General features: G+C 60.2%; 56 protein-coding genes and 1 riboswitch (1 of these 57 only partly in view). Of the genes, 21 read left to right on the top strand and 35 right to left on the bottom strand.

Translation table 11 applies throughout. The features are described from left to right. Window positions 1-664 carry the 5' portion of a LysR family transcriptional regulator gene (locus CYD26_RS18505; protein ID WP_102053278.1) on the bottom strand. Its footprint begins 272 nt before the window's first position, so 664 of the gene's 936 nt are visible here — the first part of the coding sequence; the start codon lies at window positions 662-664; its stop codon lies off the left edge, out of view. 111 nt (window positions 665-775) lie between these two features. On the opposite strand from CYD26_RS18505, the gene CYD26_RS18500 reads away from it, so the two are divergent. Next, a complete protein-coding gene (locus tag CYD26_RS18500) occupies window positions 776-1,036 on the top strand; it encodes a DUF2798 domain-containing protein (RefSeq protein WP_099775549.1) in 261 nt (86 codons plus the stop codon). 5 nt (window positions 1,037-1,041) lie between these two features. Here CYD26_RS18500 and CYD26_RS18495 read toward each other — a convergent pair whose 3' ends face one another. The 19 genes from CYD26_RS18495 to CYD26_RS18405 all read right to left on the bottom strand — a co-directional run bounded on the left by CYD26_RS18495 (window position 1,042) and on the right by CYD26_RS18405 (window position 17,846). Continuing rightward, on the bottom strand, window positions 1,042-1,593 hold the full coding sequence (locus CYD26_RS18495; protein WP_178081722.1) for a glutathione peroxidase: 552 nt from the start codon (window positions 1,591-1,593) through the stop codon (window positions 1,042-1,044). Between the two features lie 161 nt (window positions 1,594-1,754). Continuing rightward, window positions 1,755-2,963 carry an MFS transporter gene (locus CYD26_RS18490; protein WP_065760527.1) on the bottom strand — a complete coding sequence of 403 codons (1,209 nt, stop codon included), beginning with the start codon at window positions 2,961-2,963 and terminating at the stop codon, window positions 1,755-1,757. A 62-nt stretch (window positions 2,964-3,025) separates the two neighbouring features. After that, window positions 3,026-3,430 carry a MarR family winged helix-turn-helix transcriptional regulator gene (locus CYD26_RS18485; protein ID WP_102053286.1) on the bottom strand — a complete coding sequence of 135 codons (405 nt, stop codon included), beginning with the start codon at window positions 3,428-3,430 and terminating at the stop codon, window positions 3,026-3,028. An 86-nt stretch (window positions 3,431-3,516) separates the two neighbouring features. Then, complete coding sequence (locus CYD26_RS18480) at window positions 3,517-4,245, bottom strand: adenosylcobinamide-GDP ribazoletransferase (RefSeq protein ID WP_102053276.1); 729 nt, start codon at window positions 4,243-4,245, stop codon at window positions 3,517-3,519. Further along, window positions 4,245-4,814 (bottom strand): alpha-ribazole phosphatase, encoded by a 570-nt coding sequence (cobC, locus tag CYD26_RS18475; RefSeq protein ID WP_099775553.1) that lies wholly within the window; start codon window positions 4,812-4,814, stop codon window positions 4,245-4,247. Before cobC ends, CYD26_RS18480 begins: the two co-directional genes overlap by 1 nt. Then, window positions 4,811-5,866, bottom strand: a complete 1,056-nt coding sequence (cobT, locus tag CYD26_RS18470; protein ID WP_102053275.1) for a nicotinate-nucleotide--dimethylbenzimidazole phosphoribosyltransferase — start codon at window positions 5,864-5,866, stop codon at window positions 4,811-4,813. The genes cobC and cobT overlap by 4 nt, the downstream gene beginning before the upstream one ends. Next, the gene (cobU, locus tag CYD26_RS18465; RefSeq protein WP_065760523.1) at window positions 5,863-6,384 is read right to left on the bottom strand and encodes a bifunctional adenosylcobinamide kinase/adenosylcobinamide-phosphate guanylyltransferase; all 522 of its coding nucleotides are present in this window, start codon (window positions 6,382-6,384) and stop codon (window positions 5,863-5,865) included. Before cobU ends, cobT begins: the two co-directional genes overlap by 4 nt. A 1-nt stretch (window position 6,385) precedes the next feature. Further along, window positions 6,386-7,840 (bottom strand): cobyric acid synthase, encoded by a 1,455-nt coding sequence (locus CYD26_RS18460; RefSeq protein ID WP_102053274.1) that lies wholly within the window; start codon window positions 7,838-7,840, stop codon window positions 6,386-6,388. Next, window positions 7,837-8,829 carry a threonine-phosphate decarboxylase CobD gene (gene cobD, locus CYD26_RS18455; RefSeq protein ID WP_102053273.1) on the bottom strand — a complete coding sequence of 331 codons (993 nt, stop codon included), beginning with the start codon at window positions 8,827-8,829 and terminating at the stop codon, window positions 7,837-7,839. The genes CYD26_RS18460 and cobD overlap by 4 nt, the downstream gene beginning before the upstream one ends. Further along, entirely contained in the window at window positions 8,822-9,730 is a 909-nt protein-coding gene (gene cbiB / locus CYD26_RS18450; RefSeq protein ID WP_065760520.1) for an adenosylcobinamide-phosphate synthase CbiB, read from the bottom strand. Before cbiB ends, cobD begins: the two co-directional genes overlap by 8 nt. After that, window positions 9,730-10,377 carry a 5,6-dimethylbenzimidazole synthase gene (bluB, locus tag CYD26_RS18445; protein WP_065760519.1) on the bottom strand — a complete coding sequence of 216 codons (648 nt, stop codon included), beginning with the start codon at window positions 10,375-10,377 and terminating at the stop codon, window positions 9,730-9,732. The genes cbiB and bluB overlap by 1 nt, the downstream gene beginning before the upstream one ends. Next, entirely contained in the window at window positions 10,374-11,669 is a 1,296-nt protein-coding gene (locus tag CYD26_RS18440) for a cobyrinate a,c-diamide synthase (protein ID WP_102053272.1), read from the bottom strand. Before CYD26_RS18440 ends, bluB begins: the two co-directional genes overlap by 4 nt. Continuing rightward, window positions 11,666-12,277 (bottom strand): cob(I)yrinic acid a,c-diamide adenosyltransferase, encoded by a 612-nt coding sequence (cobO, locus tag CYD26_RS18435; protein ID WP_102053271.1) that lies wholly within the window; start codon window positions 12,275-12,277, stop codon window positions 11,666-11,668. The genes CYD26_RS18440 and cobO overlap by 4 nt, the downstream gene beginning before the upstream one ends. A 178-nt stretch (window positions 12,278-12,455) precedes the next feature. Continuing rightward, window positions 12,456-12,677, bottom strand: a riboswitch (cobalamin riboswitch). Between the two features lie 84 nt (window positions 12,678-12,761). After that, entirely contained in the window at window positions 12,762-13,409 is a 648-nt protein-coding gene (locus CYD26_RS18430) for an O-methyltransferase (RefSeq protein ID WP_099775560.1), read from the bottom strand. Window positions 13,410-13,427: 18 nt separating this feature from the next. After that, window positions 13,428-13,964, bottom strand: coding sequence for a C40 family peptidase (locus CYD26_RS18425; RefSeq protein ID WP_099775561.1), 537 nt, complete (start codon window positions 13,962-13,964; stop codon window positions 13,428-13,430). 132 nt (window positions 13,965-14,096) lie between these two features. Then, entirely contained in the window at window positions 14,097-14,732 is a 636-nt protein-coding gene (locus tag CYD26_RS18420; protein ID WP_065760514.1) for a C40 family peptidase, read from the bottom strand. Between the two features lie 114 nt (window positions 14,733-14,846). Further along, the gene (gene hda, locus CYD26_RS18415) at window positions 14,847-15,551 is read right to left on the bottom strand and encodes a DnaA regulatory inactivator Hda (protein ID WP_065760513.1); all 705 of its coding nucleotides are present in this window, start codon (window positions 15,549-15,551) and stop codon (window positions 14,847-14,849) included. A 156-nt stretch (window positions 15,552-15,707) separates the two neighbouring features. After that, window positions 15,708-16,781, bottom strand: a complete 1,074-nt coding sequence (locus CYD26_RS18410) for an AI-2E family transporter (protein WP_099775563.1) — start codon at window positions 16,779-16,781, stop codon at window positions 15,708-15,710. A 12-nt stretch (window positions 16,782-16,793) separates the two neighbouring features. Further along, a complete protein-coding gene (locus tag CYD26_RS18405; RefSeq protein ID WP_102053270.1) occupies window positions 16,794-17,846 on the bottom strand; it encodes a DUF2066 domain-containing protein in 1,053 nt (350 codons plus the stop codon). Between the two features lie 343 nt (window positions 17,847-18,189). Here CYD26_RS18405 and purM point away from each other — a divergent pair, with 343 nt between their 5' ends. From purM to CYD26_RS18390, 3 genes are read left to right on the top strand one after another with little or no spacing between them, the layout of a single operon-like run. Next, on the top strand, window positions 18,190-19,248 hold the full coding sequence (purM, locus tag CYD26_RS18400) for a phosphoribosylformylglycinamidine cyclo-ligase (RefSeq protein ID WP_099775564.1): 1,059 nt from the start codon (window positions 18,190-18,192) through the stop codon (window positions 19,246-19,248). Further along, entirely contained in the window at window positions 19,248-19,901 is a 654-nt protein-coding gene (gene purN, locus CYD26_RS18395) for a phosphoribosylglycinamide formyltransferase (protein WP_102053269.1), read from the top strand. The genes purM and purN overlap by 1 nt, the downstream gene beginning before the upstream one ends. 8 nt (window positions 19,902-19,909) lie before the next feature. Then, window positions 19,910-20,620: a DUF3108 domain-containing protein gene (locus tag CYD26_RS18390; RefSeq protein WP_065761445.1), complete on the top strand. Its 711-nt coding sequence runs from the start codon at window positions 19,910-19,912 to the stop codon at window positions 20,618-20,620. Between the two features lie 93 nt (window positions 20,621-20,713). Here CYD26_RS18390 and CYD26_RS18385 read toward each other — a convergent pair whose 3' ends face one another. The 7 genes from CYD26_RS18385 to CYD26_RS18355 all read right to left on the bottom strand — a co-directional run bounded on the left by CYD26_RS18385 (window position 20,714) and on the right by CYD26_RS18355 (window position 28,959). After that, window positions 20,714-21,253, bottom strand: a complete 540-nt coding sequence (locus CYD26_RS18385; RefSeq protein ID WP_065761444.1) for a DUF2058 domain-containing protein — start codon at window positions 21,251-21,253, stop codon at window positions 20,714-20,716. Window positions 21,254-21,279: 26 nt separating this feature from the next. Continuing rightward, entirely contained in the window at window positions 21,280-22,110 is an 831-nt protein-coding gene (gene mazG, locus CYD26_RS18380; RefSeq protein WP_102053285.1) for a nucleoside triphosphate pyrophosphohydrolase, read from the bottom strand. An 83-nt stretch (window positions 22,111-22,193) separates the two neighbouring features. Further along, the gene (gene relA / locus CYD26_RS18375) at window positions 22,194-24,434 is read right to left on the bottom strand and encodes a GTP diphosphokinase (protein WP_065761442.1); all 2,241 of its coding nucleotides are present in this window, start codon (window positions 24,432-24,434) and stop codon (window positions 22,194-22,196) included. A 100-nt stretch (window positions 24,435-24,534) separates the two neighbouring features. Then, window positions 24,535-25,893, bottom strand: coding sequence for a 23S rRNA (uracil(1939)-C(5))-methyltransferase RlmD (gene rlmD, locus CYD26_RS18370; protein ID WP_102053268.1), 1,359 nt, complete (start codon window positions 25,891-25,893; stop codon window positions 24,535-24,537). Further along, on the bottom strand, window positions 25,893-26,795 hold the full coding sequence (gene cysM / locus CYD26_RS18365) for a cysteine synthase CysM (protein ID WP_065761440.1): 903 nt from the start codon (window positions 26,793-26,795) through the stop codon (window positions 25,893-25,895). Before cysM ends, rlmD begins: the two co-directional genes overlap by 1 nt. 34 nt (window positions 26,796-26,829) lie before the next feature. Continuing rightward, window positions 26,830-28,242 (bottom strand): cell wall metabolism sensor histidine kinase WalK, encoded by a 1,413-nt coding sequence (locus CYD26_RS18360; RefSeq protein WP_305886600.1) that lies wholly within the window; start codon window positions 28,240-28,242, stop codon window positions 26,830-26,832. Next, window positions 28,243-28,959 (bottom strand): response regulator transcription factor, encoded by a 717-nt coding sequence (locus CYD26_RS18355; RefSeq protein ID WP_102053267.1) that lies wholly within the window; start codon window positions 28,957-28,959, stop codon window positions 28,243-28,245. Window positions 28,960-29,174: 215 nt separating this feature from the next. Here CYD26_RS18355 and CYD26_RS18350 point away from each other — a divergent pair, with 215 nt between their 5' ends. From CYD26_RS18350 to CYD26_RS18335, 4 genes are all read left to right on the top strand, one after another. Further along, the gene (locus CYD26_RS18350; protein ID WP_102053266.1) at window positions 29,175-31,940 is read left to right on the top strand and encodes a response regulator; all 2,766 of its coding nucleotides are present in this window, start codon (window positions 29,175-29,177) and stop codon (window positions 31,938-31,940) included. Between the two features lie 67 nt (window positions 31,941-32,007). After that, complete coding sequence (locus tag CYD26_RS18345; RefSeq protein ID WP_102053265.1) at window positions 32,008-32,997, top strand: 2-hydroxyacid dehydrogenase; 990 nt, start codon at window positions 32,008-32,010, stop codon at window positions 32,995-32,997. 31 nt (window positions 32,998-33,028) lie between these two features. Next, on the top strand, window positions 33,029-33,466 hold the full coding sequence (locus tag CYD26_RS18340; RefSeq protein ID WP_099775569.1) for a hypothetical protein: 438 nt from the start codon (window positions 33,029-33,031) through the stop codon (window positions 33,464-33,466). Beyond that, window positions 33,463-33,867 (top strand): META domain-containing protein, encoded by a 405-nt coding sequence (locus CYD26_RS18335; protein WP_102053283.1) that lies wholly within the window; start codon window positions 33,463-33,465, stop codon window positions 33,865-33,867. Before CYD26_RS18340 ends, CYD26_RS18335 begins: the two co-directional genes overlap by 4 nt. An 87-nt stretch (window positions 33,868-33,954) precedes the next feature. Here the strand turns inward: CYD26_RS18335 and CYD26_RS18330 are convergent, their stop codons facing one another. Then, window positions 33,955-34,419 carry a TlpA disulfide reductase family protein gene (locus CYD26_RS18330; RefSeq protein ID WP_099775570.1) on the bottom strand — a complete coding sequence of 155 codons (465 nt, stop codon included), beginning with the start codon at window positions 34,417-34,419 and terminating at the stop codon, window positions 33,955-33,957. 86 nt (window positions 34,420-34,505) lie between these two features. Between CYD26_RS18330 and arsC the strand changes: the two genes are divergently transcribed. Genes arsC through CYD26_RS18315 form a run of 3 tightly spaced genes read left to right on the top strand, consistent with a single transcriptional unit; the run spans window position 34,506 to window position 35,876 of the window. Next, window positions 34,506-34,859 (top strand): arsenate reductase (glutaredoxin), encoded by a 354-nt coding sequence (gene arsC / locus CYD26_RS18325; RefSeq protein ID WP_102053264.1) that lies wholly within the window; start codon window positions 34,506-34,508, stop codon window positions 34,857-34,859. Beyond that, entirely contained in the window at window positions 34,856-35,461 is a 606-nt protein-coding gene (gene wrbA, locus CYD26_RS18320; RefSeq protein WP_065761847.1) for an NAD(P)H:quinone oxidoreductase, read from the top strand. The genes arsC and wrbA overlap by 4 nt, the downstream gene beginning before the upstream one ends. After that, on the top strand, window positions 35,454-35,876 hold the full coding sequence (locus CYD26_RS18315) for a DUF2069 domain-containing protein (protein ID WP_102053263.1): 423 nt from the start codon (window positions 35,454-35,456) through the stop codon (window positions 35,874-35,876). The genes wrbA and CYD26_RS18315 overlap by 8 nt, the downstream gene beginning before the upstream one ends. 28 nt (window positions 35,877-35,904) lie before the next feature. On the opposite strand, the gene CYD26_RS18310 is transcribed toward CYD26_RS18315, so the two are convergent. Further along, window positions 35,905-36,576, bottom strand: coding sequence for a DNA-3-methyladenine glycosylase I (locus CYD26_RS18310; protein WP_099775571.1), 672 nt, complete (start codon window positions 36,574-36,576; stop codon window positions 35,905-35,907). Window positions 36,577-36,600: 24 nt separating this feature from the next. Further along, window positions 36,601-37,425, bottom strand: coding sequence for a tRNA 2-thiocytidine(32) synthetase TtcA (ttcA, locus tag CYD26_RS18305; protein WP_065761337.1), 825 nt, complete (start codon window positions 37,423-37,425; stop codon window positions 36,601-36,603). Window positions 37,426-37,694: 269 nt separating this feature from the next. Between ttcA and CYD26_RS18300 the strand changes: the two genes are divergently transcribed. Both CYD26_RS18300 and CYD26_RS18295 read left to right on the top strand, forming a co-directional pair. Next, a complete protein-coding gene (locus tag CYD26_RS18300) occupies window positions 37,695-38,294 on the top strand; it encodes a Yip1 family protein (RefSeq protein ID WP_102053262.1) in 600 nt (199 codons plus the stop codon). A 136-nt stretch (window positions 38,295-38,430) separates the two neighbouring features. Further along, window positions 38,431-38,925: a SprT family zinc-dependent metalloprotease gene (locus tag CYD26_RS18295; protein ID WP_102053261.1), complete on the top strand. Its 495-nt coding sequence runs from the start codon at window positions 38,431-38,433 to the stop codon at window positions 38,923-38,925. Between the two features lie 72 nt (window positions 38,926-38,997). On the opposite strand, the gene CYD26_RS18290 is transcribed toward CYD26_RS18295, so the two are convergent. Continuing rightward, window positions 38,998-40,320, bottom strand: a complete 1,323-nt coding sequence (locus CYD26_RS18290; RefSeq protein ID WP_102053260.1) for a dicarboxylate/amino acid:cation symporter — start codon at window positions 40,318-40,320, stop codon at window positions 38,998-39,000. Between the two features lie 415 nt (window positions 40,321-40,735). On the opposite strand from CYD26_RS18290, the gene CYD26_RS18285 reads away from it, so the two are divergent. Both CYD26_RS18285 and CYD26_RS18280 read left to right on the top strand, forming a co-directional pair. Next, window positions 40,736-41,533, top strand: coding sequence for a dienelactone hydrolase family protein (locus CYD26_RS18285; protein WP_102053259.1), 798 nt, complete (start codon window positions 40,736-40,738; stop codon window positions 41,531-41,533). An 84-nt stretch (window positions 41,534-41,617) separates the two neighbouring features. Continuing rightward, window positions 41,618-42,319 carry a 4'-phosphopantetheinyl transferase gene (locus CYD26_RS18280; RefSeq protein ID WP_102053258.1) on the top strand — a complete coding sequence of 234 codons (702 nt, stop codon included), beginning with the start codon at window positions 41,618-41,620 and terminating at the stop codon, window positions 42,317-42,319. Window position 42,320: 1 nt separating this feature from the next. Here the strand turns inward: CYD26_RS18280 and fhuF are convergent, their stop codons facing one another. From fhuF to CYD26_RS18265, 3 genes are read right to left on the bottom strand one after another with little or no spacing between them, the layout of a single operon-like run. Next, window positions 42,321-42,881, bottom strand: coding sequence for a siderophore-iron reductase FhuF (gene fhuF, locus CYD26_RS18275; RefSeq protein WP_102053257.1), 561 nt, complete (start codon window positions 42,879-42,881; stop codon window positions 42,321-42,323). Beyond that, complete coding sequence (locus tag CYD26_RS18270; RefSeq protein ID WP_102053256.1) at window positions 42,878-44,491, bottom strand: ATP-binding protein; 1,614 nt, start codon at window positions 44,489-44,491, stop codon at window positions 42,878-42,880. Before CYD26_RS18270 ends, fhuF begins: the two co-directional genes overlap by 4 nt. After that, complete coding sequence (locus CYD26_RS18265; RefSeq protein ID WP_065761345.1) at window positions 44,488-45,207, bottom strand: response regulator transcription factor; 720 nt, start codon at window positions 45,205-45,207, stop codon at window positions 44,488-44,490. The genes CYD26_RS18270 and CYD26_RS18265 overlap by 4 nt, the downstream gene beginning before the upstream one ends. A gap of 754 nt (window positions 45,208-45,961) precedes the next feature. Between CYD26_RS18265 and CYD26_RS18255 the strand changes: the two genes are divergently transcribed. The 5 genes from CYD26_RS18255 (at window position 45,962) to CYD26_RS18235 (ending at window position 54,210) form a co-directional block, all read left to right on the top strand. Continuing rightward, window positions 45,962-48,844 (top strand): ribonucleoside-diphosphate reductase subunit alpha, encoded by a 2,883-nt coding sequence (locus CYD26_RS18255; RefSeq protein ID WP_102053255.1) that lies wholly within the window; start codon window positions 45,962-45,964, stop codon window positions 48,842-48,844. 143 nt (window positions 48,845-48,987) lie between these two features. After that, window positions 48,988-50,241, top strand: a complete 1,254-nt coding sequence (locus CYD26_RS18250; protein ID WP_256588046.1) for a tyrosine-type recombinase/integrase — start codon at window positions 48,988-48,990, stop codon at window positions 50,239-50,241. Continuing rightward, window positions 50,234-51,694, top strand: a complete 1,461-nt coding sequence (locus tag CYD26_RS18245) for a site-specific integrase (protein ID WP_102053253.1) — start codon at window positions 50,234-50,236, stop codon at window positions 51,692-51,694. The genes CYD26_RS18250 and CYD26_RS18245 overlap by 8 nt, the downstream gene beginning before the upstream one ends. Then, window positions 51,687-53,798 (top strand): hypothetical protein, encoded by a 2,112-nt coding sequence (locus CYD26_RS18240; protein ID WP_102053252.1) that lies wholly within the window; start codon window positions 51,687-51,689, stop codon window positions 53,796-53,798. Before CYD26_RS18245 ends, CYD26_RS18240 begins: the two co-directional genes overlap by 8 nt. Before the next feature lies 1 nt (window position 53,799). Further along, the gene (locus CYD26_RS18235; RefSeq protein WP_102053251.1) at window positions 53,800-54,210 is read left to right on the top strand and encodes a hypothetical protein; all 411 of its coding nucleotides are present in this window, start codon (window positions 53,800-53,802) and stop codon (window positions 54,208-54,210) included. A gap of 6 nt (window positions 54,211-54,216) precedes the next feature. Here the strand turns inward: CYD26_RS18235 and CYD26_RS18230 are convergent, their stop codons facing one another. Beyond that, window positions 54,217-55,065, bottom strand: coding sequence for a hypothetical protein (locus CYD26_RS18230; RefSeq protein WP_102053250.1), 849 nt, complete (start codon window positions 55,063-55,065; stop codon window positions 54,217-54,219). Between the two features lie 451 nt (window positions 55,066-55,516). On the opposite strand from CYD26_RS18230, the gene CYD26_RS18225 reads away from it, so the two are divergent. Next, on the top strand, window positions 55,517-56,764 hold the full coding sequence (locus tag CYD26_RS18225; protein ID WP_099775580.1) for a ribonucleotide-diphosphate reductase subunit beta: 1,248 nt from the start codon (window positions 55,517-55,519) through the stop codon (window positions 56,762-56,764). Window positions 56,765-56,895 lie beyond the last annotated feature (131 nt).

Genomic DNA, 56,895 nt, shown 5'->3' with positions numbered 1-56,895 from the left:
TGATCAACACGTTGCCGAATTCGGCATCAAAGCGCAGCCCATCACGCACAAACCCCCAAGGCAGGAAGCGCCCCTCAACCGGGTAGCGGAATACCAGGCAACGGTGTTGCTTAAGCTCTTCCGGTGCACTTGGCCACCCGACCTCCGCCAGGTACGCCGGTGACGCACAACAGATGAAGGGCACCCGAGCGATATGCCGCGCGAGCAGGCCGTCTTCCAGTTGTGGGGTGATGCGAACACTGACATCCACCCCTTCCTGGGCATGGTTGACGCGCCTGTCGCTGGTGACAATCTCTATCGAAAGCCTGGGATAACGGGCACTGAACGCGGGAATCAGGCGGGCTAGCACATGGCGGGCAAAGGCTGAGGATGAGGCGATACACAAACGCCCGTGCGGCTCGGCATCCGGCGCAGTAATCGCCACCTGAGCATGCTCAAGGTCACGCTCGATGTGTTTGACCTTCTCGTAATAAACACTTCCGGCTGCGGTCAACGCCATACTGCGTGTGGTGCGCGACAACAGGCGCACCTGCAAGTGCTTCTCCAGCCGCGCAATGTTCTGGCTGACCGCTGCAGCACTTAGCCCCAAGGCACGAGCCCCTGCTGCGATGCTGCCGGCCTCGACCACTTTGATAAAGCTCTTGATGGAGCCCAACAGGTTCATGCTTGCGTCCGCTATTCGTAATTTTTTCTTTATAAAGACCTAAGCAGAAGGCGTCTACCTCACGCTGTTCAGGCTTGTTAGGCTGCCATCCATCCCCCACAAGGAGCCACCATGAACCCAGTCAACACCACCCGCCGCCTGAAGCTCGGCGTGCGCGCCACCCCTTATGTATTTGCGTTCTACATGTCAGGCATCATGGCCCTGCTGATGTGCTTCGTCATTACCGCCGCCAACAGCGGTATTCATGACGACTACCTCGGCCATGTGCTCAAGGCCTACCAACTGGCAATGCCGGTCGCATTCGCCTGCGTACTTGTGGTACGCCCGATCGTGATCAAGTTGGTAGCCCTGACGGTTCATGCTCCGCACTGAGACCCTCAGGGCTGTGAAGCAATGGCCTTGTCGATGGCCGCCTTGAATTGCGGGTCATCCGGCTTGGTCAGGCTGGAGAAACTGGCGACGACCTTACCCTGACGGTCCACAACATATTTATAGAAGTTCCACTTCGGCGCACTGCTCTGGCGTGCCAGCTCCCGGAACAGGTGCGTAGCATCGTCGCCACGTACGGCCTGCGGTTCGGTCATGGTGAAGGTCACGCCGTAGTTGGCATAACAGACCTTGGCCGTCTCGACACTGCTGGCAGCTTCCTGCTTGAAGTCATTGGACGGCACCCCGAGCATTTCCAGGCCTTGCTCGTGATAGGCCTGGTAAATCGCCTCAAGGCCTTCAAATTGTGGCGCAAAGCCGCAGTAGCTGGCGGTATTGACCACCACCAGCGGCTTGCCGGCAAACTGTTCACACAGGTCGATCTGCTCCTTGGCGCGCAACTTGGGCAGCTCACCTTGCAACAGTTCAGGGCATTGGCCGGCAACAGCCGCTGCCCCGGAAACAAGCGTCAACAACGGAATCCACAACCAGCGTGTACGCATCATGCCTCTCCTGTGAATGCAGTCCGAGGGTTCAGAATACGCCTAGCAAGCGCCCATGCCCAATTGCATCAAAGCCAACCCGCCCTGATGCCAGCCCCACCAGGCAAGCCCAAGCACCAACAGGCCGCCTGCCAGCACAAGCCAGCGCAACGCCTGGGGGCTCACGCCGCCCCCACTTGCGCTTGCAGCCGCGCAACCGGACGTTCGCGCACAGGCCAGTTGAGCGCCGCAGCCAATAGGCTGAGCAGGATCGAGATCTGCCAGACCAGGTCATAGTTACCCGTACGGTCATACACCACACCGCCCAGCCAGCCCCCCAGAAACGCACCCAACTGGTGGAACAGGAAGACAATCCCACCCAGCATCGACAGGTTACGCACACCGAACAAGGTGGCGACGGTGCCATTGGTCAAGGGCACCGTGGACAGCCAGAGCAAGCCCATGGCGATACCAAACAAATAGGCACTGACGGCCGATACGGGCACCCAGATGAACAGCACAATCACGACGGCACGCAACAGGTAGAGTGCCGTCAACAGGCGCGGCTTGGACATCCGGCCACCAAGCCAGCCGGCCGTGTAGGTACCGAAAATATTGAACAGGCCAACCAGCGCCAGCACCGTAGTGCCGATGGTGGCAGGCAGGTGCTGGTCAACCAGGTACGCCGGCAAGTGCACCCCGATAAACACCACCTGGAAACCGCAGACAAAGAAGCCCAGCGCCAACAGCCAGAACCCTGAGTGCGAACAGGCCTCGCGCAAGGCTTCGCCCAAGGTCTGCTCATCTGCGTGGCTCGGCAATGGACGGTCGCGCAGCATGCCCACCAGCGGCACGATCAATGCGACCAGCAGCCCCAGTACCAGCAATGCCGCTGACCAACCGAGCCAGCCAATCAGGCTCAGCGTTCCTGGCAGCATCGCAAACTGGCCAAACGAGCCAGCAGCACTGGCAATACCCATGGCCACACTGCGCTTCTCTGCGGGTACCGCACGGCCCACGACCCCAAGGATCACTGAGAACGAGGTGCCTGACAGGCCAATGCCAATCAACAGACCAGCGCTGAGTGATAACGACAGGGGCGAATCGGCCATCCCCATCATGAGCAGGCCGACGGCATACAGAACCCCGCCGATAATCACTACCCGAGCGGCGCCCAGGCGGTCAGCCAGGGCGCCGGCAAAGGGCTGCGCCAGGCCCCAGATGAGGTTCTGCAGGGCGATGGCAAAGGCAAACACCTCGCGCCCCCAGCCGAACTCGGCGCTCATTGGCGCCAGAAACAGGCCAAAACCGTGTCGCACACCGAGCGATAACGCCAAAATCAGGGCTGCGCCCAAGAGTATCCAGCCGCTCGTTCGCCATACCGTGGTCATTATTATTGTCTCCTGACTGCCGCAAGGTTACGCGGGTATATACCCGCGTTTAGGGTCATGTTTCACGCCAATTGCTTCAGCAAGCGCAACAGTTCGTCACGCTGCGCTTCGCCCAACGCCGCCAGCATCTTCAACTGCGCCTGCTCCCAGGCAGGCTCAGCAGCCGACAGCCGCGCCTTGCCCTGCTCGGTGAGCAGTACCAGGCGATTACGCAAGTCATCACCCTCAGCCAGCGCCACCAGGCCATCGGCCTCCAGCACCCGCAGGTTGCGCCCCAAGGTGCTGCGGTCCAGGCCCATGGCTTCGGCCAGGCTGGAGATGCTCGGACGGTCGAGGCGCTGCAAGTGCCGCAACAAGGAAAATTGGGCAACATTGATGCCGAAGCCTTCAAGGGCTTCGTCGTAACGGCGGCTCACCCCTCGGGCAGCACGACGCAAGTGGGTACAGAGGCATTGGCTGGTCAACATGGTACGTGTATATACCCGCATCGGCTTCAACACAAGCATTAGCGCAGAACATGGCGCGATCACAGGCCAACGGCAGGCGGCAATCGCTACAACGCCAAGCCGACCAGTACCGCCAACTCAAGCAGCTCCAGCAAGGCGCCAGCCGTGTCACCCGTGGTGCCGCCCAATCGGCGCACCATCAGGCTGCGCAGCCAAAAGAACACAACACATGCCAGCAACAGTGCCTGCACGCCTTGCCAGCCAGCGAGCAGCACACAGGCCACGCCACTGAGCACCAAGACGATGTGCCCGCTGCGCCGCGGCAGGTGCTCGGCCAAGGCCTGGCCCAGCCCGCCAGCACGTACATAAGGCGTACAGAGGAACAACCCAAGCATGGCCGCACGCCCGATCAGAGGCGCCAGCAGCAACGCCATGCTCTGCCCGGCCTGAACCAGCGCCAGCAACGCCGTGAACTTCAACAACAACACCAGAACCAGGGTAACCACGGCAATTGGCCCGCTGCGCGGATCTTTCATGATCGTCAGGGTTCGTTCACGATCACCAAAGCCACCCAGCCAGGCGTCAGCACTGTCAGCCAACCCGTCCAGGTGCAACGCGCCACTGAGCAACACCCAGAGCGTCAGCAGCAGCGCAGCATGCAGCAGCAACGGGCTTGCGGCCAGCAGGCTGTCAAAGGCCCACAGCAGCACGCCGAACAATAGCCCCACCACGGGGTAGAACAGCAACGAACGCCCCATCTGCTCGGCAGCCGGCATGCCCGGCAGTCGCACAGGCAGGCTGCTGAGGAACTGCAAGGCAATCCAGAAGGGCAACATCAGCGGGCCTCTTGCCATTGTCCGTCGGCATCCAGCACCAGTCGCACCAGCGCTCCGTGCCCGACCTCGACCTGCAACAACTGCTCACGTGGCAACCCTCTGGCACGCGCCAGCAACAGCCGCATCACCCCGCCGTGGGTGACCAGCAACAGGTGCTCGCCCAGATATCGCTGCTGCAAGCGCGCCAAGGCACGCAGCACTCGGGCCTCAAACCCTGCAACCGGCTCGCCACCGGGCGGGGTAAACGCATAGGGATCAGCCCAGAACTGACCCAGTTCCTGCGCATGGGTTTCCATCAACGCAGCCGCGCTGCGTCCTTCCCACTCACCAAAGTGCAGCTCCTGCAACTCTGGCTCCAGCTCACATGGCACGCCCAGTTGCCCGGACAGGGCCTCGGCAAAGCGTGCACAACGCTGCAGTGGCGAACTGATCAGCCGTTGCCACGGTGCACGGCTGGCGGTCGCCGCGCGCATCTGCGCCCATCCCTGATCTGTCAGGGCGTCATCAAGGCTGCCACGCAAGCCGCCCCCCTGTTCGGTTTCGCCATGACGCAGCAGGTCAATGATCATGCCGGACGATCCGCAACGGCGGCCTCGGCAAAGGTCGCCATCTGCCCATGCAGCTCACAGGCAAGACGCAGCAGCGGCACCGCCAACGCAGCACCACTGCCCTCTCCCAACCGCAAACCGAGCTCCAGCACCGGTTCGGCATCCAGCTGCGCCAATACCAGGCGATGACCTGGCTCGGCACCACGGTGCCCGAACAGCAGCCAGCAGTGTGCCTGCGGGTTCAGACGAACCGCCAGCAATGCGGCGACTGTGCAGATGAATCCATCGACCAGCACGGCGATACCTTCCTGAGCGCAGGCCAGGTAAGCACCCACCAACGCGGCGATCTCAAAACCGCCGAAGCAAAGCAGAACCTGCAGAGGGTCATCACCGGAAACGGCATGCTGTTTCAGGGCCCGCTCAATCACTTCGGCCTTGTGCCGCACACCTGCCGCATCCAGGCCAGTTCCTGGGCCGCTGAGGTCGCTGGCCGCACACCCGAGCAACGCACATGCCAGGGCACTCGCGGCGGTGGTGTTGCCAATGCCCATTTCACCGCCAATAAACAACTGCGCGCCGTTCGCAGCGGCCCGCAAAACGCTTTCGCGCCCAGCCTGCAAGGCCAGCAAGCCCTGCTCAAGCGTCATCGCCGGCGCCTTGGCGAAGTTGGCTGTCCCCGCGCCAATACGCACATGTCGCACGCCCGGCAAGTCGTCTTGCAGGGTAGCTGTACCGAGGTCGACCACCTCCAGACGCGCGTCCAACTGGCGTGCCAGAACGCTGATCGCCGCACCACCGCTGACGAAGTTCTGCAACATTTGGGCAGTGACGGCCTGCGGATACGCAGAGATGCCTTCCGCGACAACGCCATGATCCCCCGCGAAGATCGTGATCCAGACCTGTGCCAAGTCAGGCTTGAGCCGCCCTTGCAGGCTGGCCAACTGCACCGCAAATGCCTCCAGACGGCCCAGCGAGCCCGCCGGTTTGGTCAATTGTTGCTGTCGCTCCAGTGCTTGCTGGTGGATCGCTTCATCCGGTGCCTGGCAGGGGTTCTGCCACCAGTTCTGACTCATAGTGCAGGTCCTTTCAAAACGAGGGGCAAGCCGGCAACAGTCAGCACCACACGCTGACAGCGCTCGGCAATGGCTTGATGCAGCCAGCCGGCTTCATCGACATAACGGCGGGTCAGTTCGCCCATGGGCACAACCCCCAGGCCAGTCTCATTGCTCACCAGAATGATCTCGCCCGGCAGGTTGGGCAGACAGTCAAGCAACGCGTTGCGCTCATCGTTCAAGCGCTGCGTGTCTTCAAGCATGAGCAGGTTGGTCAGCCAGAGGGTCAGGCAGTCCACCAACAGGCAACGCCCGGGCGCTGCGTTGTCGATCAAGGTTCGGGCCAGCGCCAGAGGCTCTTCAATCAGCCCCCATTCAGCAGGCCGACGCTCGCGGTGCAGTTGCACCCGAGCATTCATTTCGCCATCCAGCGGCTCGCTGGTGGCAATGTAGGTCACCGGCAAGGCGCTGTGCTGCGCCCGTTGTTCAGCCAGGCGGCTCTTGCCAGAGCGGGCACCACCGAGGATCAGGTTGAGCATGTCAGTCAAGCCCACACAATTGTCGTAACCGAGAGGTATCCAGATGCCGGTCGACCAGGTCGGCCAGGCGCTCGATGTCCAGTTCACGCAGGGCGTGATAGTCGACCTGTTCAACGTCGTCCAAGCCTGCCCAGCGCAACAGCGCGCTGCAGGAAGCGGGCGACTCGAACAAGCCGTGCAGGTAGGTACAGAGGATCTGCCCGTCGGCACTGATCGCACCGTCATGGCGACCATCGCTCAAGTACACGGCGGGATGCTCCAGTGCCGGGCCACGGCTGACCCCGGCATGAATTTCGTAGCCGCTGATCGCCGCGGCTTCCAGGGACAACTGACCGGCGACATTGCGCAACTGCTTCTCAGCTTCCAGTTCGGTGACAAAGTCCAGCAAGCCCAGGCCCGGGCTGGAACCGGCGGTACCTTCCAGGCCCAGCGGGTCGTCCACCCGCTGACCGAGCATCTGCAAGCCGCCACAGATGCCCAATACTTTCCCGCCGTAGCGCAAATGACGCGCGATAGCCGCTTCCCAGCCACGCTCACGCAATTGCGCCAGGTCGCCGCGCACGCTCTTGGAGCCTGGCAGGATAATCAGGTCGGCAGGCGGAATCGCCTGGCCGGGGCCGATGAACTGCAGGTCAACCTGCGGGTGCAGGCGCAACGGGTCGAAATCGGTGTGGTTGCTGATACGCGGCAACACCGGGACAATCACCTTGAGCACCTGCGCGACCTTGTCACCCTGACGCTGATCGAGACCGTCCTCGGCCTCCAGGTGCAGGTCCATCACATAGGGCAACACACCCAACACCGGCTTGCCGGTGCGTGCTTCCAGCCAATCGAGGCCAGGCTGAAGCAGGGCGATGTCACCACGAAAACGGTTGATCACAAAGCCTTTGACTCGCGCCTGCTCCGTTGGCGACAGCAGTTCCAGGGTGCCGACCAGGTGCGCAAATACCCCCCCCCGGTTGATGTCGGCGATCAGGATCACCGGGCAGTCCACCGCCTCGGCAAAGCCCATGTTGGCAATATCACCGGCACGCAGGTTGATTTCCGCCGGCGAGCCCGCCCCTTCGACCATCACCACGGGATACGTCTCGCTGAGCCGCCGATGCGATGCCAACACCGCCTGCATGGCGATGGCCTTGTAGTCGTGATACGCCACGGCGTTCATGTTGGTGACAGCACGCCCATGGACGATGACCTGGGCACCGGTATCACTGTTCGGTTTGAGCAGCACCGGGTTCATGTCGGTGTGCGGCGCCAGGCCTGCAGCCTGGGCCTGTACAGCCTGGGCTCGACCAATCTCGCCACCGTCGGCGGTTACCGCGCTGTTGAGTGCCATGTTCTGCGGCTTGAACGGTACGACGCCAACCCCCTGGCGTACCAGCCAGCGGCATAACGCGGTCACCAGGGTGCTCTTGCCAGCATCCGAGGTAGTGCCTTGCACCATCAGGGTCGTCATGGCTGCTCCTTGCAGTAGTCATTCAACGCGAGGCTCAGGCGCTGCCAATCGTCTTCCGTATCGGGCAAACCAAACCGCAAGCTGGCCGGTTGCTCGAACACGCGCAGCAAAATACCGCGTCGTGCCATGAACTCATGGATGTGGGCCGCCCGCTCAGTCACCAGGTACTGGAACAGGTCACAGCCACCACTGGGCGGCAAGCCGACCGCCTCCAGCAAAAGGGCCAGGCGCCGGCTCGCATCGGCACAACGCTTGATCTGCAATTGATGAGCGGCCCGGTCCTGCAGGCAGGCCTGCCCCAGCACACGGGTTGGCCCACTGACCGCCCACGGCCCGAGCTGCTCAGCCAGCAGTTGCAGCATTTGCCGCTCGGCCACGACAAACCCCAAACGCACCCCGGCAAGCCCGAAGAACTTGCCGAACGAACGCAACACAATCAGGCCGGGGCGATCCGCATAAGCCGCAATGCTCTGCGCGGGGGTGTTGTCCATGAACGCCTCGTCAACCAGCAACCAGCCACCATGCTGGGCCAGGCGCGCATGCCAGTTCAGCAGCTGCTCTGGTGACACGACGCGCCCGGTCGGGTTGTTGGGGTTGACCACCACCAGTACATCAAGGCTGTCGAGGTAGTGTTCGATCTGCGTCTCGTCCAGCTCACGCACCCGGTGCCCGGCACGCCGCCAGCCCTCGGCATGTTCGGCGTAACACGGCGACAGCACGCCGACCTTGCCAGTACGCCGCAGGCGCGGCAGCGCCTGAATAGCCGCCTGGGAACCCGCGACCGGCAGCAGGCGCTTGACGCCATAGTATTCGGCGGCAGCCTGCTCCAGGCCATCGTCGGTCTCCGGCAGCCGTGCCCAGGCCCGCAACGGAATCGGCGGGACACTGAATGGCCAGGGCGCGATGCCACTGGACAGGTCAAGCCAGCACTCCTGAGCAATACCGTACTGCTGGATCGCCCGCTGCAGGCGCCCTCCGTGTTCAAGCATAGAATTCAGCTCCCAGGCACAACACCAGCAACCACAACCAGACACCACGGCACACCAGTTGCCAGCCACGCTCGATAGCGTCGGCATCGGCTGCAGGGCCCTCGCCCAACTGAGCTCGCTCATGCAGTTCGCCATGGTAGACCGCCGCGCCCCCCAACTCGACACCCAGCGCGCCGGCCCCGGATGCCATCACCGGCCCGGCGTTCGGGCTGTCCCATTGCGGCGCCTGGCGACGCCAGCAACGCAAGGCCAGGCGAGTCTTGCCCAGCACGGCATAGGTCAGGGCCACCAACCGCGCAGGAATATAATTGAGTACATCGTCAATGCGCGCCGCCGCCCAACCGAAGCGTTCAAAACGCTCGTTGCGATAGCCCCACATGGCATCCAGGGTGTTGCTCAGCCGATAGAGCACCACTCCCGGCGCACCGGCGACGACAAACCAGAACAAGGCGGCAAACACGGCATCGCTGCCATTTTCCAACACCGACTCGGTAGCCGCCCGGGCGACGGCCGTCTCATCCAGCTCACGGGTCTCGCGACTGACCAGAAAACCGACCCGACGCCGTGCCTCGTCAAGGTTGCCTTGGCGCAAGGCATCGGCCACGGGCATGACATGCTCGCCGAGACTGCGCAGCCCCAAGGCACAATAGAGGGCGAGGATCTCCACCCCCCATCCGATGTAGGGCAACCAGGACAACAGCGTAGCCGCCAGGGTCAGTGGTACCACAGCAAGAAACCAGGCCGTGACACCATGGCTGCGCCAGCCACGCCCACCCGCATTGAAACGCTGTTCCAGGCGCGAGGCGAAGCGCCCGAAAGCGACCAGCGGATGGCGGCGCTTTGGCTCACCCAGCAGCGCATCCAGCGCCACACCGGCCACGCTCAGCAAAGCCACACTCATCAACGCTCTCCCCAATGGTTTTCATACAGCATGTCATCGAGCGGACGCGCCTTGGTCCAGCCTTCCAGTTCAAGCATTGGCGCAGGATAAAATGCCGCCACCGGCCCCAGGCAGAGCACGGCCAATGGCTTGGCCCCTTCGGGCATCCCCAGCAAATCCGCCAGTGCCTGTGGCTCGAACAACGATACCCAGCCCATCCCCAGCCCTTCGGCCCGCGCCGCCAACCAGAGGTTCTGGATAGCGCAGGAGAGTGACGCCAGGTCCATTTCCGGCAGCGTACGGCGACCGAAAATATGCCCCTCGCGCTTATCCATCAATGCCGCCACCAACACCTCGGCACAGTCGCTGATGCCTTCGACCTTGAGTTTCATGAAGTCGTCGGCACGCTCGCCAAGCGCTTCGGCCGTGCGCACCCGCTCCTGCTCCACGACCACCTGGATACGCTGACGCAAACTGCGGTCAGTAATACGGATAAAGCGCCAGGGTTGCATCAAGCCAACGCTGGGGGCCTGGTGCGCAGCCTGAAGCAGGCGCGCCAGAAGCTCAGGTGCCACCTTGCCGCCGATGAAGTGACGCATGTCACGGCGCTCGGCAATCACGCGGTACACCGCTGCCCGTTCGTCCGCGCTGAAATCGTGTTCGCTCATGGTGCCAGTAGCGCCGCCGACGCGTGGGGGTTGGAAGGAAAATAGAAATGCACATAGGAGGCGGTCAGCCGCCCACAGCGATAGACCGCTTCGGCTCCACGCCCACCATTGGGGCTCTGCCCGCGAGCAATCGGGGTCAACTCGGTCTGGGTCAACGAATGGTGGTAGGTGTGCCCGCGCAAGGTGCCTTCCGGCAATGCCACCGCTTGCAACGCCAGCGCCGCCAAGCGCTTTTGCATCACGGCCTCACCGGGCAACAGGCCGAGCAACTCGGCACGCTCACCCGCCACATCGGTGAGGGCATCCAGCAGGTAGAGCATGCCACCGCACTCGGCCAGCAGCGGCTTGCCCAATTGATGATGGGTACGAATGGCCGTCAGCATGGGTCTGTTGGCCGCCAGGGCCTGATGGTGCAGTTCAGGGTAGCCGCCCGGCAAATAGAGGCTGTCGGCCTCCGGTAACTGTTCGTCATGCAGCGGCGAGAAAAAGCTCAGGTGCGCGCCCATGTCGCGGAGCACATCGAGGTTGGCGCCATAGGTAAAGGCAAACGCCTCATCACGGGCCACTGCGATGCGGACACCGGCCAACAAAGGCTCAACCGTGTGCGGTTGGGGGGCTGAAAATGCCACGTTTGGTGGCAACGCCGATTCGCAACTTCCCCCCAGCGCCTCGGCAGCCGCATCCAGGCGCAGGTCGAGGTCGTTCAGTTCACTGGCCTGAACCAGCCCCAGGTGACGGCTCGGCAACTCGATGGCGGTTTCCCGTGACAGGCCGCCATACCAGCGCAGCCCCTCGGTGAGGCTACCCTCCAGCAGTTGTGCGTGGCGCAATGAACCGACGCGGTTGGCCAGTACGCCAGCAAATGGCAGGTCTGGCTGATAGCGTGCCAGGCCCAACGCCAGCGCACCGAAGGTTTGCGCCATGGCTGTACCGTCGATCACCGCCAGCACCGGCACACCAAAGTGCCGAGCCAGATCGGCACTGGATGGCGTACCGTCAAACAGGCCCATGACGCCCTCGATAAGAATCACATCGGCTTCAGCCGCTGCTTCCCACAGCAAGCGTCGGCTCTGCTCGGCGCCAATCATCCACAGGTCCAGCTGGTAGACCGGGGCGCCGCTTGCACGCTCAAGGATCATCGGATCGAGAAAGTCCGGGCCACATTTGAACACCCGCACCTTGCGACCCTGGTTGCGGTGCAGCCGCGCCAGCGCCGCAGTGACCGTGGTCTTGCCCTGACCGGACGCCGGCGCCGCAATCAATACTGCCGGGCAATGCCGGGTTTCACTCATAGCTCGACGCCTTTCTGGGCACGAATACCGGCCTGAAATGCATGCTTGATCATGCCCATCTCAGTGACGGTATCGGCCAGTTCGATCAGCTCCGGCTTGGCACCGCGACCGGTAACGATCACATGCTGCATCGGTGGCCGGGCCTGCAGGTCGGTGAGCACCTGATCCAGGTCGAGGTAGCCATGTTTGAGTGCGATGTTCAGTTCATCGAGCACCACCAGGCTGATGGTCGGATCCTGCAGCAACTCGCGCGTCACCACCCAGGCGGCTTCAGCCGCGGCAATGTCACGCTGCCGGTCCTGGGTTTCCCAGGTAAACCCCTCGCCCATCACGTGATAACGCACCTGCTCGGGGAAACGCCGGAAGAACAGTTCTTCTCCGGTGCTGTTGCGGCCCTTGATGAACTGCACCACGCCGCACTGCATGCCGTGGCCCATGGCGCGGGCAAGCATGCCGAACGCCGAACTGCTCTTGCCCTTGCCATTGCCGCTCAATACCAGCAGCAAGCCGCACTCGTTCGGGGAATTGGCAATACGCTCGTCGATCACCGCTTTTTTACGCAGCATGCGCGCCAAGTGGCGTTCGTCACGCTCGGTGGATTCAGTCATCGCTAGTCTCCGCAGGCAACTGTCGGCCGGGCACCACAGGCCATCGTCAGCAACGACGACCGGCACGGGCTGGGGTTTGGAAAGGCCACTGGGCGGCGCGACAGATGAATGGACAAAGCACACGAAAAACGCGCAGGGCTGCGGCCAGAGGCCGGCGTACCGCGCATCACCCTCCGTGATGCCGTTGGCTGTAACAGGCCGGTCTCCGGGCTTGTGAGCGGGGTCATGCACACCCTGGCGACGCGCCTTCCCGGGTCGTAGACCCCGTGGCCCTGCGTAACCTTGACTCACCTACCGTTGCGGGGGCAGCGCCGGAATCGCGCTGCAAGCGCCCACCGGCTTCCCTGTTTCACCCTGCCAACCGCCACGGCTGCAGAGCACCTGAAACAAGTCGCGAAGGTTAGAGGGTTGGGCCGGGAGCGTCAATTAAAGGTGTCAGAACACCTGCTGACGCCGTGCCATGCGCGAGGCGCGACAGACACGTTCAGCGCTTGCGGCATAAGGTCAGCCCATCCCCCAGCGGCAGCAACGACAAATCCACCCGCAGGTCGTCCTTCAATGCCGCGTTCAGCGCCTGGATTGCACGGGTGTCTTCACTGTCCGGTACGACCTGAAGCACGCGCCCACTCCACAGGGTGTTGTCGAACACCACCAGGCCACCCGGACGCAGCACGCGCAAGGCTTCCTCCAGGTAACGCGGGTAATTGGCCTTATCGGCATCAATGAAGATCAAGTCGAAGGATTCTGCATCGAGTGTTGCCAGGGTTTGCAGCGCCGGCCCCAGGCGCAACTCGATACACTCGGCAACACCGGCCTCTTGCCAGTAGCGCTGTGCCGTGGCGTTGTAATCGCCTGGCAGGTCGCAACACAGCAGATGCCCCCCATCCATGGCTTGCGCCATGCACAGGGCGCTGTAGCCAGTGAAGGTACCCACTTCGATGACTCGACGGGCACCGATCAACCGTATCAGCAAGGCGAGTAACTGCCCCTGTTCGGGCGCAACCTGCCAGCGCGCCTCTGGCAACGCCTGGGTTTCAGCACGCAGACGCGCCAACAGCGGCGTCTCACGCAGTGAAACACCTTGCAGGTAGTGATAGAGGGCATCGTCGAGGTAGAGCGTCTGACCGGTCATCGCCCACCTCGATTCAGATCAGGGGTTACGTGCCAGGTTCGGCTGCGGCGGTTGCAGCACACGCTTGGCGTTCAGGTAAGCCTTTTGCCAATAGCTGTTCGCGAGGTAGTCCAGTCGCACCGTACCACCGGTACGAGGCGCATGGACAAAACGCCCTTCGCCCACATAGATACCGGCATGGCTGACCTCGGAGCCACCATTGGTGGCAAAAAACACCAGATCGCCAGACTGCAGCGCATTACGTTCGATGTTCGGCGCACGAATGCCGATCATCTCGCGGGTAGAACGCGGCAGGGAAATACCTGCGGCATCACGATAAACATAGCCGATCAGGCCGCTGCAATCGAATCCGGAGTCCGGCGTGTTGCCACCCCAACGATACGGCGTACCCACCAGGCCCAAGGCGCGGAACAGTACATCTTCGGCAACCGGGGAGAAATAGACTTGCGGTGCCATGACCGCAGGCTCGACCACTCGCGGGGCCGGAGCCTGGGTTGAGCAGGCGCCCAGCAGGGCTGCCAGGGCAAGTACAGCGAAACGCGCCATCATCGACATAGTCAGAGCATCCTGTCTGAAGCCGGCTGGCACTTGGCCAGAAAATAGTGGTAGTGAAGATTAGACGCTTTCTAAAAACAAGTACGGCGACGCACCCGAGGGCTACGTCGCCGTGTCAAACCTGATCGAGGCTCAGTTACGCGAAATGGTGGTCGGACCCGCCATTGCCAGCGCGCGCTTGGCTTCGATGAAGGTTTTGCTCCAGTAGCGATCGCCAAGGCTGTCGATTCGCACACCACCGCTACGACGGCTGCTGGAGTGAATGAACTGATCGTCGCCCAGGTAGATACCGGCGTGGCTGACACGGCCGCGACCATTGGTGCTGAAGAACAGCAAATCGCCAGGCTTGAGGTTGTTACGCGCAACCTGTGGTGCCTTGACGTTGATCATCTCGCGGGTAGAGCGAGGCAGCTTCATGCCAGCTTCTTCACGAAACAGATAACCGATGAAACCGCTGCAATCGAAGCCCGAGGCCTCGGAAGTACCGCCGAAACGGTAACGGGTACCGATCAGGGACATACCGCGCTCAAGAATGTTATCGGCCAGCGCAGGCAGCTGGTAAGGCTTGCTGCTGCCGAACTCGCTCAGCTCTTCTTCAGTAGCCAGTTCTTCATCAAACACCGAAGAGGTGCCAGAGGATTTGACCGAACCGTGATGAGCAGCGATGGATTGCTGCTCCTGCTGCTGCGATACAGGGCTATGCGCCGCGCAGCCAAAAAGCAGGGTTACAAGTGCGAGGGGCACGAGGGGTGCGAAGCGATTTAGCATGGGCACGACCGTGTCTAGAGTTCAATGAGGGGGAAACTATGCCCTCTATCGAGTCGATTTGCAAATTCAATCGAAAAAAATGTGACTTTTATGTGCCGAGGCTCTAGATCGCCGCTACCAGCCCAGGGTCTCCTTTAAAAAGGGGATCGTAAGCTTGCGCTGCGCTTGCAGCGACGCCTGATCGAGGCGTTCGAGCAGATCGAACAGCGCACTCATGCTGCGGGTGCCACGGGTAAGAATGAAGTGCCCAACCTCATCGGTCAGGTGCAGGCCACGGCGCGAAGCACGCAGTTGCAGGGCGCGCAGCTTGTCTTCATCGGACAATGCACGCATCTGGAAGATCAGCGCCATGGTCAGGCGCGACTTGAGGTCAGCCAGCTTGATCGGCAGCTCGCGAGGCGAACTGGACGCAGCAATCAACAACCGTCGACCGCTGTCACGCAGGCGGTTGAACAGGTGAAACATCGCCTCTTCCCACTCTGGCTTGCCGGCAATGGCCTGCAAGTCGTCGAGGCAGACCAGTTCGTACTGTTCGAGGTTATCCAGCAGTTCTATGCCACGGTCGAGCAACTGCGCCAGCGGCAGATAGACCGCCGGCTCGCCCATCTGCTCAAAACGCAGGCAGGCCGCTTGCAACAGGTGAGTGCGACCCACGCCCTGCTTGCCCCACAGATAGATAAGGCTTTCGGTCCAGCCGGCGTCGGCTTCGCAGAGTCGCTCGACGTAGCCCAATGCTGCGGCGTTGGCACCCGGATAGTAGTTGATGAAGGTGGCGTCATCACGTAGACGCACACCCAGGGGCAACTGGATCGGTTTCATGCTGGCTGGGCGGCTTGGGAAGCCGCAAAGGGCCTTTCTTGAAAAGTCTGCAAAGTTTATACCCGTGAGGTCACTCGCACAATCGCAGAAGACCATAAGCAAAATCAAAGGCTTGCATTAGATGCCTGGCGCGAGTGCAAGCCTTCTGATATCAGCCTAAAGATCAGGATCGATCTGGCCCGCATAAATATCGGATTCTTTATAAAGGTCATGGACATGCCGCACCAAAACCATGATCACCGCCGCAACAGGCAAGGCCAGCAACACACCGGTAAAGCCGAACAACTCACCGCCGGCAAGTATGGCGAAAATCACCGCCACCGGGTGCAGGCCAATGCGATCGCCGACCAGCATGGGCGTCAACACCATCCCTTCGAGCATCTGGCCAATCATGAACACGGCGACAATGCCGAGCAGCGGATACAACTCGCCGCCAAACTGGAACAGCCCGGCGACTATTGCCGCGCCAATGCCGATGATAAACCCCATGTACGGCACGATGGCGGCCAGCCCGGCCAGCACACCGATCAACAAGCCGAGCTCAAGCCCGACCAGCATCAACCCGGCCGCATAGATCACGCCCAGCGCCAGCATTACCAGCAACTGGCCACGAACGAACGCCCCCAGCACTTCGTGACACTCGCCAGCCAGCACGACCACTTGGGCCTCACGCTGACGCGGCAACAGGCTGCGCAACCGGGCCATCATCAGGTCCCAATCGCGCAGCAGGTAGAAACCCACCACTGGAATCAAGACCAGGTTGGCCAACCAGCCGAGCAACGCCAGGCCCGATGCCGTCGCCTGAGACAACACCACACCGACGATGTCGCTGGTTTGCCCCATATGCGCACTGATCGCGGCCTTGACCTTGTCGAAACGCCAGAAACCGTCCGCCAGCCCCAGGCGCGCCTGCACCCAGGGCAATGCTACGTGTTGCAACCAATCCAGCATCTGCGGTGTCAGCTCATAGAGCCGCACCAGTTGCTTGGCCAGCATGGGAATCAACACCAGCAACAGGGCCAGCAACACCAGTCCGAACAGGCTGAAGACCACTACCACACCCCAGGTGCGTGACAGCCCTGCACGTTCCAGCCGATCAACCAGCGGGTCGGCCAGGTACGCCAGCATGATCCCGACCAGGAATGGCGAGAGAATCGCGTGCAACCAATACACCAGGGCTGCACAGAGCAACGCCATGCCCAACCACACCCAGCGGCGCGTACCCGTCATCAGTAACTCCCTTTACCAGCGAAAACGCAGGCCATTGAACGGCTGAACAGACGCAGCGCTTGTACCGGCAACCGCCGGATCAGCGCTGACCGGCGCAGTCGCGATCGGCGTGCTTGCAGGCACCTCCTGCAACCTGGCCAGGCCAAGCTGGGCACGCAGTTGCTCACTGCTACCGGTGACCGAGTAGGTCAGTACGTCCTTCTCGGCACTGACCAAGCGTGCACCAAATGGCTCCAGCACACGGCCCAACTCGGCATAACGCTCCAGATTCGCACCTTGCACCTGTAGCTGCATTTCACTGCTGGCTCCCGGGCGCGCAACGAATCGCGACGCCAAACGACTGCTCACTGCCAGCATTACCGCATCGGCCAGGGCTGCTGGGTCCGCACCCTCAACCTTGCCCTGCTCACGCTGGTCGCCCTGCCAGAGGCGCCAGGTACCCTGCCATTTGCCGTCGGCCTCGGTGGCATGCACTGCCAACAACGCATCGGCACCATAACGCTCGGAGGCATCGCGCAACGGCGCCGGGTCGGTACCTTCCAGGTTTTTCGCGGTAGCGACCAACTGCTCGCCCAGATCACCCAGCGGCAAGCGCAGAGGCAGACCACGGTGCTGGGCCGCACGACGCAACGCCGCGGCACTGCTTTGCCCGTCGCCGACCAGGTTCGAACCTTCAGCGCTATCGTTCAACCACCAACCGAGAATCGCCGGACGATTATTCCCCCACAGGGCCAAGCCCGCCTGGCGCAGCGCCCGATCAGTTGTGCCCGGGTCGAAGTCCACCAACAGGGTTTCGGGCGGGCCGGCTTCATAGCCAAACTGACTGATGATCTGTTGCGGGTCTTTGCGAAGGGCCACGACGGCGGGGTTCTGCAGGGCTTTACTGTCACCGGTCAGGCGCAACACCAGGGTATTGAGCGCCTGTTCGGTAGCCTGGGTGCGTGCCTCGGCGCCTTGGCCGCTGACCGGTTGACGCACCTGGTACAAACCGGAGAGGGTTTCGGCCTGAGCGGTCAGGCCAAACAGCGCGACACAGCCGAGGACCAGATATGAGCACAAACGCATGTGGGACTCCCGTCCATTCATAAATAGAGGCACCGCTTGACCGCGCCCGGGGTTGAGACCACAGGCCCCGGTAAAACATTCAATCGTCACGGCATTTTCATCAGTACACCATGGCTATACCTTATACAGCCCATGGCGCGGCAACCAGTCGCAGGTGGTTAATCATCATTTTTCTGTCGATTGAGGCTCTACCCGTCGGCCTGAGGATGGCCGCTACCCGGTAACCCTGATAAAATCGCGCGCCTTCGCAGACCGGCGACGGTCAGGCAGCAGGAAAACCTCCGCTTTGCCTGGCAGGTCACGGTCGATTCCCCCGAATCCCTCCCCCCTAAAGGCCTGGATCATGAGCAAGCAACCCTCCCTGAGCTACAAGGACGCCGGTGTAGACATCGACGCCGGTGAAGCATTGGTCGAACGCATCAAAGGCGTGGCCAAGCGCACGGCGCGCCCGGAAGTCATGGGCGGCCTGGGCGGTTTTGGCGCCCTCTGCGAAATCCCGGCCGGCTACAAACAGCCGGTTCTGGTCTCGGGTACCGACGGTGTCGGCACCAAGCTGCGTCTGGCGCTGAACCTGAACAAGCACGACAGCATCGGCATCGACCTGGTCGCCATGTGCGTGAACGACCTGGTGGTCTGTGGCGCCGAGCCACTGTTCTTCCTTGACTACTATGCCACTGGCAAGCTCAACGTCGACACCGCAGCCCAGGTGGTTACCGGTATTGGCGCGGGTTGCGAACTGGCTGGCTGCTCGCTGGTCGGTGGTGAAACCGCCGAAATGCCGGGCATGTACGAAGGCGAAGACTACGACCTGGCAGGCTTCTGCGTCGGCGTGGTCGAGAAAGCCGACATCATCGACGGCTCCCGTGTTGCCAACGGCGACGCGCTGATCGCCCTGCCATCGTCCGGCCCGCACTCCAACGGCTACTCGCTGATCCGCAAGATCATCGAAGTCGCTGGCGCGGACATCGAGAACATCCAGCTCGACGGCAAACCGCTGACCGACCTGCTGATGGCCCCGACCCGCATCTACGTCAAGCCACTGCTCAAGCTGATCAAGGAGACTGGCGCGGTCAAGGCCATGGCGCACATCACCGGCGGCGGCCTGCTCGACAACATCCCGCGTGTACTGCCAAAAGGCGCACAGGCGGTTGTCGATGTCGCCAGCTGGGAGCGTCCAGCCGTGTTCAACTGGCTGCAAGAGCAAGGCAACGTCAACGAGACCGAAATGCACCGCGTACTGAACTGCGGCGTCGGCATGGTCATCTGCGTGGCTCAGGACGATGTCCAGCGCGCGCTGGACGTGCTGCGTGAAGCCGGCGAGCAGCCATGGGTGATCGGCCAGATCGCCGCCGCTGCCGAGGGCGCTGCCCAGGTCGAGCTGAAAAACCTCAAGGCGCACTAATGCCGAGCACGCTCTGTGATGTAGTGGTACTGCTGTCGGGTTCCGGCAGCAACCTGCAAGCGCTGATCGACAGCACCCGCACCGAGGGCAACCCGGTGCGGATCCGCGCGGTGATTTCCAACCGCGCCGATGCCTACGGCCTGCAACGCGCCCGCGATGCAGGCATCGACACCGCCGTACTCGACCACAAGGCCTTCGATGGCCGCGAGGCGTTCGATGCGGCGTTGATCGAGCTGATCGACGGCTACTCACCGCAACTGGTCGTACTGGCCGGGTTCATGCGCATTCTCAGTGTCGGATTCGTCCGCCACTATCAGGGCCGGCTGTTGAACATCCACCCCTCCCTACTGCCCAAGTACAAGGGCCTGCACACCCATCAACGCGCGCTGGAAGCCGGCGATCGCGAACATGGCTGCAGTGTCCACTTCGTCACCGAGGAACTCGACGGCGGACCACTGGTCGTACAAGCAGTAATACCGGTAGAGTTGGACGACACGCCAGAAAGCCTGGCACAAAGGGTTCACCGCCAGGAACATCAGATTTACCCGCTGGCTGTTCGCTGGTTCGCTGAAGGTCGTTTACGCTTGGGCGAAACCGGTGCGTTAATGGATGGCCAGCCTCTGGCGGCCAGCGGCCACTTGATTCGACCCTAGGAGATTTTATGCGTCGCGCTCTGCTTTTCGCCCTCGCCGTGCTTGCGTTACCGCTTCAGGCAGCCGAGCTGAAGCCCTACTCGGCCAGCTACACCGCCGACTGGAAACAGCTGCCCATGAGCGGCACCGCCGAGCGCAGCCTGGTCAAGAATGCCAACGGTACCTGGAGCCTCAACTTCAAGGCCGCGATGATGATCGCCAGCCTGACCGAGCAAAGCACCTTGCGCATGGACAAGGACACCCTGCTGCCACAAACCTACCACTTCGAACGTGGCGGCTTGGGCAAGGCGAAAAAAGTTGATCTGGACTTCGACTGGTCAAGCAACATGATCACCGGCACCGACCGTGGAGATGCCGTAAAGCTGCCACTCAACCGTGGCGTGCTGGACAAGTCCTCGTATCAGCTTGCACTGCAACATGACGTTGCCGCTGGCAAGAAAAGCATCAGCTACCAAGTGGTCGATGGCGACGAGATCGACACCTACGACTTCCGCGTCCTGGGCACCGAGAAAGTCTCGACCAAGGCCGGCCAGGTTGACGCCATCAAGGTCGAGCGCGTACGCGACCCAAGCCAGAGCAAGCGCATCACTGAACTGTGGTTCGCCAAGGACTGGGACTACCTGCTGGTACAACTGCGCCAGGTTGAAACCGACGGCAAGGAATACGTGATCATACTGCAGGACGGTACGGTCGACGGAAAACCTGTCAAAGGCAACTGAAGCCCGACAGCACACCTGAAAACCCCGCGCTGTGCGGGGTTTTCAGTATCAGCGCCAATAACGACAAACCCCGCCGAAGCGGGGTTTGTCGCTTTACCACATCAGATCATCAGGGATCTGATAGGCCGCGTACGGATCATCGGCATCCGGCTCCTCAACCTGAGTGTTGAGCAGGACGATACGCTTGGGATCGCGCTCCTGGATCTTCAGCGCAGCTTCACGTGGAATCACTTCGTAACCTCCACCATGATGAACGATAGCCAACGAGCCACTGCTCAGCTTGCTCCGCATCAGGGCGTTGACCGACAGGCGCTTGACCTTCTTGTCGTCCACGAAGTTGTAGTAGTCCTCAGTGTTCAGCTTGGGCAAGCGCGACACTTCAATCAGTTGCTTGACCTGAGCAGCACGGGCCTTCTGCTCGGCCTTCTCCTGCTGCTGACGGTTCAGCTCCTGGTCGCGCTTGGCCTTCTCGGCCATGGCTTCCTTGGCCAGCCGCTGCTGGGTGTCATCAACTTCTACCTGGCCTTTATGCTCCAGGCGTTTTTGCTTCTTCTGCTCTTTGGTGACCTGCTTGACCTGCTTCTGGTTGACCAGACCGGCCTTGAGCAATTGGTCACGAAGGGAAAGACTCATGGATGCTTACTCACTTATGCAACAGTTCAGCCGCAGCTGGACAGGTTCTTTTCCTGACGTTTGGCCTCGCCCCAGAGCGCGTCCAAGTCTTCGAGGGTGCAATCTTCAATCGGACGGCCCATATCGCGCAATGCCTGTTCGATAAAACGGAAGCGTCTTTCGAACTTGCCATTGGCGCTACGCAGCGCTGTTTCCGGATCGACTTTCACATGCCGCGCCAGATTGACGGCGGCAAACAACAAGTCACCCACCTCGTCGGCCAATGCCGCCGGGTCATTGTCGGCCATGGCCTGGAGCACTTCATCGAGCTCCTCACGGACCTTGTCCAACACGGGCAAGGCATCAGGCCAGTCAAAGCCGACCTGAGCCGCTCGCTTTTGCAGCTTGGCCGCTCGCGACAAGGCCGGCAAGGCTGCCGGCACGTCATCGAGCAGCGACAACTGCTCAGGCTCGGCCTTCTCGGCGCGCTCCTGAGCCTTGATTTCTTCCCAGCGCTGCTTGACCTGGCCTTCATCGAGGCGCGGCGTATCCAGCGGCGCATACAGCTCCCCCGTTGGAAACACATGGGGATGACGACGAATCAGTTTGCGAGTGATGCTATCGACTACAGCCTCAAACTCGAAACGCCCCTCCTCCCGGGCCAATTGGCTGTAATACACCACCTGAAACAGCAGATCGCCCAACTCACCTTGCAGGTGCTCGAAATCACTGCGCTCGATGGCATCAGCCACCTCGTAGGCTTCTTCAAGCGTGTAGGGAACAATGCTCGCGTAGGTCTGCTTGAGGTCCCACGGGCAACCGTACTGCGGATCACGCAGGCGCGCCATGAGATGAAGCAGGTCGTCTAGGGTGTACATCATGGGTTCTCTGTGTCGGAGGGCCTGGCATCATCGCCCGCACTGCTGCTCCCGGGGAAACTGGCAGTGCGGGCGAAAGCACCTCAGGAAGTACGATTACGCCGCGTCTCGATGATGTTCGGCAATTGCGAAATACGCCCCAACAAGCGTCCTAGTGCATCAAGCCCCGGGATTTCGATGGTCAGCGACATCAGCGCGGTATTATCTTCCTTGTTCGAGCGGGTGTTGACCGCCAGCACGTTGATCTTCTCGTTAAGCAGCACTTGAGAGACGTCACGCAGCAAGCCCGGACGGTCGTAGGCACGGATGACGATATCCACCGGATACGTCTGCACCGGTACCGGCCCCCAGCTTACCTGAATGATCCGCTCCGGCTCACGCCCCGCCAACTGCAACGCCGAAGCGCAATCCTGGCGGTGGATGGTCACGCCGCGGCCCTGGGTGATATAGCCAACGATGGCATCACCCGGCAGCGGTTGGCAGCAACCCGCCATCTGCGTCAGCAGGTTACCCACGCCCTGGATCTGGATATCACCGCGCTTGCCCGGTTTGATACCGGTCGCCTTGCGGGTGATGAACTCCAGTTGCTCAACACGCTCCGGCTCCACCAGTTGCTGTGCGGCGTTGACCAAATGAGCCAGGCGCAGGTCGCCCGCGCCCAACGAGGCAAACATATCCTCGGCGGTCTTGACGTTGGCTTTTTCCGCCAGGCGCTCAAAGTCCACCTGGGGCAGACCGAGCCGCGTGAGCTCACGCTCAAGCAAGGTCTTGCCTGCGGCAACGTTCTGATCACGAGCCTGCAGCTTGAACCAGTGTACGATCTTGGCCCGTGCCCGCGAGGTGGTGACATAGCCCAGGTTCGTGTTCAGCCAGTCCCGGCTCGGATTACCGTGCTTGCTGGTGATGATTTCGACCTGCTCACCGGTCTGCAGGCTGTAGTTGAGGGGTACGATCCGCCCATTGATCTTGGCGCCGCGGCAGTTGTGGCCAATTTCGGTATGCACGCGGTAGGCGAAGTCGAGCGGGGTCGCGCCCTTGGGCAGGTCAATGGCATGCCCGTCCGGGGTAAAGACATAGACCCGATCCGGCTCGATGTCGACCCGCAACTGTTCAGCCAGGCCACCAATATCGCCCAGCTCTTCATGCCACTCGAGGACCTGACGCAGCCAGGAAATTTTCTCTTCATAGTGGTTGGAGCTGGATTTGACATCCGTGCCCTTGTAGCGCCAATGCGCACAGACGCCGAGCTCGGCCTCTTCATGCATGGCGTGGGTACGGATCTGAACCTCCAGTACCTTGCCCTCTGGGCCGATAACCGCAGTATGCAGGGAGCGGTAACCATTCTCCTTGGGGTTGGCGATGTAGTCGTCGAACTCCTTGGGAATGTGCCGCCAAAGGGTATGCACGATACCCAGCGCGGTGTAACAGTCGCGCATTTCCGGAACCAGCACGCGCACCGCCCGCACGTCGTAGATCTGGCTGAACTCCAGGCCCTTGCGCTGCATTTTGCGCCAGATCGAATAGATATGCTTGGCACGGCCACTGATGTCAGCCTTGACCCCGGTAGCCAGCAGTTCGTTCTGCAGCTGATTCATGACATCAGAAATGAAGCGCTCGCGATCCAGCCGGCGCTCATGCAGCAACTTGGCGATCTGCTTGTACTGTTCAGGCTCCAGGTAGCGGAAGGACAGGTCTTCCAGCTCCCACTTGATATGCCCGATACCCAGGCGATGCGCCAACGGCGCGTAGATATCGAACACTTCGCGGGCGACCCGGTGGCGCTTCTCGTCGTCGGCACTCTTCACCGCACGGATCGCACACGTGCGCTCAGCCAGCTTGATCAGGGCCACGCGCACATCGTCGACCATGGCCACGAGCATCCTGCGCAGGTTTTCAACCTGCGCCTGAGAGCCAAGTACCAAGGAATGACGCGGATTGAGGCTATCGGTGATGGCCGCCATACGCAGCACACCATCGATCAGCTTGGACACGACCTGACCAAAGCGCTGGCCCACCTCGGCCAGGGTTACCTTGCCTTCGCGCACAGAGCGATAGATGACCGCGGCCACCAGAGAATCCTGATCAAGCTTCAGATCAGCGAGAATTTCCGCGATCTCAAGCCCGGCCTGAAAACTCGACGTACCGTCGGCCCAGGAATGCTTGGCCGGGTTGCCCTTTTTCTCGACATCCTGGGTGAACTCACAGGCGGCCTTGAGGGCTTCCCGGTCCAGCGCCGTATCGACGCTGACCACATGATCCAGCCATGCCTCGAGATTGATACTACCGTCGGTGTTGACCGGCTGGTGCACTCTCACCTGTACCATCTTTGTTTACCTTTCCCTACCGCGCATACGTAATGCGCTTGAAATCACAGGCGTTGCCCCTGCCGGATCCAAGGGGCAACCGCCGAACGGGCTTGCTACGCTAGCCCGCCTCGAATAACGCCATGGCCTCGACATGGGCCGTCTGAGGAAACATGTCGAGTATCCCGGCACACTTTAACCGGTAACCCTGCCCGAGCAACGCTTGGGTATCGCGCGCCAGAGTGGCCGGGTTACACGAAACATAGACCAGACGCTTGGCACCCAGGTTCGCAATATTTCTGACCACCTCAAGCGCACCGTCCCGTGGTGGATCCAAGAGTACCGCAGAAAAGCCCTCACCGGCCCACTCCATGCCTGCCAGAGGTTGGGACAAATCGGCCTGAAAAAAGCGCACGTTATGCAAATTATTACTGCGGGCGTTTTCCGCGGCACGATCGACCATGGTCTGCACCCCTTCCACCGCCACGACTTCACGGGCTTGTCGGGCGAGTGGCAAAGCGAAGTTACCCAGGCCGCAGAACAGGTCAAGCACACGCTCGTCATTCTGCGGTGCCAGCCAGGCCAGTGCCTGTTCGATCATCGCGGTATTGACCTGGGCATTGACCTGAACGAAGTCACCTGGGCGGTAGGCCAGCTCCAGGCCCCACGGCTCAAGAACAAAACCCAACGCCTGGCTCGGATCAACCGCGGTCGGCTCACCCTCTCCCTGCAACCAGAGTTGCACGCCAGCGTCGTTACAGAACGCCTGCAGTTGCTGTAGATCGCCCTCCGCCAGCGGAGCGGTATGGCGCAGCAACAGCGCCAGCGCCGTACCGCTGAACAATTCGACATGGCCGATCACTTGAGGTTTGCGCAAGCCGCGCAACACGGCAGGCAACTGCTGCATGATCGGCTGCAGGGCGTCGACCAGCACCGGACATTCATCGATCGCAACGATATCCTGACTGGCCTCGGCACGGAAACCAACCTCCAGGTGTTTGGCGCGGGCATCCCAACGCACTGCAACGCGCGCACGCCGCCGGTAGCCGAACTCAGGCCCACTCAGCGGCGGTGCCCAGTGCTCAGGCTCAACGCCCGCTACACGCTGCAACTGTTCGGCGAGCAGGCGCTGCTTGAGCGCCAACTGCTCGGCATGGGGCAGGTGCTGCAGGTTGCAGCCACCGCAACGGGCCGCATGCGCGCAAGGGGCCGTACGCCGCAGCGGGCTGGCGCTGAATACACGCTCCAGACGTGCCTCGACCACCTTGCCATGGGCGCTGAGCACCCGCGCTTCGACCTCTTCACCCGCCAGCGCACCGCTGACAAACCAGGTACGCCCCTCAACAAATGCGATGCCACGGCCGTCGCCGGACAAGCGTTCGAGTGTCAGGCGCTGCTTCTTGCCAACAGGAACCTGTGGGGTACGGCTGCCGCCGGCCGGCTGAAAGCGCAGGCCGCTATTACGTTTATTCTTGGACATCAGTTACCAGCGTCAAAAATGCCGGTCGACAAGTAACGGTCGCCACGGTCGCAAATGATCGCCACCATGACCGCGTTCTCTACCTCGCGAGACAGGCGCAACATGGCCGCCACGGCACCGCCAGAGGACACGCCACAGAAAATACCTTCTTCACGGGCCAGACGGCGGGTGGTGTCTTCTGCCTCGGCCTGGGACATATCGACCACACGGTCAACGCGCTCGGCCTCGAAGATTTTCGGCAGGTACTCGTGCGGCCAACGGCGAATGCCAGGAATAGCAGAACCTTCCATCGGCTGCAGGCCGACGATCTGCACCGCCGGGTTCTGCTCCTTCAGGTAGCGCGAGCAGCCCATGATGGTACCGGTGGTACCCATGGAGCTGATGAAATGGGTAATGGTGCCCTGGGTCTGGCGCCAGATTTCCGGGCCAGTGCTGACGTAATGGGCTTCAGGGTTATCACCATTGCCGAACTGGTCGAGCACCTGGCCACGGCCTTCGGCCTGCAGCCGCCCGGCCAGATCACGGGCACCTTCCATGCCCTCTTCCTTACTGACCAGGATCAGCTCGGCACCATAGGCGGTCATGGCCGCCTTGCGCTCGGCGCTGGAGTTGTCCGGCATGATCAGAATCATCTTGTAGCCCTTGATCGCCGCTGCCATGGCCAGGGCAATCCCGGTATTACCCGAGGTCGCTTCGATCAGGGTGTCACCCGGCTTGATCTGCCCGCGCAGTTCGGCACGGGTAATCATCGACAACGCTGGCCGGTCCTTGACCGAACCTGCCGGGTTATTGCCTTCAAGCTTGAGCAGGAGGGTGTTGCTCGTATCGCCAGCAATGCGCTGCAGGCGAACCAAGGGCGTGTTGCCGACGCAATCGGCGATCGTAGGGTACTGCAAGGTCATGGCGTATTCGCAATCCAGACTGCGGGGGTATTCATCATACCGGCAAACGGCGTGCGCCCATATCACGCAATGTATGCTCCTTATAGTCTTGAGCTATAAGCTCGGTTGCAGCAGGCAATTGCATCAGCAGCCGCAGACCTTCATCAGTATTCTGCGCCCATAGCTGCCCGCCTTGGCGCGTCAGCGCATTGCGGGCGATGCTCAACCCCAGGCCAAAGCCGCCATCACCGGGGCGTGAACCATCCAACCGGGCAAAAGGATCAAAAATACGCTCCAGTTCGCCCTTGGCCACGCCGCCCCCCTGATCGTCTATCCAGAGTACCCACAGGCTGCCGCTACGGCGCCCACTCAGGCGAATCACTCCTTCGGCAGGTGAATGCCGGATGGCATTGCGCAGAATGTTTTCCAATGCCTGGGCCAGGCTGTTGAGGTTACCCAGCACCCAGCAGGAGCCGTCCAGCGAGCACTGCAGTTGATCCGCCGACCAGCCACTTTCAAAGCAGGCATCCTCGACCAGCATCTCCCACAGTGCCTGTACCTGGATCGGCTCCCTGGTCAGAGGGCTTTGCTCAGCATCAAGCCATGCCAGTTGCAGCGCATCTTCAACCAGCCGCTGCATGCCGTCAACCTCGCGGCTCAAGCGCTCACGCAAGCCCCGCTCATCAACCTCCGAGTCACAGGCAACACGCAACCGACTGAGGGGCGTACGCAACTCATGAGACAAGTCTCGCAGCAACTGCTGCTGCAGAGTAACGGTACGTTGTAGCCGTTGGGCCATATCATCGAATGCACGCCCCAGCTCGCCAAGTTCATCACGCCGGCTGGTGGTCGTACTGGCTACCCGCGCTGAAAGCTGATTGGCCCGCCAGGCGTTGGCCTGGTGACGCAGTTGGTTCAACGGCATGATCAACATGCGGTAGAGCCCGACACAGAACAGTAACGTCAACAGACCAGGAATCAGCCCATTGATAACCACGGCCCAGAACAACGTGACATGGCGCTGGGGCATCAATCGCTGCGGCAACTCGATGACCAGACTGCCCTGAGTGGCGTCCAGGGGAAAAGGCAGCTTGATCCAGGGGGGCTGCGTGGCGCGGCGACTGATCGGCCAATCAACCCCGCGCAGGGCGGTCAGGCGCTGGCTTTCGGCGTCACTCAAAGGCAGGCTGCCAAGGGATTGCAAATCACGGCCAATGACCCCGACCCAGACATCTTCACGGCGACGCATACCTTCCAGCCAAGCATCGACCGCCGCCTCTGAGCCGCCTCGCCAGGCCTGTTCGGCGTCTGCTGCATACGCCTCGAGCGTTGCTCGTGCGGTGCTTGAGAGAAAGGCTGTACGGGTCTCCATTTGACGGCCCCAGGTCCAGCTCAACGCGATCATCAGCAGGCAGAAGCCCACCAGCAGAACGGCCAGCTTCCAGAACAGTGAATAACGACCGGGCACTTAACCGGCCTCGACAGCGCTGAGCCGGTAGCCTTTGCCCCAAACAGTCAGCACTTGCCGCTCCAGGTAACCAATGCGCTTCAGTTTCCGGCGAATCTGGCTCACATGCATATCCAGGCTACGGTCGTGCCGGGAGTAACCGCGCTGCAGTACCTGCTGGTAGAGGAACGGCTTGCTCAGTACCTCTTCGACATTGCGCTGAAGGGTTTCCAGCAGGCGATATTCACTGGGGGTCAGCCCGGCCCAGCGTTGCTCGAAACACACATCAGTGATCCGCTCATCGAACAGCAGCCCGCCTGAAAGCATCGGCTCGGGTTGCTGGTGGCGTCGCTCCAGTGCAACCCGGCGCAGGATCGCTTCGACCCGCACCCGTAACTCAGCAATGCTGAAGGGCTTGGGCAAGTAATCGTCCGCGCCTCGCTGAAAGCCACTGATACGGTCGGCCTCCGCGCCCAGGGCGGACATCAGAATGACCGGCGTCGAACTGCACGCACGCAACTGCGACAAGGCATCCAGGCCATTCAATCCCGGCAGCAGGATATCCATCAACACGACATCGAAAGGCTCACGCGTTGCCAGCGCCAACCCCTCACCGCCATCCCGGCACCAGGTCACCCGAAAGCCACTGCGTTGCATCTGTTCATGCACGTAGCTACCCAGGATCGGGTCGTCTTCAATTGCAAGAATGTTGGGGACAGGCGTAATTACGGGACTCATTGGTAGACGCTAGTAATTCTCAATAACATGATTATTCAGATTACATACGCATCAAGCAACCAATTACCGACAAACATCTAGGAAAATTCCCACAGAAAGATAAAAGTAGATACAAATGAGTGCATTGCTTCGGTAGTCGCGGTAATTTTCCGACTTGGGCCGCCACTTCGATCTTACGGCGTCTTACAGCAATTGCCTGAGCACAGGAGAGTGGCGTGCTGAATAGATTGGGTATCAGAAGCCGTGTGCTGTTGCTCGCGCTCTTGCCGACCAGCCTGATGGCGCTGGTACTGGGTGGCTATTTCACCTGGCTGCAGCAAAACGAGTTGCAGTCCCAACTGCTGCAACGCGGCAAGATGATTGCGGAACAACTGGCCCCTCTGGTGGCACCGGCACTGGTCAGCAACAACCCCGCACAACTGGAGCGCATCGCCGCCCAGGCACTGGAACAAGCCGATGTACGTGCGGTAGGTTTTCTTGCGCCCGACCGCAGCAGCCTTGCCCATGCCGGACCGAGCATGCTCAACCAGGCACCCAATGGCGACACAACCCAGTTGTTGCAGCGCAGCGGCAGCGACGCGACGCGCTACCTGCTACCGGTATTTGGCCGCCATCGCGATCTGGCGGGCGAATTGATTCCCGGCGAATCCCACCGCCTGCTCGGCTGGGTGGAAGTCGAACTGTCCCATGACGGCACACTGCTACGGGGCTACCGCAGCCTCTTTGCCAGCATGCTGCTGATTTTCATCGGCCTGGCTGTAACCGCTCTGGTTGCCTTGCGCATAAGCCGGACCATCAACGGCCCTTTAGGGCAGATCAAGCATGCGGTGAACCAGCTCAAGGACGGCAACCTGGAGCAACGCCTACCTACGCTGGGGAGTTACGAACTGGACGAGCTGGCCGACGGCATCAACCGCATGGCCCAAACCCTGCAAAACGCCCATGAAGAACTGCAGCACAGCATCGACCAGGCAACAGAGGATGTTCGCCAGAACCTGGAAACCATCGAAATCCAGAACATCGAGCTGGACATGGCGCGCAAGGAAGCCCTGGAAGCCAGCCGGATCAAGTCAGAGTTTCTGGCCAACATGAGCCATGAGATCCGTACCCCGCTCAACGGCATCCTCGGTTTTACTCACCTGCTGCAGAAAAGCGAGCTTAGCCCGCGCCAGCTTGAGTACCTGGGCACCATTGAGAAGTCTGCCGACAACCTGCTGGGCATCATCAACGAGATTCTCGACTTCTCGAAAATCGAGGCTGGGAAACTGGTGCTCGACAGTATTCCGTTCAACCTGCGCGACGTCATTCAGGAAACCCTGACCATTCTCGCCCCTTCGGCCCACGCCAAGCAGCTTGAACTGGTCAGCGTGATTTACCGCGACACCCCGTTGTCGCTGGTTGGCGACCCGCTGCGACTGAAGCAGATCATCACTAACCTGGTCAGCAACGCCATCAAGTTCACGCGTGAGGGCACCATCGTCGCACGTGTGATGCTAGAGGATGACGACGATGATCAGGAGGACAGTGTCCACCTGCGCATCAGCGTTCAGGACACAGGCATCGGGCTGTCGCCGCAAGACGTGCGTGCCCTGTTCCAGGCATTCAGCCAAGCCGATAACTCCCTCTCCCGCCAGCCAGGTGGAACGGGGCTAGGGCTGGTGATTTCCAAGCGACTGATTGAACAGATGGGCGGCGAAATTGGTGTCGACAGTACCCCGGGCGAAGGCTCTCAGTTCTGGGTCAGCCTACGCTTGCCTAAAGCCCTGGATGATGCTGAAGACCTGCCGCCATCGTCGCTGCAGGGACGCCGCACCGCCATAATCGACCCGCACCCCCTGGCGTGCCAGGCCCTGCAGCACCAACTGCAGGACTGCGGGCTGAGCATTACGGTGTTCAACACGCTCGATCAGTTGCTCAATGGCATGGATGCGGCTCGCCTGGCCGGCCAGCCATTTGAGCTGGCGGTGCTCGGCGTAAGCCTTGCCAACCTGTCCCCTGAGCGACTTGGACAGCACGTGCAAACCCTCGAAAAACAGGGTTGCCAGACCATGGTGCTGTGCCCGACCACCGAGCAACGCGCGTTTCAAGCCTGCCTGCCGAACCCGCACAGCCAATTGCAGGTCAAACCAACCTGTACCCGCAAACTGCGCCGCGCCCTGCTGGATTTGACCGAACCACGACGCAGTGAGGCAGAACTGACGCGTCAAGTGCCGGGGCAGCGCCAACCCAAAGTGCTGTGTGTCGACGACAACCCTGCCAACCTGCTCCTGGTACAAACACTGTTGGAAGACCTTGGCGCCTCGGTAGAGGCCGTCGATAGCGGCAGCGCGGCGATCAAGGCGGTACAGGAGGACTGCTTCGACCTCGTTCTGATGGACGTACAGATGCCGGGCATGGACGGGCGCGAATGCACCGAACAAATACGTCTCTGGGAAACCGCAAACGATAGCTCAGCGCTGCCGATCGTGGCACTGACCGCCCACGCGATGGCCAACGAAAAACTCGCCTTGCTGCACAGCGGTATGGACGACTACCTGACCAAGCCAGTCAGTGAGCGGCAATTGGCCCAGGTCCTGCTGAAATGGACGGGGCTCTCACTGGCCAAGCCGCCTGTAGAACGTTTCAGCGAGCGCCCGGTCGACAGTGCCGAACTCAAAGTACTCGACCCGGAAGAAGGCCTGCGTCTGGCCGCTGGTAAACCGGACCTGGCGGCTGACATGCTGGCAATGCTGCTGGCCTCACTGGACGCCGACCGCGATGCCATCCGTACCGCACGCCATGCGAGTGACCGCACCGCGCTGATCGAACGGGTTCACCGTCTCAATGGCGCCACCCGCTATTGTGGTGTGCCGCAACTGCGCGCCGCCTGCCAGCGCTGCGAGACGTTACTTAAACAAAATGCGCCGCAAGCCCAACAGGCCCTCGACGAACTGGATCGCGCCCTTGCCCGGCTCAGCGCCCAGGCGCGGCTGAGCGTCTGACCTGAGGCAAAGCCAGCAGCGTGGCTGTTGTTTAAACTGGCGGCATTCGATGCCAAGGAGCTTTGCCATGCGCGCACTATTTTTCAGCAGCCAGACATACGACCAGGAGAGTTTCCGTGCCGCGCCCGCCATGGAAGGGCTGACCCTGAACTTCCAGGCTGCGCGCCTGACCGAGGCTACCGCCATGCTGGCGGCAGGCCATGAGATTGTCTGCGCCTTCATCAACGATGATTTGTCAGCACCGGTGCTGGAGCATCTCGCGGCCGGAGGCACGCGGCTGATCGCCTTGCGCTCGGCCGGCTATAACCACATTGACCTGAAGGACGCCAAACGCCTGGGGCTGAGCGTGGTGCGCGTGCCAGCCTATTCACCGCACGCCGTCGCCGAACACGCCGTGGCATTGATTCTGGCCCTCAATCGACGCCTGCACCGGGCCTATAACCGCACCCGCGAAGGCGACTTCAGCCTGCATGGGCTGACAGGCTTCGACCTCTACGGCAAAACCGTCGGGGTGATCGGTACCGGCCAGATAGGCTTGGCCTTTGCACGAATCATGGCCGGCTTCGGCTGCCAGCTACTGGCCTACGACCCCTTCCCCAACCCTCAAATGCAGGATCTTGGCGCACGCTACCTACCGTTGCCGGAGTTGTTGGCTCAGGCACGCATCGTCAGCCTGCATTGCCCCTTGACCGAGCAAACCCGCCACCTGATCAATCAGCAGAGCCTGGCGTTGATGCAACGCGGGTCGATGTTGATCAACACCGGCCGTGGCGCGCTGGTGGACACCCCAGCTCTGAGTGATGCCCTGAAAAGCGGCCAGCTCGGCTACCTGGGCCTGGACGTCTACGAAGAAGAAGCACAGCTGTTCTTTGAAGACCGCTCCGACCAACCACTACAGGATGATGTGCTGGCGCGGCTGCTGACCTACCCCAACGTGATCATCACCGCCCACCAGGCGTTCCTTACTCATGAAGCCCTGGCCGCCATTGCCCAGACCACCTTGGAGAACATTGCCCGCTGGGCGGTCGGGAATCCGCAGAATCTGGTCGAAGGTTGATGCTAGGATACGCGGCAGATTTGGAGGACCCATGGTCGAACACGATTTCCGCTACAACCTGTTTAATCCGCAACACACCCTGATCGAATGCCGCTCTCTGGCACCAGGTCGCTACCAGGTCACTGGCAATGGTGGCTCAATCCACAATGACGATGTCTTGCTGGTGACCCTCAAGGGCAGCAAGACCCTGTCAATGCGCCTGACCGTGGAAAAAGTACGCCACCTGATCAACCCGCCCGGTCAGTGGGTAGCCGTGGCCAGTGGCCCGGTCTTCGGCGAACTGGCGATCCATCAGTGGCAAGTCAACTGCGACAGCTGCCAGGCCAGCCTCGACTTCGAGTTCGCGGTAGACGCCAAGCTGGGCAACAAGGCCCAACAACCCGCCGCCGTGGCGCGTATCGCCGAACTGGGTTGGACCACCCAGGGCGACAAACATACGTGCCCGAAATGCCGGGGGCAGGCGCAGTGAAACAACTTCTGTTATCGGCCCTGGCAGCCGCAGGCCTGGTCGGCTGCGCTGCCGAGCCAATGAAGCTGGAGCAGGAGCAAAGCTACATACTGGAATGGATTGGCGAACGGCCACTGATGGACTACAGCCACCTGACGCTGACCTTGGCAGCCGATGGCCGGGCGTATGGCAATGCGGGCTGCAACCACTGGTTCGCGCCGTATCAGCTGGACGGAAACAAACTGAGCTTCGGTCAAATTGGCAGCACCCGCAAGCGCTGCGCACCGGCACTGATGGAGCAGGAGCAACGTTTCCTGCAGGCATTGGGAGAGGTACAACGCTGGGACATCTCGCCAATCGAACAGGTACGGTTCTGGCCAGCACAAGGCAAGCCACTGCGTTTTTGGCCTGAAGAAGGCTAAGTACCCGTCATGTTCTGCAGGGGCCGGCATTGCTGGCCCCTGCAGGGACGCGCAAACCACTGCCTGGCTGCGCGTGATACCGACGGATCAGGCGCCCTTGAGTGCCGTCAGCTTCTCGGTAATGCCCGCTGCGGTCTGCTCACCCAGCAACTGCTCGCGCACCTTGCCCTTGTCGTCAATGATGTAGGTGACCGGCAAACCCTCACTGCGCGGCAACTCAAAGCGCTCGGCCGGGTCGTCAGCAAGCACGGTGAACCCTATCCCCAGCGCATCACTGGCCTTTTTCAGCTCATCACCGCGCAGGCCGTCGAAATTCACCCCGAGCACCGTCACGCCCTTGGCCTGCAGGTCTTTGGCCACTGCATTGAGCTCCGGAATCTCCGTACGGCACGGGCCACACCATTCAGCCCAATAGTTGAGCACCAGCCAACGCCCATCCACGTGTTCAGCCGCCACTTTGCGGCCATTTTGATCCAGCCCATAGTCTGCGCCGCAACCGCCGAGCAACAGGCTCGTAGTGATCGCCAGTACTGCTGCCAATCGCCTTGTCATGGGTCAATCCTTATTGAATATTCAAGCAAAATGCGAAGTCGCTGCGGTTAGAATAGCCGCCACTTCATGCTGGATGCGACCCGAACATGACCGACTTGACGCTTTACCATAACCCACGCTGCTCCAAATCCCGTGGTGCGCTGGAACTGCTCGAGGCCCGTGGCCTGGCGCCAACCGTAGTACGCTACCTGGAAACACCACCCGACGCTGCGACGCTGCGCAGCCTGCTCGGCAAACTGGGAATGACAGCCCGTGAACTGCTGCGCAGTGGCGAAGACGAGTACAAGAGCCTCGACCTGGCAAACCCGGCCCTGTCCGAAGATGAACTGATTGCCGCCATGGTCAGCCACCCGAAACTGATCGAACGACCGATTCTGGTCGCGGGCGACAACGCCGTGATTGGCCGGCCACCCGAAAAGGTGCTGGAGATCCTTTCGTGAGCACGCCCTACATCCTCATTCTGTACTACAGCCGCCATGGCTCCACCAGTGAGATGGCCCGACAGATTGCCCGTGGCGTTGAACTGGGCGGCCTGGAAGCACGTATTCGCACCGTACCGGCCATTTCCAGCGAGTGCGAAGCCGTTGCCCCGAGCATCCCGGAAAACGGTGCGTTGTATGCCAGCCTTGACGACCTGCGTAATTGTGCCGGCCTGGCACTGGGCAGCCCGACTCGCTTCGGCAACATGGCCGCACCTCTCAAGTACTTCATCGACAGCACCAGCAGCCTCTGGCTGAGCGGCGGCCTGGTCGGCAAACCCGCCGCGGTGTTCACCTCAACTGCCAGCCTGCATGGCGGCCAGGAATCGACGCTGCTGTCCATGCTGCTGCCGCTGATGCACCATGGCATGTTGATCATGGGCCTGCCCTACAGCGAGTCGGCGCTGCTGGAAACCCGTGGAGGTGGCACCCCTTATGGCGCCAGCCACCACGCCGGAGCTGACGGCAAGCGCGCCCTGGACGCCGATGAAATCGCCCTGTGCCGGGCGCTCGGCCAACGCTTGGCGAGCACCGCTACGCTACTGGAGAACGGCCGTGGCTAAGAAGCCGAAAGTACTGCCCCCACTGGAGTGGTTGGCTCCACGTGTGCGTATCAGCCGGGCGCTGAGCCTGGCGACATTCGTCGGCTTGATCGCCCTGTTGAGCGTCAACACCCTGCTGTTCGCCGACCTGCATGGCGCACGCTCCTGGGTGATTCTCGGCGTCGAACTGGTACCGTTGCTGATACTGATGCCAGGCATACTGCTGGGCAGTGCCCGCGCTCATGCCTGGATCTGCTTCGTGGTAAACCTGTATTTCATCAGCGGTGTACAGGCCACCTTCGTCCCGGACCGGGCACTGTTCGGCTGGCTGGAAGTGCTGCTGAGCCTGGCGCTGTTCATCAGCGCCTTGCTGTATGTGCGCTGGCGGTTTCAGTATGACCGCAAACTGGCGGGTGAAGGCTCGGCGCAACACTGAGCCCAGCGATCCCCCACCCGCCTTGACCTCAATGGTTAACGGTATGCGCCAGCATCACTGAGAGCTGACACAGTGGCCGCCCGCTTTCGGCGTGCCACTGATTGAACGCCGCCTGCACCCGCGCCAAGTCCCGCAGGCTGGTCGGCGCCTTGTCGATGATGTCCTGAGCCACAAGGGCCGCAACCATGTCGTCGGTAGGGATAAACGTATCCTTGCCGACCATGCGCAGAAAACGAGGTGCCGACAAGCCACCAAGCTGGTTGCCATGCTTGGCCAGGTACTTCCACAAACCGACGATGTCAGTCACTGGCCAGTCGGCGATCAAGGCGCCAAAGCTACCCCTCTCCTTTGCCACATCCAACACCATCTGCGCATTGCGAGGCACGCTCTTGAGCTTGCCCAGGTGACGGATGATGCGGGTGTCCTGCATCAACCGTTCCAGATGCTCAGCGCCCATCAGCACGACCTTTTCCGGGTCGAAGCCGAAGAATACCTGCTCAAACGCCGGCCACTTGGCATCGACCAGGCTGTGCTTGAGCCCGGCGCGAAACACGCGCAGGGCCAGGGTCGACAGATAACGGTCGTCACTGATCGCACGCAACTGCGCCGGGGTGCGCGGCACCGGCAGATACGCCTCCAGTGCAGCGGCAGAGCCGAATCGGTTCAGGCAGTACTCATGCAGCCATTGATAATCACGCATGGCAGTTCCTTGCCGAGTGGTTCGTCAGATGTTCAGCACGTCGAGGAAACGCGGCGTCGCGGTGTCGTCGATGCGCAGATTGACGAAATCGAACAGATTGCGGTCGGCCAGTTGTGACGGCACAACGTTCTGCAGGCCACGGAAGATACTCTCGGTACGCCCCGGCGACTTGCGCTCCCACTCCTGAAGCATGTCCTTGACGACCTGACGCTGCAGGTTTTCCTGCGAACCACAGAGGTTGCACGGGATGATCGGGAATTCTTTCATGTCCGAGTAGGCCTGAATGTCCTTCTCGCTGCAGTAGGCCAACGGCCGGATGACCACGTTGCGGCCATCGTCGGCCAGCAGTTTTGGCGGCATGGCCTTGAGCGTGCCATTGAAGAACATGTTGAGGAAGAATGTCTCGACAATGTCATCACGGTGATGACCCAGGGCCATCTTGGTCGCGCCGATTTCGTCAGCGAAGGTGTACAGGGTGCCACGACGCAGGCGCGAGCACAGCGAGCAGGTGGTCTTGCCTTCCGGGATCAATTCCTTGACCACCGAGTAGGTGTCCTTCTCGACAATGTGGTACTCGATACCCAAGGTCTTGAGGTAGGCCGGCAGCACGTCCTCGGGGAACCCCGGTTGTTTCTGGTCCATGTTCACCGCAACGATCTCGAACTTGATCGGTGCCACCTTCTGCAGGTGCAGCAGAACATCGAGCATGGTGTAGCTGTCTTTGCCGCCCGACAGGCAGACCATGACCTTATCACCGTCTTCGATCATGTTGAAGTCGGTGACAGCCTCACCCGCGAGGCGGCGAAGGCGTTTTTGCAGTTTGTTCTGATTGACCGAAAGGGTGCCCATAGCGCTTGGAATCCGCGAGGTATGACAAAAGCCGACTATTTTACGCATAAACCGACTGGCGGCGTAGGCCAATCCGATAAAGACTGCATCGTGATTAATCCATCGCCTGACAGCGCAATTTGCTCTAAAAAACCCGGTTTTATGCAGCGAACTCCTTCCTATACTGCGACATAAGGCCACCGTGTTTGTGACCTGGTCGTATGGCTCGAACCTCGGGCCAGCAAGCGCTCCTCTGGGGGGCGATGGCAACAACGAAAGGAGTGACTGGCATGATCCATCACGTTCTGGGGCTGTTTACCCATCCCGATCAGGAATGGCGAGAGATTCGTGGCGAAGAGGAAAGCATCAGCCACATGTACTTGACCCACACGTTGATACTGGCGGCCATTCCCGCCGTATCGGCATTTATCGGCACTACCCAGGTAGGCTGGGTCATCGGCGAGCGTGCGCCCGTCATGCTGACCATGGAAAGCGCGCTCTGGATGAGCATCATGTCGTACCTGGCCATGCTTGGCGGTGTTGCCGTCATGGGCGCGTTCATCCACTGGATGGCCCGCACCTATGATGCCAACCCCAGCCTGGCGCAATGCATCGCGTTTGCAACCTACACCGCCACCCCACTGTTCGTCGGTGGTCTGGCGGCGCTTTACCCACACCTGTGGCTGGGGATGATTGTCGGCACGGCAGCCATCTGCTACACGGTCTACCTGCTCTATGTAGGCCTGCCGACCTTCATGAACATACCCTCGGACGAAGGCTTCCTGTTTTCGAGTTCAGTGTTGGCGGTGGGGCTGGTGGTGCTGGTAGCCATCATGGCCTTCACGGTAATCGTCTGGGGACTGGGCGTGGGGCCCGTCTATACCAACTAGAGACTTAGAAACACAGCAACATAGGTGCAACAAACCTCAGGCCGCCGCAAGGCGGCCTGATGCCGTGCATGGACCGGCGGTCTCGGCAGTAATGCTCAGGTTGCGGCATAATCGCCGGTCAGGAGTGTTCCCCGATATGCCCGAGCAACTCAAATCCCGCGTCGAAATTTGTTTCCAGCAGGCTGAAGCCTTTTTCAAACGCCCCTTCCAGCGCCCCGAAGTCAGTTTCAAGCTACGTGGGCAGAAGGCCGGCGTGGCACATCTGCATGAGAACCTGCTGCGCTTCAACCTGCAGCTGTACATGGAAAACCGTGAAGACTTCCTGAAACAGACTGTCGCCCATGAAGTGGCCCACCTGATTGCCCACCAACTGTTCGGTGGCAGCATTCAGCCCCATGGCGAAGAGTGGCAGTTGATCATGCGTGGGGTTTACGAACTGCCGCCGAATCGCTGTCACAACTACGCGATAAAGCGCCGGAGCATGACCCGCTACATCTACCGCTGCCCCTGCGCAGGTAGCGACTTCCCCTTCTCTGCCCAGCGCCATGGCCAGGTACGCCAAGGGCGGCGCTACCTGTGCAGACGCTGTCGGCAGACCTTGGTGTTCAGTGGGGAAACACGGGTGGAATAAACGACATCGCCGGCAAGGCTGGCTCCTGCATGAGGAGCCGACCTTGCCGGCGATGAGCACATCCCAGAATGCTTAGCGGGCAGCGCCTTCAGCCACACCCAGGTCATCGACTGGACGGGTGTCGATGATCGACGTGCCGCCAGAAGCCAACTCGGCCTGCAGCTTGTCTTCGTCCAGTTCGTTGACCCACTTGGCCACCACCACTGTCGCCACGGCGTTGCCAATCAGGTTGGTCAGGGCACGGGCTTCGGACATGAAGCGGTCAATACCCAGGATCAGCGCCAGACCGGCAACCGGCAGGTGGCCAACGGCCGACAGGGTAGCGGCCAGAACGATGAAGCCGCTACCGGTCACGCCAGCAGCACCTTTAGAAGCAACCAGCAGCACCAGCAACAGGGTGATCTGGTGCGTGATGTCCATGGTGGTGTCGGTGGCCTGAGCAATGAACACGGCAGCCATGGTCAGGTAGATCGAAGTACCGTCAAGGTTGAACGAGTAACCGGTTGGGATCACCAGGCCGACAACCGACTTCTTCGCACCCAGGCGCTCCATCTTGATCAGCATGCGTGGCAGGGCCGACTCGGAAGACGAAGTACCCAGCACGATCATCAGTTCCTCACGGATGTAGCGGATCAGTTTGACCACGCTGAAGCCGTGGGCACGGGCGATACCGCCAAGCACCACCAGAATGAACACCACACAGGTGATGTAGAAGCAGACCATCAACTGGCCCAGTTGAACCAGCGAGCCCACGCCGTACTGGCCGATCGTGAAGGCCATGGCACCGAACGCACCGACCGGTGCCAGCTTCATGATCATGTTGATGATGTTGAACATCACATGGGCGAAGCGGTCGATCAGGTCCAGCAGTGGCTTGCCATAAGCGCCCAAGCGATGCAGGGCGAAACCGAAGATCACCGAGAACATCAGCACTTGCAGGATGTCGCCGTTGGCGAAGGCACCGACGACCGTGTTCGGGATGATGTTGAGCAGGAAGCCAACGGTGGTCTGCTGTGCGCCCGCTGCGGCATAGGCCGCGATGCTGCTGGCGTTCAGGGTCGACACGTCAATGTGCATGCCAACACCCGGCTTGACCACGTTGACCACAACCAGGCCAATGATCAGTGCGATGGTGGAGACAATCTCGAAGTACAACAGCGCGTAGCCGCCGGTCTTGCCAACCGACTTCATGTTCTGCATACCCGCAATGCCGCTGACCACGGTGCAGAAGATGATGGGGGCGATGACCATCTTGATCAGCTTCACGAACCCGTCACCCAGTGGCTTGAGTGCCACGCCGGTCTCAGGATAGAAGTGACCCAGCAGGATACCGATGGTGATCGCTACGATCACCTGGACATACAACGATTTGTACAGCGGCTGACGCGTCGTCATGGCTAATTCCTCAAGCGTACCGACCATCATCCTTCCCAGGATGCGGTGGTACCAAAAGCGCGAACCCTCCTGCACTGGAGGGATTTGTTTTGTCGAGCTGCCTGGCAGGACTCTGAAGGCTATTTAGCAATCACGATGCCAACGTGCGCTTTCTGGGTGCGAACCGCCGTTTCTCGGGGCTTGCATGCACTAGGAGGTGGCACAAAAAACGCGGCGCATTGGCGGATTTCCGCACGCAACCGGCGAAAAAACCTAACCAATGGCGGTAATCCGCCCACGCAGCCAGGGTGCGCGTTCAATCCGTTGCAGGATGAAGCACGGAAGCTAGAGTAAGCAGGACATCCTGAACCGTCGCTGAGCGCTGTCCAAACAGCGGCTGAACACGATGGATCGACTCAAACGAGGAGTACCCGCTATGCGTTACCTGCTCGCACTTGCCTTGATCGGCGCCACAAGCCTGGCCCAGGCCGCCGTACAGACCCGCGAAATTGCCTATCAGGATGCCGACGGCAAGCGCCTGGTTGGCTATTACGCCTATGACGACAGCGTCGAGGAAAAGCGCCCAGGCGTAGTGGTGGTGCACGAGTGGTGGGGCCTGAATGACTATGCCAAACGCCGTGCGCGCGAGTTGGCGGGGCTAGGCTACAGCGCACTGGCCATCGACATGTATGGCGATGGCAAGCACACCGAGCACCCGGCAGACGCCATGGCCTTCATGCAGGCGGCTATGAAAGACCCTGACGCGGCGGCCAAACGCTTCGATGCCGGTGTTGATCTGTTAAAAATCCAACCGCAAACCGACAACAATCGAATTGCCGCCATCGGCTACTGCTTCGGCGGAAAAGTGGTGCTCGATGCCGCCCGCCGAGGCGAGCCTCTGCTCGGGGTCGTCAGCTTCCATGGCCCGCTGGCAACCAGCAACCCGGCAACACCCGGTAGCGTAAAGAGCAGGATTCTGGTGGAGCACGGTGCAGCAGACAGCATGGTCCCCCAAGAACAGGTGGATAAATTCAAGGACGAGATGAATGCGGCCGGTGCATCCTATGAATTCGTGAGCATCCAGGGCGCCAAGCATGGTTTCACCAACCCGGATGCTGACCGCCTCAGCCACGGCGAGCACGGCGGACCAGACATTGCCTACAACAAAAGCGCCGACGAAAGCGCTTGGGCAGACCTACAGGTTTTCTTGAAGAAGGTGTTTACGCTGAACTGAAGTGCTGAGGGACGGCGCTTTGGCAGAAAGGATGGGCTGGAAGGGGCACTGGCCTGACGCCATGGATCGCGGCACAATACGGCCATGAAACGACTCCCATCTTGCTGCGCACCGCTCCAGCACCACTGGCCTCTGCCTCGCGCAGTACCCGGCGCAGCACTGGTCAGTTGCTCGTTCGACCCCGCTCAACTGGCTGCCGATGACTTCGTCCTGGCGGGTATAGAACACACCAGCAGCCTGCAACGCTCAGTGGCCAAGCGTCAGGCCGAGTACCTCGCTGGCCGGGTCTGCGCCCGTGCAGCACTGCAAGCGCTGGATGGTCGGGAGTACATCCCTGGTACCGGCGAAGACCGTGCGCCGATCTGGCCAAGCGATATCAGCGGATCCATCACCCATAGCCACGGCTGGGCCGCTGCGGTGGTTGCCCCTAGTCACCAGTGCGCGGGCATTGGCCTGGATCAGGAAACCCTGCTCAGCCACGAACGCGCTCAGCGCCTGGCCGCAGAGATCCTCACAGCCGATGAACTTCACCGAATGGACCCAGACCTGGCTGCCTTGGCGGTCACCCTGACCTTTTCCCTGAAGGAAAGCCTGTTCAAGGCCCTCTACCCTATCGTGCAGCAGCGCTTCTACTTTGAACACGCGGAGGTGCTGGAGTGGTCCACCGATGGCCATGCACGCCTGCGCCTGTTGAAAGACCTGTCCACTGACTGGCGCCAGGGCCACGAGCTGGAAGGCCAGTTCAGCATACAGAATGACCAGGTCCTGACCTTGGTCAGCATCTGAGTCAGGGGTTGAGCGGGCAGTGCGTACAGTGCCCGACCCACGCCACCTTGTAACTCAGGCAACAGGTTCGCCGACGCCGCAGGCCGTGCGCATCGTAGCTGACTGCCGCAAACAACGGGCCACCAGGGCGATCCAGTAGATCACGCGCCTCAACGAGGTCGACCTCCAGGGCCTGCAGGCACTGCTCCAGGCAATCGCCAGCATTCCCCCAGAGCACGGCAACCGGCACCGAGCCCAAGGCTGCCAGTTGCTGAACCAATGGCGTCAGGTGGTGCTCCAACAGGGCCTGCAAGCTATCGCTGCCTGCGGCCAGCGGCTCAAACGCCAGCGGCAGACCACGATCGTCCAGGCTCACGCCGACATTGTTCGACAGCGCCAGCCCTCGCCCGGCACACCGGGCTGACACGGCCTCGCGCCAGAACAGCGCGAAATAGTACTTGGACCACTGCGACACCAGCACAGGCAACTGGGCTGGCATCAACTCAGGCCCATAGAGCGCCAACAGCAGCCTGTGAAAGTACGCCGGACGTAGCAGCTCACTCAGCATCACGGTCTGCTTCATGATGCACCAGAGGCCTGGCTACGCGGCCAACTCAGGCTGAAACACGCCCCACCCAGGCGCTCGCTACGGCTGACCGAGGCCCGCCCTGCATGCCAATAGATAATCCTGCGTACGATGGACAAGCCCAGACCGTGCCCACCGGAAGCCCGGGCGCGGCTGTCGTCGAGGCGGGTAAAGGGGGTAAAGATCCGGTCCCAGGCAGGCTCGGGGATGCCCGGACCATCATCTTCCACATCAATCCGGCAACGCTGGGCACCTAATTGATAGCTCAGGCAGACCTGTGACTCAGCATGGCGCATGGCGTTGCTCACCAGGTTCTGCAAAGCCCGGTGCAAGTAGCGTGGCTCCGCTTCTACCCATGCGCCGTCAGCCTCTTCTGCCCTTTGGCAGGGGCCGCGAACCACGCTCACCTCGCGACGCAATGGCGCCAGCTCGGCGATCACCTGGTCGAGCAGCGCATCCAGGTCGATCAACTGAAAATGCAACGCCGGTGAGCCCTGCTCCAGACGGGCATAGGTGAGCATCTCGTCGACCAGTTTATCGAGGTCCTGAATGTCACCATCCATACCCTCCAGGTACTTTTCCCGAGCCTGATCGTTGCTGGCCCCGGCGATCATCTCCAGGCCGAAACGTAAACGGGCCACTGGCGTGCGCAGCTCATGGGACACGGCACGCACCAGCTCACGCTGAATACTCAACGACCGTTGCAAATGCTCCGCCATGCCATTGAAGGCCGCAGCCAAGCGTCCAACCGAGTCATCATCATCGGCCGTCACACGGGTTTCCAGGCTACCCTGGGCGATGCGTGTGGCAGCAAACTCCAGGGTCGACAGGCGACGCTCCAGCTGACGCACCAGCAAATAGACGATCAAACCAATCAGGCACAAGCCCAGCACGGCAATCACTGCCAGCAACTGGGGTGGGTAGGCATTCATCTGATACAGCGGGCCGAGCTCCAGCACCCAGGGCGTACCGGCAAGGCCGGAAAATACACGAATCGAGTCACCGTCCTTGCCAAGGGCCATCACCGTGTCGCCCTCCTCGACCCGTCGGCGCTGATCGTCATCCAGGTCAGCCTTGGTCATCGAAAGCAAGCGCAGGTCAAAGCCAAACCCCTTGGCTTCCTTCAATTGCGCAAGCCGTCCAGGCTGCTCCGCAACCGGATAACGCACCAACTCATCCGCCAGCAGGTAAATCGTGGCGCGGGCCAACTGCTCACTGATCTGCTTGACTTCACCCATGAGCAAAAACGGCTGGTCGCCAACCTGACGCATCACCCTGGCCGCATGAGGCCCGGTCTTCTCTACCAGTACCTGGCCACGCTGCAACAAGCTGCGCTGACGCCCATCGAGCCCGGTGTGGGCCAAGGACTCCAACGCCAAGGGAATGCCCAGCAAGCGCTCCCAGATCGCCAGCGCCCGCGTACGCTCCACCTCACTGAGCGGCACCAGGTTGTCAGCCATCAGCGTGAAGGTCCCGTGGGCAAGCCGCTCACGGTATTGATCCGCGCGTACCTCATTGAGCAGGTGCAGGCTCAAGGCGCCGAGCATCGCCACCAGCACCAGAGCGCTCAGCATACCGCCGTAGATGCGCAGGAAAATCGAGTTCATGCCTCACGACCCATGGCCTGGGCCGCCTCGGCTACAAACAGGTAGCCTTTGCTGCGCAGGGTCTTGATCATCTTCGGATGGATTGGATCGTCACCGATTTTGGGGCGAATGCGTGAAATACGCACATCGATAGAACGGTCCTGGCCGTCATAGCCCACACCTCGCAACGAGGTGAAGATCTCCTCGCGGGACAACACACGCCCGGCATTGCTCACGAGTAGCCAGAGCAGGTCGAACTCGGCGCTGGTCAACTCGATGCTCGCGCCCCGCAGCCAAGCCTCGCGCAGGGTGTTATCGACCCGCAACGGGCCGAACACCAATGCCTGGTGCTCACTACTGGGGGCATCACTGCGACGCAACAGAGCGTTGATCCGGGCCAACAACAAGCGGGGACGCACGGGCTTGACCACATAATCGTCGGCCCCCAGGTCCAGCCCCTGCACCTGATCAAGATCGTCGCTGCGTGCAGTGAGCATCAGAATTACCCCTGCATAGCGCGGGCGTACCTTGCGACAGATGCTCAGGCCATCCTCGCCAGGCAACATCAGGTCAAGGATCACCAGATCAGGCTGCTCATCAATGATGCGCTGGGCCGCCTTGGCCCCGTCGCCCTCCACCGCTACCTCAAAGCCGTTGGCCTGCAGGTACTCCCCCGTGAGGTCGGCCAATCGCTGGTCATCCTCGACGATCAACACCTGACTGCGCTGCTGCTCCACGGACACCTCTGCTGGGCTTGTTGTTCTTGGAAGACCGCCCGTCAACAAAGGGCAATAATGGCACCGGATACTACGACGCGAACCCACACATTCCAACCGCCACCAACGGCACTGAAAAGCCGTGCCAGGAGCGCTGGACAATGGGGCTTTTTGTGATAGGGTTCGCGCCCGCAAAATTCCGTGTTCGGGGCGTCGCCAACGTAAAAAAAGAGTGACCAACGGCACAATGGCGGTGAGACGCGGCCTACAAGGCGTTGCCCGGAATCACTCACAAAATACGCACAAGTTATCCACAGAGCATCACCTTGCAATACCCCCGATACCGCATTATCTTGTATCCCTATCGAAACAAAACACTATATCTTGGGTTTTCACATAATTCCCAAGCACAAGTCGAGCATTAAACTCAAGCCTTGCAAAATGCTTTTTTTGCTTGAACTTTGAAAGAAATCAGCAGCCAAACCGCTCCTGCGGAGGCGACCGTTGCAAGTTCACCAGAGGGCTTGTTTCGGGTACGGGTGTTGCACACTAAGGCACATCCGACAGCAACAGTTTTGGGCCACGGCCCGAGACCTTTGACTTCGGCCAGGGAGCGGCGAGCGATTGCCCCTTTTTCCTGATCTGTCCCGAAGTAGGTAAGCCCTGCCCCGCACGCTGCCCTTGCGCATGCCTGCGGGTCGGTTGTCGAGCTTTTGGACGGAACGGTTGGCACCTACCCGGTGCCTAAACAAACATAGAAAACGTGGAGACCCCCATGCAAACCGACACAACTCGCGAGAACCCGCAGGCCAAGGCGCCGCAGGCCGCTGATTCGAACCAGGATCTGGCTGCCACCGCTCCGGGCCAACTGCGTGTGATCAAGCGTAACGGTACCGTCGTCGCCTACACCGATGACAAGATCACCGTTGCCATCACCAAGGCGTTCCTTGCAGTTGAAGGCGGCACTGCTGCTGCCTCGTCGCGTATCCACGACACCGTTGCCCGCCTGACCGAACAAGTGACAGCGACCTTCAAGCGTCGCATGCCATCGGGCGGCACCATCCACATCGAAGAAATCCAGGACCAGGTCGAACTGGCCCTGATGCGTGCTGGCGAACAGAAAGTAGCCCGCGACTACGTGATCTATCGCGACCAGCGCGCCAAGGAACGAGCCACCCGCAGCAACAGCGACGTAGCGGTACAGCCACACCCAAGCATCCGTATCACCCTGGCCGATGGCAGCCTGGCGCCTCTGGACATGAACCGCCTGAACACCATCATTTCGGAAGCCTGCGAAGGCCTGGCCGAAGTCGATGGCGAACTGATCCAGCGTGAAACCCTGAAGAACCTGTACGACGGCGTGGCCATCAAGGACGTCAACACCGCTCTGGTGATGACCGCCCGTACCCTGGTCGAGCGTGAGCCGAACTACTCCTTCGTGACAGCTCGCCTGCTGATGGACACCCTGCGCGCCGAAGGCCTGGGCTTCCTGCAGGTTGCCGAAAGCGCGACCCACCACGAAATGGCCGACCTGTACGCCAAGGCCTTGCCGGCCTATGTCGCCAAAGGTGTGGAGTTTGAACTGCTCAACCCAGCCATGGCCGACTACGACCTGGAAAAACTGGGCAAGGCGATCAACCACGAACGCGACCAGCAGTTCACCTACCTGGGCCTGCAGACCCTGTACGACCGTTACTTCATCCACAAGGACGGCGTACGTTTCGAACTGCCACAGGTGTTCTTCATGCGTGTGGCCATGGGCCTGGCGCTGGAAGAGAAAGACAAAGAAGCCCGCGCGATCGAGTTCTACAACCTGTTGTCGTCCTTCGACTACATGGCCTCGACCCCGACCCTGTTCAACGCTGGCACCCTGCGTCCACAACTGTCGAGCTGCTACCTGACCACCGTCCCGGACGACCTCTCGGGCATTTACCACGCGATCCACGACAACGCCATGCTGTCGAAATTCGCCGGTGGCCTGGGCAACGACTGGACGCCAGTACGTGCGCTGGGTTCCTACATCAAGGGCACCAACGGCAAGTCCCAGGGCGTCGTACCGTTCCTGAAAGTGGTCAACGACACCGCCGTTGCCGTAAACCAGGGTGGCAAGCGCAAAGGCGCTGTCTGTGCCTACCTGGAAACCTGGCACCTGGACATCGAAGAATTCATCGAGCTGCGCAAGAACACCGGTGACGACCGTCGTCGTACCCACGACATGAACACCGCCAACTGGATCCCTGACCTGTTCATGAAGCGCGTCTTCGATGACGGCAAGTGGACCCTGTTCTCGCCTTCGGAAGTACCAGACCTGCACGACCTGACCGGCAAGGCCTTCGAAGAGCGCTACGAGTACTACGAAGCGCTGACCGAGTACAACAAGATCAAGGTATTCAAGACCGTCCAGGCCAAAGACCTGTGGCGCAAGATGCTCTCGATGCTGTTCGAAACCGGTCACCCATGGTTGACCTTCAAAGACCCGTGCAACCTGCGCAGCCCTCAGCAGCACGTGGGCGTGGTCCATAGCTCGAACCTGTGCACCGAAATCACCTTGAACACCAACAAGGACGAGATCGCGGTATGTAACCTGGGCTCGATCAACCTGCCGAACCACATCGTCGACGGCAAGCTGGACACCGCCAAGCTGCAGCGCACCATCAACACCGCTGTGCGCATGCTCGACAACGTGATCGACATCAACTACTACTCGGTACCGCAGGCGCGCAACTCGAACATGAAGCACCGCCCGGTCGGTCTGGGCATCATGGGCTTCCAGGACGCGCTGTACCTGCAGCACATTCCTTATGGTTCGGACGCAGCCGTCGAGTTCGCCGACCGCTCCATGGAAGCGGTCAGCTACTTCGCCATCCAGGCCTCCTGTGACCTGGCCGACGAACGTGGCGCCTACGAGACCTTCCAGGGCTCGCTGTGGTCCAAAGGCATCCTGCCGCTGGATTCCCAACAGATCCTGATCGAAGCCCGTGGCCAGAAGTACATCGACGTCGACCTGAACGAGACCCTGGACTGGGCACCGGTTCGCGCACGCGTTCAGAAAGGTATTCGTAACTCGAACATCATGGCCATCGCGCCGACCGCGACCATCGCCAACATCACCGGCGTATCGCAGTCCATCGAGCCGACCTACCAGAACCTGTACGTGAAATCGAACCTGTCGGGCGAGTTCACCGTGATCAACCCGTACCTGGTTCACGACCTGAAGGCTCGCGGCCTGTGGGACGCGGTCATGATCAACGACCTGAAGTACTACGACGGTTCGGTTCAGCAGATCGAGCGCATCCCGCAAGAACTCAAAGAGCTCTACGCGACTGCCTTCGAAGTGGAAACCAAGTGGATCGTCGACGCTGCCAGCCGTCGCCAGAAGTGGATCGACCAGGCTCAGTCGCTGAACCTGTACATCGCCGGCGCCTCGGGCAAGAAACTGGACGTCACCTACCGCATGGCCTGGTACCGTGGTCTGAAAACCACCTACTACCTCCGTGCCCTGGCCGCGACCAGCACCGAGAAATCGACCATCAACACCGGCAAGCTCAACGCCGTGTCCAGCGGTGGCGACAGCGCCCCGGTGCAAACCGCCCCGGCGCCTGCACCCGTGCCTAAGGCCTGCGCGATCGACGAACCTGACTGCGAAGCCTGCCAATAGCACTGATACAGGTGAAACCGTATACTTTCACCTAAATTAGATATCTGTAACCCCTGTAAACACTAGGTCTTAGTCGTTTACAGGGGGTATAGAAGAAATCTATAATCCTAGGCATTACACCTGATGACTAGGAAACGTATACATTGCAAGCCTTCTCCATTCGTTCATTCACTGCTTCGGATGGTGTAGAGATGGCTGTCTTGGTTGATGACCAGGGCAGCCCCCTCTTCCTCCCCAACGTCTTCGCGACGTTCCATTACCGCGATGTCGGTTCCTCTTCAGCAACGATCAAGAAAGCGCTCAGAGCGTTAGGTATGGCCTATCTGTGGGCCTCAGCCAGAAAGCTTGATCTGCATGCAGCCATCAGTTCAGAAGCCTTCCTCTCCATCGAGCAGTGTGAGGATCTGGCCTTCTTCCTTCGCTTGGACAGGGCCTCGCAAGACCGTGAGCTGGCTGTGAGCCTGGAAGAGCTGCCGTCTCGGGTTGTGCGGCTTGAGCAGGTGCGTGGTGGGTTCCACCAGAAGGCCTCAGAGCGCACAGCCTGCTCTGCCGAGGAAGGTGCCTATCGAATCCGTATCGTCGCAGCCTTCCTGGAGTTCCAGCTGGCGAAAGTTGAGCAAGGCTTGCCGCGCCCGGCTCCAGGTGCAGCGAAGGAAAGCGCCGCACACCCGCCCATACGCCGACTGAAGGCCCTGATCCCCAAAGTCAGCAACGCGGATGAGAGCGACGCGCTGGAGGGCATGGATGAGGTCACGATGGCGTTCGCGGACGAGATATTCGACCCTGCCTCAGAGATCAACCCGTTCAGCACAGACTTCATCAAGCACCGAAACCATCTGGTTTACAGGATGTTGTCTGACAACGGCATGCGCCGAAGTGAACTGCGCTTCGTGCAGATCGAGGACGTCAGCTACGCCAACAATCGCGTGCGTATTCGAGTCTCCAAGACCCAGAGTCGCACCGTCCCTATCTCCAGTACGACAGCGCTCGCCTTTCATCATTTCGTCGTCGAGCATTGGTCGAAAATCCCTGCCAAGCAGCGGGCCCACGGCTACCTCTTCACCACCGCCGAGGGCCGCCACATCTGCGCGGACACGATCAATCTCATCTTCAGGACGGCCAGGAAGAAGGCTCACGAGCTGCCTGATGACTTTGCCCCGCACGCACTGAGACGGACGTGGAATGACAGGCTCAGCACAAAAATTGATAAGACCCCACCTGAGAAGCGTATTCCCAAGAACGAAGAGGAGCAGATGAGGAACCGCCTGATGGGCTGGCGGAAAGATTCCCAAATGAGCGCCCGTTACTCGCGCAGAACCATCAGGGTGAAGTCTGACCAGATCGCAGAAGAACTAGCCAACGAAATTGCAGCAGGCAAGAACAAAGAAAATGAATAGCGAAGTGCTAGTTCAACGAAGTGAAGTCGCAGCACCCACAGAAACCACGCTGATCTTGCTGGATGGTAGGATAATCACCGTCAAGATCGGCGAGGAAATCCGTCTGCGAAACAGTGACGGAGAGCCGCTAACCCTTCACTTTGAGTTGCTTAAGGAAGGAAATGCCTTCCATCAATCATTATTCAAGGTCATCTGCGGAACCCTCTCGACGCATAGCCTAAAATACAACGAGGTAATTCTCTTCGCTCTCCGCCAATGGTTTGGAATTGAAGAATGCGGAAGAGCAAATACGCTTGAAATTAGCCATGTAGGTCTAATGACAAAGATTTCAAGCCATTACATAGGGTTTATTATTCCCGCACTAAGACGAATTAAGCATCAGAACCTGGGTGGAATCAGCCCTGATGTTATTGACTTCCTAAGCAATGACCATAAGTGGGAAGAAAGGGGTAACGGAGCTTATTACACGCTCATAACCAACGATCCTGTAAGTGGCGCCCTGACAGATCAGGAACTGAGCAATATTCATGGCGAGCTAAATAACGCATACGCCAAAGGCATAGTGAGCCAAGAAGAATATACTCTTGCCTGGTTTTTTATAGGAACAGGGGTTCGCCCCGTCCAAGCGTCACGCATGATTAAATCTGACGCGCAAATATCAGAGGGAGCAGAAGGGAAAGAAGTAACACTAAGAATCCCTCTCGCCAAGGGCGAAGGCGGTGGCACAGCAGAATATTGGCTGAGGCGTTCCCCTACCGTTCTGGCCGAGTGCTTGATAGTTTACCTAGAGAATCGCAGCGACAAGTCCGGTGACACCAAACTATTTGACGGCACCCCTAGTGCAATTGGGAAGCGTCTAACATCAATTTTGAGTCGCCTTGATACTTATTCATCTCGACTAGAGCAAAGAATCCCAATCTCCCCTTATCGTTTCCGCTACACCCTAGCGACACGAGCCCTGGCCCATGGCGCCTCTGACTTCGAAGTGGCGAGGCTTCTGACGCACCGGAGCACTAGCTGCATCCAGTTCTACCGTGCCTCCATGCCGCAGCTCCAGAACCCCATCCGCGAGGCCATTGGGAAGGAGATGGAGTTCTTTGCCAGAGCCTTCCAAGGGCGCCTTATCACGTCCCTGGACGAGTCCACGCGGGCCGGTGACGATGCCTCGGTCATTGCGGACTTCCTGCGCCTGACGGGCCAGACAGTGGGGGCTTGCGGCACCCGCGCTGAGTGCCACCAGAACGCGCCCATTGCATGCCTGTACTGCCATCACTTTGAGCCGCTGATCGACGCGCCTTGGGAGACTCTGATGGCCTCACTCAAGGCAGATCAGAACATGGAGACAGATGATCGAATTCGCCAGATCAACCACAACGCCATGTCCGCAATTAACGAGATCATTATCGCCCGCGATTCAAAGCGCACCACTACGGATGACGACACCAATGGGTGAGTTAGTTTATTTCTCTGGCAAGGCCGATCTTACAGCCAAGCAGAACTTGAGCGACTTTAATCGTCATGCCGCAGCCAACTGCCAATTTCAGAATATTGTATGGACGGAAAATAGCTGGGATATATCGACCTTTCTGATTGGACGCAACCAAGGGCGAACCAAGAAAATCGCTCACTTTAAATCATTGAGGGATAATTCGGGCAGCAAGTCTACTGTCGATACGCCCTTCGATATGCCGTTCCTAGAATTCGCCAAATCCACATTCAGCGAAATCATGCGACGATTTAAGCTGCAAGAGTACCGGCGATTTCTTTATGCCCTACAAGCCATTGAGCAATCGCTGTTAGACGCAGAAGTAGAACCCTGTGTAACCAGAGTAAACGCCAACATATTGGATGGCGCCTCGGACATTCTCCGGGCTCGCTTTAAGGATGCCTGGTCTGTTGGCAGGTGCCTGGAACGTATTGTCACTGAGATCATCATTCCGGCAAGACTGGTGAACCACAACCTATCGTGGAAGTCGTCGATACCCTATCAGCAGGTAGTTAGGAATGACCGCCTTGATCCAACGATGCGTGAGGAGAACACTTCCAAGCTCCCACACATCCAATCAATTCTCGATCTGGCAAAGATTCACCACGAATCTAAAAGCCTGCCTGACAACATCACTACAGGCTTTGTTTCCTTGGCAATGTTTGCACCTAGCCGGGTATCAGAAATACTGACACTACCAGTCGACTGTATTACCTCTGCGCAAGGCGATGATGGCGAGATGATGGGGATATCTTGGAGACCCGCAAAAGGGGGCTCTCCAATGACCAAGTTTTCCACTTCGGATGCATCGGAAGATATCGCCAAAGAGGCCGTGAAATTCTTCACTGAGCTAGGTGCCAGCGCCCGCGTTGCGGCGAAGTGGTACGCGGATAACCCCGGCCAGCTTTACCTGCCACCCGGTTTTGAACACCTTCGAGGTCAGCCACTTACTCTGCGAGAAGCAAGCTTCATCCTGGGCAGGAAAACCCCTATCCAGAGTGGCCACGCCAGAAGGGTGGGCCTCGAACCCATAGGTGAGAAGACCCATGACCCTGCGCGCCTGGATGAGCTGAGCGGCGCTAGGGGAACCTCCCTGTTCAGCTGGGATTCCTTGGAGCAAACGGTTCTGGCGAAGCTGCCGGCCACGTTCCCGATTCTGGATGGGGAATCAGGCCTGATGTGGCACGAAGCGCTGTTCCTGATCCCTGAGCACGCCCTGAGGCCCAATGTAGAGGCCTTCATGAACGTTCCGTCGACCATTACCACCAACATGCTGAACAACCAGCTTGGCTCCAACCCTGCCGGTGTGACGGTCTTCTCGCGCAACGGCATGACGCACAAGGATGGCAGCCCTATCGCCATCACTACGCACCAGTTCAGGCACCTGCTGAACACCCTGGCCCAGTCCAAGCACCTGTCGGAATCCCTGATTGCCTTCTGGTCTGGGCGTAAGCACATCACCCAGAACGCCTGGTACGACCATCTGCCGCAGGAAGCCTTCATCGAGGCCTACACCAAGTTGGGCGGCGACAACGCCCCTGAATTGAGCGTGCAAGGGCCCATCGCTGATAAGGCTAGGGCCATGGCCGAGAACAACGGCCTAACGCAAAGCCAGGCCCTTAAAATCGAGCTGGGGGCCATCCACAGCACCCGGTATGGCATCTGCCGGCACGACTACGCACTAACGCCTTGCCCAAAGGACAAGGACTGCACCATGTGCGGAGAGCACGCCGTGGTAAAGGGAGAGCCGAAGCATCTGGCAGAGGCGAGATACCAAACGGAAATCCACGAGAAAGCTCTCCAGATGGCCCTGCAAGCCCTGGAGAACGGGGAGCCTGGGGCATCTCGCTGGATCAAACACAACGAAGGCCGCCTGCAACGTTGGAGGCTTGTCCTGAATCGTCTGGCAGACCCTGAGATCCCGGATGGCACGCTCATCACACTCCCGCCTCCCGAGCACTCTCAGTCCAAGACTGGGCTCGCTCAGGCGGTACGTATCGTCAACGCCGTGGAATCTGACGATGAGTCTGCTGATGACTTGAAAACCCTGCTTGAATTGGAGTTCTTCTAAAATGGGTGCCCCTAAGCTCACCGACAAAGACATTGAGAGGGCTGTCCTGCTGCTTGATGGATGGTCAGGCAAGCTCACCTGGGATCGCTATCTAGCCGTGCTAGCAGTGGAAATAGGCCACACCTACACCAAGGTAGCCATGCTGCGTCAGCCGAGGATCAAGGCGGCCTGGGATCTGGCCAAGGACAGGGTGCATGAGAGCGCCCCTCGCGGGGGCTATGGCAATGTCGCCATGTCCCTCTCAGCAGAGCGGATATGCGAACTGGAGAGGCGCGTAGAGCGCCTCACGTTTGAAAACAATCAGCTGCTTGAGCAGTTCGTGCGGTGGGCACACAACGCAACCAGGCGGGGCCTCTCCCTGACCGACCTGGACAAGCCTTTGCCCATCGCCGAGAAGAAGGCCACCAAGTAGTGGCCGTCACTGCCTGGCCAGCAGATCGCTTTCGATGATTTCAAACGTCATCGCAACGACCCGAAGCGCCAGCTCATAGCCTTTCCAGAGGTTCGCCCGGTCATCTGGGAGATCACCGTAGCGCGCAGCGACTTCTGGGTAGATTGCAAGCTCTGCTTCGGTGAAGCCTGGGTCTGACTTGACCTTCAGGAGCTCCGTTCTCAGCGGCACAAGCCGGTGACTGAACTGCTTCTGAAGCGTTGCGTCCGTATGCCCCAACTTCAGGATGAGCACAGCCTTAATGGATATCTCCACAGCCAGGCGGGAGTCTTCCAGGGCCTTCGCACTGGGCGGGGAGCTGAGAAGCGCCGCAGTTGCGCTGGAGAGCTGCCTGGAGGCCGCCATCACGAACTGACCAACATCTGATGGGTTAGCCTCGTCGAGGCGCCTGATGTTCTCCTCCATCACAAAGACGCCATAGGCGTTGCTGAAGTGCTGCAGGTAGGCGTCAAGCGAGTCAGGGGAACTGGCCAGGCGCTGCACCAGATGTGTGGGTACGTTCCTGAGTTGCTCCAGCGGGAAGATCTGCGGGCTCCCGAAAACCAAGGGCATTGCGACCTCTACGAAGGCCATATCCCAGTAGAACGCGGCCCTGCCGAAAGGCTGGCGGACGTGTAGCCCATAGGCGGTGTTTCGACTGAACCACTCCCCTATGACTTTGGTTGCCTCAGCGCCGAAGATCAGACTTTGCTGTGACTCAATGCACCACCTGCGAAAGGCCTCAATCGGGCGACGCTCAGGAATCAATCCCTCCTTGGCCAGCGTCTCGTTGATTCCTTCAAGCCATGACTCCGTTGGCAGCTTTATCCCTGACACGGCGGGTACCTCTCTCAAATCAAGATGTGAGCAGAATAATCGCACAGGCGCTCGTCATTATGCCTCAAATTTGCGTATACTTCGGCCACTCAAAAGGCGGTCGAAAACAGAAATGTTTACGAATTTGTCCGCTGCTCCCGATGCCGTCGTTTCTTACCCGCTCATCTACAGGGGTTTTGAAGAATGTTTACGAAATCGGCATCGGCGTTTTGCCAATAAGGTGCGCACGGCCGGCTCCGACAGGAGTCGGCCTTATCGGCGAAAGGGCTGCCAGGCAGCCCCCTTCGCCACCAGATACAAAGGCCTGGAGCACCACCCGCTCCAGCCCACCAGAGGGGCCTCCCCCTCAAGCATTCAAAAGTTTTGCGTGCACTGCTGTACCCGACGCGAGCTACGCAACCCAAGATCCATCAGGCCATACTGAACATGGCCCTCACGCAGGAGACCCACCATGCTGAGCTGGGACGAATTCGACAAAGACGACGGCGAAGTCGCCGCTAAAAACGCTGGTGCTACCCAATCGATTGAAAACGGTATCGACAAACTCGACAGCGCTGGCGGTGCCGCCGCCCTTGAGGCCCGTGCCGTCACCGCAGCTGACTCTGCTGCCGTAATCCGTGCCAAAGCGGCACTGGATGAACTCGACATCGCCGAAGGCCTGGCCGAGCTGGAAGGCTCTGCAGCCCGTGTAGCCGTTGATGAGAAGCGCATGATCAACTGCCGCGCCGACCTCAACCAACTGGTTCCATTCAAATACGACTGGGCCTGGCAGAAGTACCTGGACGGCTGCGCCAACCACTGGATGCCGCAAGAGGTCAACATGACCGCGGACATCGCCCTCTGGAAAAACCCGGAAGGCCTGACCGACGACGAGCGCCGCATCGTCATGCGCAACCTGGGCTTCTTCTCTACCGCCGACTCCCTGGTTGCCAACAACCTGGCACTGGCCGTGTATCGCCTGATCACCAACCCGGAGTGCCGCCAGTACATCCTGCGCCAGGCCTTCGAAGAAGCGATCCACACACACGCCTACCAGTACTGCATCGAATCGCTGGGCATGGATGAAGGTGAAATCTTCAACATGTACCACGAGATCCCATCGGTCGCGAAAAAGGCCGCCTGGGGCCTGCGCTACACCCGCTCGATCTCCGACCCGGAATTCGATACCGGCACCGTCGAGACCGACAAGGAACTGCTGCGCAACCTGATCGCCTACTACTGCGTACTCGAAGGCATCTTCTTCTACTGCGGCTTCACCCAGATCCTGTCCATGGGCCGCCGCAACAAGATGACCGGTGTTGCCGAGCAGTTCCAGTACATCCTGCGTGATGAATCCATGCACCTGAACTTCGGTATCGACGTGATCAACCAGATCAAGATCGAAAACCCGCACCTGTGGGATGCCGAAATGAAGGAAGAAGCCACGCAGATGATTCTGCAGGGCACCCAGCTGGAAATCGAATACGCCCGTGACACCATGCCGCGCGGTGTACTGGGCATGAACGCAGCGATGATGGAAGACTACCTGAAGTTCATCGCCAACCGCCGCCTGTCGCAGATCGGCCTGAAGGAAGAGTACCCGGGTACCACCAACCCGTTCCCTTGGATGAGTGAAATCATGGACTTGAAGAAAGAGAAAAACTTCTTTGAGACCCGGGTTATTGAGTATCAGACCGGTGGGGCTTTGAGCTGGGATTGATGCTGGCTTGAGTTCACAAGAAGGCTGCCGAAAGGCGGCCTTTTTTGTGCCTGGTGTCCCGTCCTGAATAAGGTTTACACCTTCTGACCTTTCCTCAGGAGGATTCAATGGATTCGGGCAAAAGGCGCAGC

The organism is Pseudomonas sp. FFUP_PS_473 (assembly GCF_002858665.1).
Taxonomy (GTDB): Bacteria; Pseudomonadota; Gammaproteobacteria; order Pseudomonadales; family Pseudomonadaceae; genus Aquipseudomonas; species Aquipseudomonas defluvii.
Note: the sequence above shows the minus strand (reverse complement) of the source record. Positions and strands in the feature narration are given on the sequence as shown.

Bases quoted from the DNA above. Each gene is read 5' to 3' on its own strand.
- cobT (WP_102053275.1), bottom strand. From the start codon at position 5,866: ATGAGTCAGAACTGGTGGCAGAACCCCTGCCAGGCACCGGATGAAGCG.
- CYD26_RS18300 (WP_102053262.1), top strand. From the start codon at position 37,695: ATGATCCATCACGTTCTGGGGCTGTTTACCCATCCCGATCAGGAATGG.
- CYD26_RS18480 (WP_102053276.1), bottom strand. From the start codon at position 4,245: ATGTTGCCCTTCTGGATTGCCTTGCAGTTCCTCAGCAGCCTGCCTGTG.
- CYD26_RS18500 (WP_099775549.1), top strand. From the start codon at position 776: ATGAACCCAGTCAACACCACCCGCCGCCTGAAGCTCGGCGTGCGCGCC.
- CYD26_RS18330 (WP_099775570.1), bottom strand. From the start codon at position 34,419: ATGACAAGGCGATTGGCAGCAGTACTGGCGATCACTACGAGCCTGTTG.
- CYD26_RS18270 (WP_102053256.1), bottom strand. From the start codon at position 44,491: ATGAACTCGATTTTCCTGCGCATCTACGGCGGTATGCTGAGCGCTCTG.
- fhuF (WP_102053257.1), bottom strand. From the start codon at position 42,881: ATGAAGCAGACCGTGATGCTGAGTGAGCTGCTACGTCCGGCGTACTTT.
- CYD26_RS18240 (WP_102053252.1), top strand. From the start codon at position 51,687: ATGGGTGAGTTAGTTTATTTCTCTGGCAAGGCCGATCTTACAGCCAAG.
- bluB (WP_065760519.1), bottom strand. From the start codon at position 10,377: ATGAGCGAACACGATTTCAGCGCGGACGAACGGGCAGCGGTGTACCGC.
- CYD26_RS18295 (WP_102053261.1), top strand. From the start codon at position 38,431: ATGCCCGAGCAACTCAAATCCCGCGTCGAAATTTGTTTCCAGCAGGCT.
- CYD26_RS18490 (WP_065760527.1), bottom strand. From the start codon at position 2,963: ATGACCACGGTATGGCGAACGAGCGGCTGGATACTCTTGGGCGCAGCC.
- rlmD (WP_102053268.1), bottom strand. From the start codon at position 25,893: ATGTCCAAGAATAAACGTAATAGCGGCCTGCGCTTTCAGCCGGCCGGC.
- CYD26_RS18410 (WP_099775563.1), bottom strand. From the start codon at position 16,781: ATGACGGGTACGCGCCGCTGGGTGTGGTTGGGCATGGCGTTGCTCTGT.
- CYD26_RS18440 (WP_102053272.1), bottom strand. From the start codon at position 11,669: ATGAGTGAAACCCGGCATTGCCCGGCAGTATTGATTGCGGCGCCGGCG.
- mazG (WP_102053285.1), bottom strand. From the start codon at position 22,110: ATGTACACCCTAGACGACCTGCTTCATCTCATGGCGCGCCTGCGTGAT.
- cobO (WP_102053271.1), bottom strand. From the start codon at position 12,277: ATGACTGAATCCACCGAGCGTGACGAACGCCACTTGGCGCGCATGCTG.
- CYD26_RS18340 (WP_099775569.1), top strand. From the start codon at position 33,029: ATGGTCGAACACGATTTCCGCTACAACCTGTTTAATCCGCAACACACC.
- CYD26_RS18485 (WP_102053286.1), bottom strand. From the start codon at position 3,430: ATGTTGACCAGCCAATGCCTCTGTACCCACTTGCGTCGTGCTGCCCGA.
- CYD26_RS18345 (WP_102053265.1), top strand. From the start codon at position 32,008: ATGCGCGCACTATTTTTCAGCAGCCAGACATACGACCAGGAGAGTTTC.
- CYD26_RS18355 (WP_102053267.1), bottom strand. From the start codon at position 28,959: ATGAGTCCCGTAATTACGCCTGTCCCCAACATTCTTGCAATTGAAGAC.
- relA (WP_065761442.1), bottom strand. From the start codon at position 24,434: ATGGTACAGGTGAGAGTGCACCAGCCGGTCAACACCGACGGTAGTATC.
- CYD26_RS18430 (WP_099775560.1), bottom strand. From the start codon at position 13,409: ATGACCGGTCAGACGCTCTACCTCGACGATGCCCTCTATCACTACCTG.
- cysM (WP_065761440.1), bottom strand. From the start codon at position 26,795: ATGACCTTGCAGTACCCTACGATCGCCGATTGCGTCGGCAACACGCCC.
- CYD26_RS18385 (WP_065761444.1), bottom strand. From the start codon at position 21,253: ATGAGTCTTTCCCTTCGTGACCAATTGCTCAAGGCCGGTCTGGTCAAC.
- CYD26_RS18425 (WP_099775561.1), bottom strand. From the start codon at position 13,964: ATGTCGATGATGGCGCGTTTCGCTGTACTTGCCCTGGCAGCCCTGCTG.
- CYD26_RS18225 (WP_099775580.1), top strand. From the start codon at position 55,517: ATGCTGAGCTGGGACGAATTCGACAAAGACGACGGCGAAGTCGCCGCT.
- purM (WP_099775564.1), top strand. From the start codon at position 18,190: ATGAGCAAGCAACCCTCCCTGAGCTACAAGGACGCCGGTGTAGACATC.
- CYD26_RS18255 (WP_102053255.1), top strand. From the start codon at position 45,962: ATGCAAACCGACACAACTCGCGAGAACCCGCAGGCCAAGGCGCCGCAG.
- CYD26_RS18280 (WP_102053258.1), top strand. From the start codon at position 41,618: ATGAAACGACTCCCATCTTGCTGCGCACCGCTCCAGCACCACTGGCCT.
- purN (WP_102053269.1), top strand. From the start codon at position 19,248: ATGCCGAGCACGCTCTGTGATGTAGTGGTACTGCTGTCGGGTTCCGGC.
- hda (WP_065760513.1), bottom strand. From the start codon at position 15,551: ATGAAACCGATCCAGTTGCCCCTGGGTGTGCGTCTACGTGATGACGCC.
- cobC (WP_099775553.1), bottom strand. From the start codon at position 4,814: ATGATCATTGACCTGCTGCGTCATGGCGAAACCGAACAGGGGGGCGGC.
- CYD26_RS18235 (WP_102053251.1), top strand. From the start codon at position 53,800: ATGGGTGCCCCTAAGCTCACCGACAAAGACATTGAGAGGGCTGTCCTG.
- ttcA (WP_065761337.1), bottom strand. From the start codon at position 37,425: ATGGGCACCCTTTCGGTCAATCAGAACAAACTGCAAAAACGCCTTCGC.
- cobD (WP_102053273.1), bottom strand. From the start codon at position 8,829: ATGCTTGAACACGGAGGGCGCCTGCAGCGGGCGATCCAGCAGTACGGT.
- CYD26_RS18285 (WP_102053259.1), top strand. From the start codon at position 40,736: ATGCGTTACCTGCTCGCACTTGCCTTGATCGGCGCCACAAGCCTGGCC.
- cobU (WP_065760523.1), bottom strand. From the start codon at position 6,384: ATGCTCAACCTGATCCTCGGTGGTGCCCGCTCTGGCAAGAGCCGCCTG.
- CYD26_RS18245 (WP_102053253.1), top strand. From the start codon at position 50,234: ATGAATAGCGAAGTGCTAGTTCAACGAAGTGAAGTCGCAGCACCCACA.
- CYD26_RS18420 (WP_065760514.1), bottom strand. From the start codon at position 14,732: ATGCTAAATCGCTTCGCACCCCTCGTGCCCCTCGCACTTGTAACCCTG.
- CYD26_RS18405 (WP_102053270.1), bottom strand. From the start codon at position 17,846: ATGCGTTTGTGCTCATATCTGGTCCTCGGCTGTGTCGCGCTGTTTGGC.
- CYD26_RS18390 (WP_065761445.1), top strand. From the start codon at position 19,910: ATGCGTCGCGCTCTGCTTTTCGCCCTCGCCGTGCTTGCGTTACCGCTT.
- cbiB (WP_065760520.1), bottom strand. From the start codon at position 9,730: ATGAGTGTGGCTTTGCTGAGCGTGGCCGGTGTGGCGCTGGATGCGCTG.
- CYD26_RS18460 (WP_102053274.1), bottom strand. From the start codon at position 7,840: ATGACGACCCTGATGGTGCAAGGCACTACCTCGGATGCTGGCAAGAGC.
- arsC (WP_102053264.1), top strand. From the start codon at position 34,506: ATGACCGACTTGACGCTTTACCATAACCCACGCTGCTCCAAATCCCGT.
- CYD26_RS18310 (WP_099775571.1), bottom strand. From the start codon at position 36,576: ATGCGTGATTATCAATGGCTGCATGAGTACTGCCTGAACCGATTCGGC.
- CYD26_RS18495 (WP_178081722.1), bottom strand. From the start codon at position 1,593: ATGCGTACACGCTGGTTGTGGATTCCGTTGTTGACGCTTGTTTCCGGG.
- CYD26_RS18290 (WP_102053260.1), bottom strand. From the start codon at position 40,320: ATGACGACGCGTCAGCCGCTGTACAAATCGTTGTATGTCCAGGTGATC.